A 57671-nucleotide genomic window follows, 5' to 3' on the forward strand; every position below is an offset into this window, starting at 1 on the left:
TGTGACGCCTGCCCGGTGCCGGAAGGTTAAGTGATGGGGTGCAAGCTCTTGATCGAAGCCCCGGTAAACGGCGGCCGTAACTATAACGGTCCTAAGGTAGCGAAATTCCTTGTCGGGTAAGTTCCGACCCGCACGAATGGCGTAACGATGGCCACACTGTCTCCTCCCGAGACTCAGCGAAGTTGAAGTGTTTGTGAAGATGCAATCTCCCCGCTGCTAGACGGAAAGACCCCGTGAACCTTTACTGTAGCTTTGCATTGGACTTTGAACAGACTTGTGTAGGATAGCTGGGAGGCTATGAAGCGAGGACGCTAGTTCTCGTGGAGCCGTCGTTGAAATACCAGCCTGGTGTGTTTGAGGTTCTAACCTAGGCCCGTGATCCGGGTCGGGGACCGTGCATGGTAGGCAGTTTGACTGGGGCGGTCTCCTCCCAAAGTGTAACGGAGGAGTTCGAAGGTATCCTAGGTACGGTCGGAAATCGTACTGATAGTGCAATGGCATAAGGATGCTTAACTGCGAGACCGACAAGTCGAGCAGGTGCGAAAGCAGGACATAGTGATCCGGTGGTTCTGTATGGAAGGGCCATCGCTCAACGGATAAAAGGTACTCCGGGGATAACAGGCTGATTCCGCCCAAGAGTTCACATCGACGGCGGAGTTTGGCACCTCGATGTCGGCTCATCACATCCTGGGGCTGTAGCCGGTCCCAAGGGTATGGCTGTTCGCCATTTAAAGTGGTACGTGAGCTGGGTTTAAAACGTCGTGAGACAGTTTGGTCCCTATCTGCAGTGGGCGTTGGAAGTTTGAAGGGGGCTGCTCCTAGTACGAGAGGACCGGAGTGGACGAACCTCTGGTGTACCGGTTATGACGCCAGTCGTATCGCCGGGTAGCTAAGTTCGGAAGAGATAAGCGCTGAAAGCATCTAAGCGCGAAACTTGCCTTAAGATGAGACTTCCCTGGGAACTCGATTCCCCTGAAGGGTCGTTCAAGACCAGGACGTTGATAGGTCGGGTGTGGAAGCGCAGTAATGCGTTAAGCTAACCGATACTAATTGCCCGTGCGGCTTGATCCTATAACCCAAGACGCTGTGTGCGTCGGGTGCGATCGATCGATCATCCCTACCTATTGGTTACTTCTTCTGTGCGCTGTGACTACACAGCGCATCCATACCGGGTGGCGCCTTGTGGCGACGCCCGTAATCGTTAATGCCTGGCGGCCTTAGCGCGTTGGTACCACGCCTTCCCATCTCGAACAGGACCGTGAAACGACGTTGCGCCGATGATAGTGCGGATCCCCGTGTGAAAGTAGGGCACCGCCAGGCTACCTCCTCAAAACCCCAGCTCCATGAGCTGGGGTTTTTGTTTTTGCACTTTGCTTTCTCTCTTCGCAGCCTTTCCTGGCACTTCCCGGTCAAAACCGAATAAACTTTTGGAATCGTTCCAGCCTTGCCTCCTACTCCTTGCTGGAGTCCCTTCATACAGGCGTGGCGTCACGAACCTGTCCATATCCTTCCGCTATGCTGTTAGCCGGAATTCTGATCGGGAGACTAGCATCATGCTGTATCCGGAACTCTTCGCTGCCCTGGAAAAAGCGCGCTGGAATATGCAGAACGACATTCCCTGGGCCAGCTTCGACGCCACTCGTCTGAGCGACGAGCAGGCTCAGACTGTCAAATTCAACGCCATCACCGAATGGGCTGCTCTGCCCGCTACCGAGATGTTTCTACGTGACAACCACGAAGACAGCGACTTCTCGGCCTTTATGTCGATCTGGTTCTACGAGGAACAGAAGCACTCGCTGGTTCTGATGGAATATCTGCGCCGTTTCCGCCCCGACCTCGTGCCTTCTGAAGACGAGCTCCACGCCGTCCGTTTCGAATTCGACCCGGCGCCTGCGTTGGAAACCCTGATGCTGCACTTCTGCGGCGAAGTCCGGCTGACCCAGTGGTATCGCCGCGCTGCCGAATGGCATACCGAACCGGTAATCAAACATATCTACAAGACGCTGTCGCAGGACGAAGCCCGTCATGGCGGGGCTTATCTGAAATATATGAAAAGGGCGATCGAGCGCTGCGGCGATCGGGCCAAGCTTGCCTTTGCCAAGATCGGTGTGCTGATGGCCTCGAGCCAACGTAGCGGCAAGCCATTGCATCCGACCAATCTGCACGTCAACGTATCGTTGTTCCCCAACGATACCGTGCAAAGCCGACTTCCTGATCCGAACTGGCTGGAACGCTGGCTCGACGTACAGATCCGCTTTGACCGCGACTGGGAAGCCCGGGTGGTCGGCGGCATCTTGCGTAATCTATCGGGTCTGTTCGATCGGACTTTCGAGACCGCCGGCCAACTCAATCAATACCGTAAGGAACTGCAGCGTCAATTGAGCGGCTCGCTGCCCGCCGAAACTATGGACTATTCTCCTCCCGATTTCGAAGCCAAACTCTGTCCACCTGAGCGTCTGGCCGAGCGCCTGGGCACGCTGCCGCGGCCGCTGGTGTTTACCAACGGTTGTTTCGATATCCTCCATCGAGGCCATGTCACTTATCTGGCCCAGGCACGCACCTTGGGGGCTGGCTTGGTGGTGGCGCTCAATACCGATGCCTCGGTCAAGCGCCAAGGCAAAGGCGATGATCGGCCGATCAATCCGCTATCCCACCGTGCAGCGGTCATTGCCGCCTTGCAAGCGGTCGATCTGGTCACCTGGTTTGACAGCGATACTCCGCTCGAACTGATCTTGCAGGTCGAGCCCGATGTACTGGTCAAAGGGGGCGACTGGACACCCGACCGCATTGTCGGCAGCCGCGAAGTGCTGGCGCGTGGCGGCTCGGTCCACTCGATTCCCTTCCTGTTCGATACGTCCACTACTGCCACGCTGCGGCGCATCCGCAGCGCCGAGTCTTGATGAAGCCGCTGCCTTCCACTCCGCTCTACGAATTTCTCAACGATTTCCAAACCCTGACCGAACCCGCCTTTCTGCTCCAGTTGGGCTGGCTTGGTCTTGCCATTGCCTTGGGCTGGGGCCTCAGCCGTCTACTGCGGCCCCGGCTGAACCAGAGTCAGGGCCTGGGCCGCTGGCGGCTCGGTTCGCAAGGAATGGTACGGGTATTGTCGCCATTGCTGTGCTGGCTGACGGTCGAACTGGTGATCATCGGTTGGCGCCAACAGCACAGTGTCAGCCTGCTGACCCTGGCCGCCAGTCTGCTTTCTGCAATGGTTCTGGTGCAGGTGGCGGTCTATCTGTTCAACGAGACCTTTATCCAGGGCAACTGGTCGCGTCAGCGCCAACGCACCGTAGCCATGCTGATCTGGGCAGGTTTTGCGCTATATATCACGGGTGTCTGGCCAGAAATCCGCGTTGTGCTGGAAAGCATTGCCTTCCCGCTCGGTCGCCAGCGTATCTCGCTGCTGCTGATCTTGCAGGGACTGTTGTCGGTGGCGACCACCCTGTTGCTGGCCATGTGGCTGGGACGGCAACTGGAAAAGCGGGTCATGGCCGCTCAGAGCCTCGACCTCAGTCTGCGGGTGGTGTTTACCAAGATCGTGCGCACCGCCTTGATGGTCCTTGCGGTGCTGGTAGCGCTACCGCTGGTCGGAATAGACCTGACCGTGCTGTCGGTCTTCGGCGGCGCGCTAGGGGTAGGACTGGGCTTTGGCTTACAGAAGATCGCCAGCAACTACGTTTCCGGCTTCATCATTCTGCTCGATCGCTCGGTGCGAATCGGCGACCTGGTCAATGTCAGTGATCGCCAGGGCATTATCTCGGCGATCACTGCCCGCTATGTGGTACTGAAGGCGACTGACGGAACCGAGGCGATTATCCCCAATGAGACCTTGATCACCTCGACCGTGCTCAATCTATCATTCAGTGATAAGACGCTGCGCCTGGCATTGCCTGTGCAGATCGCCTATGGCAGCGATATCGAGCAGGCAATGGCTTTGCTGTTGGCGGTGACCGAAGGGGAAGACCGGATTCTGGCTGAGCCCGCCCCGCAGGTCTTCCTGCGTGGCTTTGCGGAAAGCGGGATCGACCTTGAGCTTGGACTATGGGTCAAAGATGCCGATCAAGGCACGCTGGGCTTGCGCTCGGCGCTCAATCTGAAGATCTGGCGCAGTTTTGCCGCCCATGGCATCGAGATGCCATGCCCGCGCCGCGATGTGCGGGTACTGAGCGGAACGGCTGAGATGGGTGCAGATCGAAACTAAGCATTGCGACCCTCGTTCTAATCAAGGGTAGAATATTTGCTCTTCTTGTTTTGCCTCACTTTTTAAGGAAACGCGCATCATGTCCTGGTTGAACGGTCTCATCGATCTACCCTGGTGGGGTTATATCGTCGCTACCTTGCTGCTGACCCATATCACCATCGCGTCGGTCACGATCTTTCTCCACCGTCATCAAGCCCACCGCGCCCTCGATCTGCATCCGCTGCCCAGCCATTTCTTCCGTCTCTGGCTGTGGCTGACCACCGGGATGGTCACCAAGGAATGGGCGGCCATCCACCGCAAACACCACGCCCACTGCGAAACCGAGCAAGACCCGCACAGCCCTCAGGTCCTTGGGCTGAAGAAGGTTCTGCTGGAAGGCTCCGAGCTGTACCGCAAAGAAGCCAAGAATCAGGAAACCCTGGAAAAATACGGTCACGGCACGCCCGATGACTGGATCGAGCGCAACCTCTACACCCGGCACAGCGCGCTTGGTGTCACGCTATTGGCCATTACCTATCTGCTGTTGTTCGGTGCCAACGGTATCTGGATGTGGGCGGTGCAGATGATCTGGATTCCGGTGACCGCCGCCGGCGTGATCAACGGCATTGGCCACTACTTCGGCTATCGCAATTTCGAATGCGAAGACGCTTCGACCAATATCGTACCCTGGGGCATCCTGATCGGTGGCGAGGAGCTGCATAACAACCACCATACCTTCGGCACCTCGGCCAAGCTGTCCAACAAATGGTGGGAATTCGATATCGGCTGGTTCTATATCCGCTGCCTCGAAGTGCTGCGACTGGCCAAGGTGCGTCGCGTGGCACCGACGGTGAAACGGGTCGAGCCCAAGCCGCAGGTCGATTTCGACACCTTGCAGGCCATTATCGCCAACCGCTATCAGATCGCTGCCAACTACGCCAAAACGGTCAAGGCGACGGTCGGGCTGGAGCTGGAAAAGCTCAAGCAGCATGCACCGCATCTGCCGCAATTCGAAACCAATGTGCAGCGCGCCATGCGGCGCTGGCTCAAGCAGGATCGCAAGCATATCCCGCTGCGTGAGCAGGCCAAGCTCGATGCGCTGCTGGCCGAGTCCAAGGTATTGGAGACGGTGTATCGGATGCGGCAGGAATTGACGGCTTTGTGGGAGCGTTCGTCGGCTTCGAAGGAGCAACTGGTCAAGCAATTGCAGGACTGGTGCAACCGGGCCGAAGCCAGCGGTATCGACGCCCTGCGTGAGTTCTCGCTGCGTCTGCGTGGCGTTGCCATGGCCTGATCTCGGCTATACTCGCCGTTTGCGCCACGACGCGCGGTCCACGGGCCGCGCGTCGGCGCGTCAGGCCCCGCCGTTTCGTTCCAGAAAGGACTTTCATGTCGATTCAACGCTATCACGTCGGCCCGCGCTTATCGGAAATCGTGGTCCACAACCAAACGATCTATCTGGCAGGCCAGGTCGCCGACGCCACGCTACAGCAGGATGCCAAAGCCCAGGCCGAGGAAATCTTCGGCATGATCGATCGTCTGCTGGCCGAGGTCGGCAGCGACAAGACCAAGATTCTGAGCGCCCAGATCTGGCTGGCCGATATGAACGACTACGACGCCATGAACGAGGCGTGGTCGGTGTGGGTACCACAGGGCCATACGCCGGCGCGTGCCACGGTCGAATCGCGGCTGGCCAGCCCCGAGTACAAGGTCGAGGTCAAGATCATCGCAGCCCAGTAAGCCTGGCGAAACATCTGCATCAAAGCAAAGCGGTCGGAATCATCCGTCCGCTTTTTTTCTATTTCGGTTACTAATCGCCAAGAAACTTGCACAGATTTTCAGAATTGTTGATTCTATCCAAGCTGGCGTCGAATCCAGCTGACGTTGGACAGATAGAGGGCGCCATGACGGCTATTTACCCTGTTCCCGCAGCTGCTGCCGCACCTGCATCAGCGCAAAGCCCAGCAGATTATCGCCCTGCCAGCGGGCTGGATTGGCAGCGTCGGGATGGTCTGCAGCCAGACCAATGCCCCAGATCCGGTCAACCGGACTTGCCTCAACGAGAATCTGGTGGCCGGTACCCAGCAGGAAGTCATGTAGATCGCGATGTTGGCCGAATTTGGCCAGATTCCCGGCTAGCACGATCTCGAAGCGATGCTGACGCCAGCTTTGCTCATCGTAGTGCTGCACCTCGCGGCCAAGCCGCTTGGCTGCACTCGGATCGTCAGTGGCCAGGATGCGTTCCAGCGTGGCGCCATCGCCGAACAGCCGGGCTTTGCCGGCCATCATATAGTGCTCGGCGCTGGCGTAATCGACCCCATCGACCGTGAAAGGACGGCGATACCACTGACTTAGGCTAGCCCGCAGCGCGGTGCCGCTGTGGCCCCAGAACGGCAGATAGTCGAACTGCCGGCCGGCAGCGATGGCTGCCAGCAGTGTCGGACGCGAAAGCGGCTCCGTGCCGTTCAAGGAAGTGACTCCCAGCACAGCGCCAGTGCCTCTTCCCAGTGCGGTGGGGTCAGACCGAAGGTTTCTTGCAGCTTATTGAGTGCCAACCGCGAGTTTTTCGGACGTTTGGCCGGGGTCGGATAGGCTTCGCTGGCGATCGGCGCTACGTTCGGCACCTTGTCGCCGGCTGCTGCGGCGAGGCGGAAGATCGCTTCGGCAAAACCGAACCAACTGGTATTGCCGCCATTGACCAGGTGATAGACACCGCTGACGCCGTGCCAGTCGGGGCGGACGGCCACGATATGGGTGGTCAGGTCGGCGATGGTTCGAGCCCAGGTCGGGGCACCCACCTGATCGGCCACGATATTGAGCGACTCGCGCTCGCGGCCAAGCCGGCGCATGGTCAGCAGGAAATTCTTGCCACGCGCGGCGTAGACCCAGGAAGTACGCAGGATCAGATGATCGCAGCCAATGGCGCGGATGGCTTCTTCGCCCGCCAGCTTGGAGGCACCGTAGACATTTTGCGGCGCGACCGGATCGTGCTCATGCCAAGGAGTGTCGCCCTCGCCCGAGTAGACGTAATCGGTCGAATAGTGGATCAGCGGAATACCGAGCCGCTTGGCCTGTTCGGCCAGTACGCCCGGGGCGATGCCGTTGATGGCGTAGGCGCGCTCGACTTCCTGTTCGGCCAGATCGACGGCGGTATAGGCGGCCGGATTGATGATCAGGCTGGGACGGACTTCGGCAATGGTGGCACGCAGCGCGTCCGGATCAGCCAGATCGAGGCTGCGGCTGTCAGGTGCGACAACGCGACCGAGTCCTTGCAGACTGCGCTGTAGTTCCCAGCCGACCTGGCCATTGCGGCCGGTAAGCAGAATGGTATGCATGGTTCCTCCTGGTGAGTCGGACCGCCCGGCTGGGCGGCCCGGGTCGCCTGGCCTATTTGGCCGCTTTGGGGGCGGACTTGGCCGTGTCGAGGCTCATGTCCATCTGAAGATAATAGGGGGACTTGGGCGGTTTCGGCAGCTGCACTTTGAGCAGCTGCTGGCTCAGACAGTCGGCCGTCACCGGATCGCTGTCGCTCCAGACCTTCGCCACGCTGCCGTCGGGGCCGAGGGCGGCGGCAAAGCGCAGGCGACGGTGACGGTCTTTCTTGGCCTTGCTGGTGCAGGTTTCCACTGCCCGGGTGACGGCGGCATTGAGCGGGGTTTGCAAGGTCTCGCTGCGGTAGGCGTGGTTGGCGCTGTCTTGGTCCTGCATCACGGCGCGGACCAGGGCTTCGTCGAACGACTGGGCCAGCGCTTCCTCGGCGTGGGCTTGGCCGCCCAGTGCGACGAGGCCGGCGGCGAGGGTCACGGTATAGATCGTTTTCATGGCGTGCTAAAGCGGTTCCAGAAGTTACAGGAAGTGATGCGCCCCGGTCAGGCCAGGGTCGCGGCCAGATGAGCGGCGTAGCGCTCCAGTTCGTCGAGCAGCGCAGTCTGCGCGGAATCGGCCGGTTCGCGCAAGGCAGCCAGACGTTCGCGCAAGGCGGCCAGGCTCAAGGCGCCGGCTGCGCCATCGACCAGCCGATCGGCGCGATGGGCCTGCCAGCGCAGTCGCTCGTCGGCATCGAGCTGATCGGGCCAGTTGCGGGCGCGGTAGCGGAACAGCAGTTCCTCCAGACGTGGGTCGTCGAAGCTGACCCGTTCGTCGGCCAACTGGGCCGGGGCGAGCCGGCGCAGTCGGTCCAGGCTGCGCCGGTCACGGTCGCCGATAAAGCCGTCGTAGAGCGCTTCGTCGACATCGCGCGGCACGATAGGTTCCTGTCGGCTGTAGGCAGCGGCCAGCGCTGCCTCAGGCTTCGGGCCATGCTTGAGCCGTTCGGCATGGATCAGGGCGCGTTCGAGGTCGATGCCCAGTTCTGCGGCCCGCTCGGGAAACAGCGCACGCAGACTGCCCACCACCACCGGACTGCGGTTGAGGTGGATGGTCTTGATCGGCAGCCGGCTCTCGCCATTGGTGGCATCGGACCTGGCAAACAGCCGACGGCGCAGTTGCTCGGCGTCGAGGTCGAACAGTTCGGTTGGGTCGTGCGCCAGATCCCAGACCGCCAATTCATTGCGATTGCTCGGGTGCCAGCCCAGCGGCGCCACCACGGCCATGCAGCCGCGCGAGGCCGGATACATCCCCGATACATGCAGAAACGGCCGGCCATCGAGCGGCGCCAGCTCGTCGAGCACCGCCTGGCGCTGACGCAGCCTCAGGCAGAAATCAAATAGCCGCGGTTGACGGGTCTTGATCAGTCGGGCCAGCGCAATCGTCGCTTCGACATCGGACAGGGCATCGTGGGCCCGGCCATGGCTGATGCCGTTCGCCGCAGTCAGATGTTCGAGCTTGAAGCTGACTTGACCATCGTCACGGCGCGGCCAGGTGATCCCTTCAGGGCGAAAGGCATAGGTGGCGCGTACCAGATCGAGAATATCCCAGCGCGAACAGCCATTACGGAATTCACGGCCATAGGGCTCATACAGATTGCGCCACAGCAGGTGGCGGGTCATTTCATCGTCGAAACGCAGGGTGTTGTAGCCCAGACCGCAGGTTTGCGGTTTGGCCAGTTCGGCATGGATACGCGCGACGAATTCGGGTTCGGGCAGACCGCGCGTCTGTACCGTGGTCGGGCCGATGCCGGTGATCAGGCAGGCGTCGGGATCGGGCAGATAGTCGTCGCTCAGTCGGCAATAGAGCGATACCGGTTCGCCAATCGGATTGAGGTCGAGATCGGTTCGCTGCCCGGCAAACTGGGCCGGCCGGTCGAGACGCGGATTGAGGCCGAACGACTCATAGTCGTGCCAGAAAAAGCTTGCGCCTTGATCGCTGTTCATCGGAAAGGGGACGGGGGCGCCCAGCGGCGCGCCATCACAAGGTTGGCGAAGAAACGGCGGCCATTATAACGTGGTGCGGGCCGGTTTCTTGGTGTGGTGGCAGGCGGAGATGCTTTCCGGCGGGCGCGCAGGATCAGGCCCAGGTGCGGTGACAACGGAAAGGGTTTTCAGGCGCGATGGGCCTCTTGATGCCTTCCAGCCTCTACCGCTTTGTCCCGCCGCCAGCTCCAGCTCCGCCTCAGGCCCGATCCGACTGAGCAATCCTATTTAGCCTGATCGAATTTCCCAGCCAGCAGTTCGCTTTCCAGCCGGGCGTAGTCGCCGCTGCGGCGCAACTGCCCCAATCCTTCATTGAAGCGCTCAAGCAGCGCCCGGTTACCCGGGACCTGGCGCGACAGCATCAGACGGTAATCGATCTGCTCGGCCACCTTGGTGGCATGGACGATCCGCTCGCGCTCAGCCGGTGTGAAATGGGCCCGCAGCGTCTGGTAGCCGACGGTGCGGGCCAGCGGGAAGAAGTCGATCCGGCCGGCCAGCAGCATCTTCATGCCGGTCTCGACATTGAGGGCGGAGAGATTGATCACCAAGCCCTCGCGGATCGGCACTTCCCAGACGCCGAGCTTGGAGCCCAAGGGCGTGGCCATGGTCAGGCCGCGCAGATCGCTGAACTGCTGCCACTGCAACGGTTTTTCCTTGAGGTGGAACAGCACCTCTTCGTCGGTAATCACCGGATCGCTGAAAAAGGCAAAGCGCAGCCGCTCAGGCGTGCGCGACCAGACCACCGAGCCGGCAATCGTGCCCTGCTCGACCATACTTTGCGCCCGTGCCCAGGGGTAGAACTCGTAGCGCACCGTGACGCCGACCCGCTCAAAGGCAGCCGTGACGATCCGCGAAGCAAAACCGTAATGGGGCAGGGTTTCGGATAGATAAGGCTGCCATTCCCCATTGGCCAGCCGGATTTCCTCGGCCTGCACCCATGCCAGGCAGCCCAGCAGCAGACACAGCAGATGGCGTGACAGCAGACTGATCATGGCAGTGCTCCGGCAGACCGGCCGGAACGGCAGTTCCGGCATTTGCTTGGTGATAGGTCAGCTGCCGAGCCAGCACAAGCGTAAAGCGTTTACATGCTGATACCGTTCGTCCAGCAGGGGCCGCCAGGCAGTAGGATGGACGTCATCCAATGCGGGATGTGAAGATGGCGCGAAGCTTTAGGAAAATTTTCTGAAAATAGTCTGCAAGGACAGAGGCTGTTTATTTGAAAAAATAAATATATAGGGTCAGGCTGTCCTGAGAGTCGGAGTCGGAGTCGGAGTCGGAGTCGGAGTCGGAGTCGGAGTCGGAGTCGGAGTCGGAGTCGGAGTCGGAGTCGGAGTCGGAGTCGGAGTCGGAGTCGGAGTCGGAGTCGGAGTCGGAGTCGGAGTCGGAGTCGGAGTCGGAGTCGGAGTCGGAGTCGGAGTGAATCAAAGCAGGCGCTGCGCCACCAGTTCGATCCAGTGGCGTACCGGCGTGGCGGTCGCGGCCTGTAGATAGGATTGGCAACCGATATTGGCGGTAGCGATCACGGGCGGCTGACCGGCTTCGAGCTGCTGCAATTTATCGGCGCGGAGCTTCTGGGCCAGTTCGGGCTGGAAGACCGAATAGCTGCCGGCCGAGCCGCAGCACAGATGGGCATCGTTGACGGGCAGCAGGATATAGCCGAGTCGGGTCAGCAGGGCTTCGACCGTGCCGCGCAGCCGCAGCCCATGTTGCAGACTACAGGGCGGATGGAAGACCAGACGCGGATCGGCCAGTGGGCGCAGCAACGGAACCAGACGCTCGATATGGCGGGCCAGCAATTGAGACAGGTCGAGCGCGGCGGCGGCCACGCGACTGGCCGGGGCGGCGTAGTCGGGGTCGTCGCCGAGTAGATGGCCGTATTCGACCACGCTGGCGCCGCAGCCTGAGGCAGTAGACAGTATGCCGGCAGCACCGGCGTCGAGACCGGCCTGACACTGCTCGACCAGCCGGCGCATATCGGCGCGGCCGGTGGCTGGGTCGTTGAGATGCCAGGCCAGTGCGCCGCAACAGCCGGCCACCGGCTCGACCGAGATGCCCAGCGCGTCGAGCACCCGGGCCGTGGCACCGTTGATGCCGGGCGCCAGGCCCGGTTGAACGCAGCCGTCGAGCAGCAGCCAGCGTTCGCCATGGCGTGGTGCCGGGCGGCGCGGGTCGCCACGGCGGGGAATGGCGCCGGTCGTGCCTGGCGCAAATGGGCGCGCTAACCGGCCGATCCGGGTCAGGGTCGAGAACAGACCACGCCGACGCAGCAGTCGCAATAGCATGGCGCGCCGAAAACGCTCGCCACGAGGGCGTTGGGTATGGCTTTCCAGCCAATGGCGGCCGAGGTCAGCCAGCCGGTGATAGCTCACCCCGGATGGGCAGGTGGTCTCACAGGCACGGCAGCCCAAGCAGCGGTCGAGATGGTGCTGGGTCAACTGGCCGCTGGGCTGGCCTTCGAAGAGCTGCTTGATCAGATAGATCCGGCCGCGCGGGCTATCCAGCTCGTTCCCGGTGGCCAGATAGGTGGGACAGGTGGCCAGGCAGAAGCCGCAATGGACGCACTGGCGCAGGATGGCCTCGGCTTCACGGCCTTCCTGGCTGTCGCGGAATTCGTCGGCAAGACGGGTTTGCATGGCGAGTCACAGTCCTGGCAAAGGCGCGCCGGGGTTAAGGATGCCGGCTGGGTCAAAAGCCTGCTTCAGCCGTTTTTGCAGTGCCGCCAGCGCCGGCGGCAAGGGATGCTGGCGCGGCAGCCGCGCGCCACCGCTGCCCTGGCGCAGGCAGGTGGCATGCCCGCCCTGGTGCTCGACGGCGGCGCGGATCACCTTGCTTTGCTCGAGCGGTGCCACCAGCCAGCGCAGCGCACCGCCCCAGTCGAGCAGTTGCGGATAGCCCGGCAGCAGCGGCGGTGCGGCCGAGGGCAGGGACAAGCGCCATAGCGCCATGCCCTGACCCGGGTCGGCAAATAGCGGATGGCGCAGATCGGCCAGCCGGGCAAACCAGATCAGGCCCTCGGGGTCGGGATCACCGCCCAGTTGCTCGGCCGCCGCCGCCACGGCGCTGGCATGGCCGGACAGGCGCAAACGCAGGATTTTGCGCTCCCAGGCCGCACCGCTGAGCGGGAACGGGGAGCCGGCAGTATGGTTCATCATCCGGATCGCATCGGCCTGATCGAGTTCAAAGCGCAGCACCAGCTCGGTCTCCGGGCGAGGCGCCAGACGCAGGCTTGCCTCGACGATCACGCCGAGCGTGCCAAAGCTGCCCACCATCAGCCGGCTCAGGTCGAAACCGGCCACGTTCTTCATCACCTGGCCGCCAAAGCGCAGCAATTGGCCCTGGCCATTGATGATGGTGCAGCCGAGCACCTGATCGCGCAGCGCCCCGGCCCAGGGCCGGCGTGGACCGGACCAGCCGCAGGCCAGCGCGCCGCCCAGGCTGGCCTGTCCGCCAAGCGTGGGCGGCTCAGCCGCCAACATCTGGCCATGGCGCGCCAGTTCGGCCTGCAAGTCGGTCAGGCGCGTACCGGCGCGGGCCGTGACCACCCGTTCGGTCGGCTGGTAATCGACGATGCCGCGATAGTCGGCCAGCACCAGTTGCTGTCCCGTCGCCTGCGCGGCGTGCCAGGACTTGCTGCCGCAGCCAAGCACCACCAGCGGCCGGCGGGTCGCCTGGGCTGACTGGATCTGGCCTATCAGGGTATCGAGCATGGTCAGAATCTCGGCAGATCGGGAAAGCGGGTCTGTCCGCCATGGATATGGACGCCACCTAGCTCGGCGCAGCGGTGCAGCGTCGGAATGGCCTTGCCCGGATTCAGCAAGCCCTGCGGGTCGAAGGCCCGCTTGACGGCCAGAAACTGCGCCAGCTCGTCAGGACCGAACTGGCTGCACATGGCATCGAGCTTTTCCACCCCGACGCCATGTTCGCCGCTGATGGCGCCGCCCGCCGCCACGCATAGTCGGGCGATGGCAAGGCCCATGGCCTCGGTGCGGGCAAACTGGCCCGGTACATTGGCGTCGTACAGGATCAGCGGATGCAGATTGCCGTCACCGGCATGAAACACATTGATACAGGGACGGCCGAATTCGCGCGACAGCTCGGCGATGCCTTCGAGCACCTCGGCCAGTTTGCGCCGTGGGATGGTGCCGTCCATGCAGTAGTAATCGGGCGCCAGTCGTGAGGCCGCCGGGAAAGCCGCCTTGCGCCCGGCCCAGAAAGCCTGTCGTTCGGTCTCGTCACGCGAGACACGCAAGGAATTGGCACCGCAGCGCAGCAGCAGTTCGCGCATCTGGGCGATATCGGCCTCGACTTCGGCGGCGCTGCCGTCGGCTTCGGCCAGCAGCAGCGCAGCGGCCTCGGTCGGGTAGCCGGCGTGCAGATAGTCTTCCACGGCGCGGACCGTGGGCTGATCCATCAATTCGAGCCCGGCCGGGGTGATGCCCTCGGCCATCAGTGCCGCCACCGCCTCGGCGGCGGCACTGACGGTGGGGAAACCGGCCAGGATGACCTGAGCGGTCTGTGGACGTGGCAGCAGGCGCAGCGTGACTTCGGTGACGATGCCAAGCAGCCCTTCGCTGCCGATGGTCAGCGCCAGCAGATCGTAGCCGGGGCTGTCGAGGCAGGCGCCGCCCAGGGTCAGCACATCGCCTTCTGTCGTGACCAGCCGTAGTCCCAGCACGTTATGGACGGTCAGGCCATATTTGAGGCAGTGCACGCCACCGGCGTTCTCGGCCACATTGCCGCCGATCGAGCAGGCGATCTGTGAGGAAGGATCGGGAGCGTAGTAGAGGCCATAGGGGGCGGCGGCTTCCGAGACGGCCAGATTGCGCACTCCGGGCTGGACACGGGCGGTACGGCTGACCGGGTCGAGAGCCAGCAGACTGCGCATGCGCGACAGACCCAGCAGCAGTGCCCCTTCGACCGGCAGCGCTCCGCCCGACAGGCCGGTGCCGGCACCACGTGGCACCAGCGGGATGCGATGGGTGCGGCAGAGTTTGACCACCGCCACCACCTCGGCTTCGCTGGCAGGCAGGGCCACTGCCAGCGGCAGGGCGCGATAGCCCGACAGGGCATCGCACTCGAAGGCGCGCAGGCGTTCATGGTCGAGCACCAGCGCCTCGGGCGGCAGCAGGTTTTGCAGGGCGTTCAGGAAGGCGAAGGGCATGGAGATCCTGCGGTCGCGGGAAGGACGACCGTGCCCGCTATTATCGACAAGCCGCGAATCCAATACCATTGCGGCCGTCGGCAAGGTGGGACGGTCCGCGCCTGTCAGTGACGCTTTGTCGTCATGGTTGACGCTCCGTCGCATCAGGGTGGCTGCTGTCGCCGGCAAAGGTTTTCAATCGCCGGGTTTTTGCCCCGGGTCGCGGCAGGTGGCCGCTATTACACGATAAGCAAGAGAGCGATATGAGGAAGACTTTCCAGCCGGGCCGTCTGGCCCTTCTGTTGTTGCTGGCCCTGCCGGCGTTTGCCGCCGGCCGTGCCGGTATCGAGCCTGAGCATTTCGACCGCAGCGTGCGGATTCAGGACAATCTTTACCAGGCCGTCAACGGCAACTGGCTCAAACATACCGACATCCCGGCCGACCAGAGCGAATGGGGTGGCTTTACCGAGCTGCACGAGCTGTCGCAGAAGCGGGTGCGCGAGCTGATCGAGGCGGCGGTGGCGGCCCCCGATGCGCCGGAGTCGCAGCAGATCGGCGCGCTCTACCGCAGCTATCTCGACGAGGACATGGCCAATCGGCTGGGACTTGCCCCGCTCAAGCCGCTGCTGGCCGAGATCGAGGCCGTGGCTGACCGGCGCGCGCTGACCCGTCTGCTTGGCAATCTGCCCTCGCGCAGTGTGGTGACGCCACTGCAACCCCATGTCGGGATCGACGACAAGAACGCCACCCGTTATCTGGCGGCGCTCAATCAGGGCGGTTTGGGCATGCCGGACCGCGACTACTATCTGAAGTCCGATGCCCGCTTCAAGGTGGTGCGTAAGGCCTATCTGAGCTATCTGACCACCCTGCTGCGCGAGGCCGGCTTTGCCGATGCCGACCGCCGTGCCCAAGCCGTGCTGGCCTTCGAGACCCGGCTGGCCCGGATACAGTGGGACCAGGTGACGCTGCGTGACCCGCACAAGACCTACAACAAGCTCGATCGCAAGGGACTGGCCCGGGTGGCGCCCCAGCTCGATTGGAACACCTTCCTGGACGGCGCCGAGATGGGCCAGGTGCAGGAATTCGACCTGGGCGAGCCGAGCTATGCGCGGGCGTTGGCCCGGATGGTCGAGCAGGAGCCGCTCGAAGTCTGGCGCGACTATCTGCGCACTCGCACGCTCGACGAATTCGCCGGCTTGCTCCATCAGCCCCTGGTGCAGGCCCATTTCGATTTCCACGGTAAGACCCTGAGCGGCATGACCGAAATGCGGCCGCGCTGGAAGCGTGCTGTCCGCTTCGTCGAAGCGCTGGTGGGCGAGAGCATCGGCAAGCATTACGTGGCCAAGTATTTCCCGGCCGAGTCCAAGGCCAAGATGGAGGCGCTGGTCGGCAATCTGCTCAAGGCTTTCGATCAGAGCATCGACGGCCTGAGCTGGATGAGCCCGGTCACCAAACGGCAGGCCAAGGAGAAATTGCAGAAGTACCGGGTCAAGATCGGCTATCCGAGCAAGTGGCGCGACTATAGCGGGCTCGAAGCGCGACCCGACGATCTGGTCGGCAACGCCATCCGCGGCCAGCAGTTCCATTACCGCTACGACCTGGCCCGGCTCGGCCAGCCGGTCGACCGCGAGGAATGGGGCATGACGCCGCAGACGGTCAACGCCTATTACCACCCGGGCCTTAACGAGATCGTCTTCCCGGCTGCGGTGCTGCAACCGCCGTTCTTCTACCCCGAGGCCGACGATGCGGTGAACTACGGCGCGATCGGCGCGATTATCGGCCACGAGATCAGCCATGGTTTCGACGATCAGGGCAGCCAGTACGACGGTGACGGCAATCTGCGCAACTGGTGGCAGCCTGCCGACCGCAAGGGGTTCGAGCGGCTGACCAGCAAATTGGTCCAGCAGTACAACCGCTACGAGGCGCTGCCGAAGCATTTCGTCAACGGCCGCCTGACCCTGGGCGAGAATATCGCCGATCTGTCGGGGCTACAGATCGCCTTCAAAGCCTACCAGCTGAGTCTCAACGGCAAGCCTTCCGAGGTGCTCGACGGCTTCAGCGGCGAGCAGCGCTTCTTTATCGGTTTCGGTCAGGCCTGGCGCAGCAAGGCACGTGAACCGGCCATGTTGCAACAACTGGTGGCCGACCCGCATTCGCCCGAGGCGTTCCGCGCCATTGGCTCGGCGATGAATAGCGATGCGTTCCACCAGACCTTCGGCACCAAGCCGGGCGACGGCATGTATAAGCCTGAGTCGCAACGTATCCGTATCTGGTAAGGATGTTCCTAAAAAAACCGGGTCCGCCTGAAGGCGGCACCCGGTTTTTCTATGGGAATCGCGATAGTGAGCAGGATCAGATATTTCTGTTCTTATTAAACAAATCTGTCTTTTGTCTGCAAGATACTGTGCTGGATATTTTTTAAATATAAAAAAATAGGTAAATAAATTGATTGATGCAATTCGATTCGGTAGGGCTGTCTCAAGCTGCCACATCACGTTGCTTGCGCCGCAGCCGCGACACTTCAATCACCTGGGTTGCCCGCGCGCGTAATTGGCCGCAGCCGCCGTCGATATCCTGGCCGGCCGAGTTGCGGACCTTGGTCAGCACGCCATTGCCGTGCAGATAACGGACCATATGGCGGATATGTTCGAAATCAGGCCGCTGATATTGATCCGATTCAAGGCTGTTATAGGGAATCAGATTGAGCACGGCGAATTTGCCACGGAACAGACGCAGGATGGCGTCCATTTCCTCCTGGCTGTCGTTGATGCCCTTGAGCAGGGTCCACTGGTACTGGATCGGATAGCCGACCTGACGGGCATATTCTTCGCCCAGTTCGAGCAAGGTTTCCGGGTCGATCCGAGGGGCGCGCGGCAATAGATGCTCGCGCAGGTCGGCGCGGGTGCTGTGCAGCGACAGGGCCAGCGCCGGTTTGATGCGCTGGCGCGGCAGACGCTCGAATACGCGCAGATCACCCACGGTCGAGAACACCAGATTCTTGTGGCCGATGGCGCCATCGCTGCCCAGCAGGTCGATGGCTTCGAGCACATTGTCGAGATTGTGGGCTGGCTCGCCCATGCCCATGAACACCACTTTCTTGACCGGGCGCAGACGGCGCGCCAGCGCCACCTGGGCCACGATCTCGGCGCTGCCGAGCTGGCGCAGCAGGCCGCTTTTGCCGGTCATGCAGAACAGGCAGCCTACGGCGCAGCCGACCTGGGTGGAGACGCAGAGTCCGTCGCGCGGCAGCAGGACGCTTTCCACCATCTGGCCGTCACCAAGTTCGACCAGCAGTCGTGCCGAGCCGTCGGCGGCCGGATGGTGGGTGTGCAGCCGGGCCAGGCGGTCCAGGGTCTGTTCGAGTTCGGGCAGGCCCTGACGCACGCTGAGCGGCAGGTAGTTTTCCGCGGATTGGTAGCGGGTGCCGGTATCGAGTGGCCGGCCTTGCAGCCAGGCACGGCTGACCCGGCCGATATGGCAGGGTTTGGCGCCGAGTTCGGCCAGGGCGTGGTGGAAATCTTGGATGCGCATGGGGCGCGCATCGTACCATCGGCCGGGGTCGCGTGGTGGGTGGCTGGACGGTCGGTTGCGCTTGCACTTGGGGTCGGGGCGGGCGATGCTTCGGCCTTCTTCGCTTCTGCCTGCCTCAATCCATGCGTGTCGGCCTCTATGTCACCTGTCTTGTCGATCTGGTTCGCCCCAGCGTGGGCTGGTCGGCTTTGCAACTGCTTGAATCGGCCGGCTGCGAGGTGGTGGTGCCGGAACAGACCTGCTGTGGGCAGCCCGCCTACAACAGTGGCGAGCGCGAACTGGCCCGGGCGCTGGCCCGGCAGGCCATCGAAGCCTTTGCCGACTGCGACTATGTGGTGCTGCCATCGGGCTCGTGCGCCTCGATGATGAAACGCCACTATCCTGCCCTGTTCTCCGGCTCCGGCTCCAGTTTTGGTTCGGACACGCTGAAGGGCGCGGACGATTCGGACGCGCCGGCTGGGCTCGAGGATTTCTGCCGCCGCGTCTACGAGCTGACCGATTTTCTCGTCAATGTTCTCCATTACACGCCCAAGGCAGCCTGCCCGGGTGCGTTTGCCTATCACGACTCTTGTTCCGGCCTGCGCGATCTCGCCATCAAGGAACAGCCGCGCCAACTGCTGCGTGCCGTGGCTGGCGCCAAGCTCACCGAGATGGTCGAAGCCGAGCAGTGCTGCGGCTTCGGTGGCACCTTCTCCGCCAAATTCCCCGACCTTTCCTGCGCCATTGCCGACCGCAAATGCGCCGCGTTGGCGGCAAGCGGCGCCGATGCGCTGGTCGGGGGCGATCTTGGCTGCCTGCTTCATCTGGAAGGTCGATTACGCCAGCAGGGCCGCGATACACCGGTGTTCCATATTGCCGAGGTGCTGGCAGGGAGGACGCGGCGATGAGCGGCGCTCAGCACGATTTCCGCCAAGGGGTGGCAGCGAGTCTGGCCAATCCGGACTTACAGCGTTCCCTGGCACGGATTCCGATCAAGTTCGTGCAAGGCCGCGCCCGGGCGGCGGCCGAGTTTGGCGACTTTGAAGCGTTGCGGCTGGCCGGGGAAGCGATCCGCGAGCGGGTGCTGGCCGATCTGGCCGGCTGGCTCGAACGGTTTGAAGCGGCGGCGCAGGCGCGTGGTGTGCAAGTGCATTGGGCAGCCGATGCGGCGGAGGCCAATCGGATCGTCAGCCAAATTGCCCGTGAAGCCGGGGTGCGGACGGCGGTGAAATCGAAATCGATGGTCAGCGAGGAAATCGAACTCAACGCCGCGCTGGCGGCGGCCGGGGTCGAGACGATAGAGACCGACCTTGGCGAATATGTGCTGCAACTGGCCCAGGAGCGGCCCTCGCATATCGTCGCGCCGATCATCCACAAGAATCGGGAAGAGGTGGCTGAGCTGTTCGAGCACCACCATGACCGCCCACAGCGTGAACCAGGCTGGCGTGACGATATTGCCGGGCTATGCCGCGAGGCGCGCGAGACCTTGCGGCCGCGTTTTCTTGAAGCCGATCTGGGCATTTCCGGTGCCAATTTCCTGATTGCCGAGACTGGCTCGATCATGCTGGTGACCAATGAGGGAAATGGCCGGCTGTGCACCACCTTGCCGCGGGTCCATATCGCCATCACCGGCATTGAAAAAGTGGTGCCGACACTCGACGACGCAGCCACCCTGGTGCGATTGCTGACCCGCTCGGCCACCGGACAGCCGATCAGCAATTATGTCTCGCTGCTGACCGGCCCACGCGACCCTGGTACCGATGAGGGGCCGGAAGCCATGCATGTGGTGCTGCTCGACAACGGCCGCTCCGGGCTGTGGGCCGACCCGGCGTTGCGGCCGATGCTGCGCTGTATCCGTTGCGGCGCCTGTATGAATCATTGCCCGGTGTATCAGGCGATTGGCGGCCATCCCTATGGCTGGGTTTATCCCGGACCGATGGGCTCGGTGCTGACACCGGGTCTGCGCGGCCTGGACGCTGCGCCCGATCTGCCCCATGCCGCAACCCTGTGTGGGCAGTGCGAAGTGGCTTGCCCGGTGCGCATTCCGCTGCCCGACATGCTGCGCACTTTGCGCGAAAAACAAGCTGCCAGTGGCCGCCAGCCATGGCTGCAAAAGCTGGGATTCGCCGGCTGGGGCTGGTTGGCGCGGCGGCCGCGACTGTATCGTCTGGCGACCCGGCAGGCGGCGGCGCTGTTACGGCTGCTGGGCGATCAGGGGCAGATCGACTGGTTGCCGGGCGGCTGGACCCGGGGCCGCACTTTTCCCGCGCCCGAGGGCAATACATTCCAGGCGCAATACCGTGCCAAGAGAGCCGCCGATGAGTAGCCGCGACACTATTCTGAACCGCTTACGCCAGGGCCGGACTGCTGCGGCGGTCGCCACAGTGGCTTCGCCACTGCCAGCGGGTCTGCTCGACGCCGACCCCGTCGAGCGTTTTATCGAACGGGCCAGAGCGCTCGATTCGAGTGTCGAGCGGCTGGCGTCGCTGGCGGGCTTGCCGGCAGCAGTGGCCGCTTACCTCGACAGTCACCAATTGCCGCGTCGGCTGGTCTGCTGGCCGCAATGGGCCGGGCTGGACTGGGCGGCGGCCGGCGTCGAAGTGGAAGCGCGCCCGGCGCGTGGCGACGATCTGGTCGGTCTGACCGGCTGTTTCGCTGCCTTGGCAGAGACCGGCACCTTGATGCTGCTGTCGGGGCCCGCTACGGCTGCGGTCACCAGTCTGTTGCCGGAAACCCATCTGGCCGTGGTACCGGCCAGCCGGATCGTGACCACGCTGGAGCAGGCATTTGCCCTGCTACGCAGCGAACGTGGTGAGCCGCCGCGAGCGGTCAATCTGGTGTCCGGGCCGTCGCGTACCGGCGATATCGAACAGACCATTACCCTGGGTGCCCATGGGCCGTATCGGGTAAGGATCTGGGTGGTGGAAGACGAGAGCGAGGACACGGCGTCCGAACACTCGGCGTCCGAACACTCGGCGTCCGAATACACGGCGTCCGAATACACCACACGGTAGAAGCCCTCAGCCGTCGAACGAAGCCCTGCCGGTCGCGTCCCGCCCAGGCCGGCGAGCCGTGTTTGGGGACGCTGCCGAGGCTGTGCAGCCGGCTGGCGGTCATTATTACGGTTCCCGTCGTCCCGGACCGACGGGACAATAGTCGGCTTCTTCTGTGTCGCAGACTTCGATTGCGCACGCTCTATTGATCTCGTGGAGACCTCCTGCCCATGGCTTTCTCCCTCTCCCCGCGTCGCGGTGCGGCGCTGGCTGGCGCGGTGGCGGCGGCCCTGCTGCTGCTGGCTTGTGATGGCGGCGGCAACGACACCTCGGTTGAAATCGACCCCGGCAGTGGCCGTCCGCCCAGCAGTCCTGGCAGTGTCGATAGCGGTTTTGGCGTCAATGGCGTGGTGTATGACCAGACGGTCAGTGCCATCGACCGGACGCTGGCTATCCGGGTGCTGCCCGATGGCCGCCTGCTCAGCGTGGTGCAGAGTGGCGAGCGGCTGTTGCTGCTGCGCCAGATGGTCGATGGGCGGGTCGATACGAGCTGGGGGGAACAGGGGCGTCTGGATGTCACGCAGCCAGCGCAGCCGCTGCGCCAACTGGGCAGCGCTGCGGTTTTGCCCGATGGCCGCATCGTGCTGGCAGGCGCAAACGGCAATGGTCAGCCGCAGGTGCTGCGTCTGACGGCCGAGGGCCGGCTCGATAGCGGTTTTGGCGAAGGTGGGGGGGTGAGTTGGCGTGTCCAGGGACAATGGACGGCCATCGCCCAAGCTTCCGATGGGACGACTGCCCTGGTCGGACGCGGCCGTGATGCCGCGGCGCCCGGCCGGCTGATCGGTCTGGTGGCCCGGCTCGACGTCAACGGTGTCGCCGACTCCCGGCTCGGCTTGCAGCGGGTGGATTTCGGTCAGGAAGTGATGGATCCGCTTGCCGCCTTCGATAGCGCCGGTCGGCTGCTGGTCGGGGTGAACGAGGCCAATGGTCCGGCCCGTCTGCTGCGCTTCGAGCTCGATGGCTCGCCCGATGCCGGATTTGGCCACGCAGGCGTGTTGGCGCTGGCGGGAGAATCGCCGGAAAGCGGCGCCAGGATTTCCGCCATCGTGGCGCAAGACGAAGGTCGTCTGCTGCTGGGCGGCGGCCCGGCTGGTGAGCGGACGGGGCGGGCCTGGCTGGTCCGGGTCGATGGGCAAGGCCGCCTCGATACGGCGTCGGGCTGGCAGCTGTTCACCCTCAACGACACCCACCGCGCTTATACCCATCTGGTCGATGCGCTGCTGCCCCAGGCCGATGGCCGGGTGGTGGCGCTAGTCCGCCGACGCGGTGGCGGCCAGGGCGACCGGGTAGGCGTGGTCCGGCTCGGCCCGCAGGGCGAGCGCGACGGCAGCTATGCCATGCGCCAGCCGCTGCTGGGCTGGGAGCGAGATGGTCTGCTGGAGAACGAGCCCGTCCGACTCGCTATCGATGGTCAGGGCCGCCTGCTGCTGGCGGGAAGTGACCGTTTCCGCTTCAGCAATCTGCGGCTGCTGGCCGATGGTCATATCGACCCGGCCTGGGGCGGTGACAGTGGAGTTCGCCTTGGTCTGAGCACTTCCCGCAACGGAGCCTGGAAGGCCTTGGCGCTTGGCCCCGACGGCACGGTCGTGGCCGGTGGCGAAACCCGGATCGGCAGCGGTCAGGGCTTTTCCCGCGCGGCCCTGGCGCGCTACGACCAGCAGGGAAGGCCAGTGCTGGCGGCTACGCCAATCTATGTCCCGGGTACGCTGACCCAACCGGACAGCCATACCTCGATCGAAGCGCTATGGCACTTCGAGGGTGAGTTGCACGGCGTGGGCACGCTCAATAACCGCAACCGGCCGCGCTATATCGCCCCGCAGGGCTGGTCCGCCGCCTGGGATGACCGCCATCTGACCAGTCGTTCGGCCTACTGGCCCGGCACGCCAGCCGCTGCACTGCCGCTTGGTCGGCAACTGGTGCTGGCCGGCTCTGGCGGTGACTACAACGGCTATTTCCAACTATGGCGCCTGAATGAAGGCGGCACGCTCGATAACGGCTTTGGCCAGAATGGCCGCACCGCGCCTTTTGCAGCAGAGAGCGCACGGGTCGGGTACGACCCGAGTTCCGCCACGGCCATGCTGCGTCAGCCCGATGGCCGGCTGGTCGCGGTGGGCTGGATCGGTGAAAAGCTGGCCATCGCCCGCTTCGAGGCCGACGGCCGGCCCGATCCCGCTTTCGGTCAGCAGGGCATTGCCCTGTTCTCCCGCAATGCCATGCGCGGCAAGGGCCGGGCGGTCGCTTTGCAAGGCGACGGCAAGATCGTGGTCGCAGGCGAGTGGAGCGATGCCTTGCAATCGGACCTGCTGCTGCTGCGACTGCTGCCCGATGGCCGGCCCGATGCGGGCTTTGGCGACAACGGCTGGGTCCGGGCCGAACTGGGGGACGAAGGTGAAGGGCTGAGCGGGGTGCTGATTCAGCCGGATGGCAAAATCCTGGTCGGCGGCTATGCCATCTCGACTTCCAGCGGCCGCGATATGTTGGCGGCACGCTTTGCAGCCGACGGCCGGCTCGACGTTGATTTCGGGTCGCGCGGAAGTCGGGTATTGGCCCTGTCTCCGGGCAGCGACGAAGCCCGTGTGTTGGTGAGCGACGGCAGCGGGCGCTTCTATCTGGCCGGCAGCACCAGCGATGAACGTGGGCCGCTGGCTGTGGTGCGGCTGTGGCAGTAAGGCCGATCGGCCTTGGAACGGGAGTTCGTGCGGATTCCTGTTGAGCCTGGACACTGCGCGTCCGCAACTGCTCGCCCCATCTCGTTAGGGCGAGTGGTCGGCGCAAGTGGAGGGGGCAGATTGGCCGGACTCAGCGTCTCAAGCCATGTCATCGCCTGTAAACCTGACCCGGGCGACCAGCCCATGCGGCTGATTGCGTTCAAGCTCGACCGTGGCCTGATGGCGGCGGGCGATTTCGCGCGCGATCGGTAGACCCAGGCCGCAGCCACGGGCATTGGCTTGTGCCGCGCCCCGGTAGAAGCGCTCGAACACCCGCTCCAGCTCTTCTGCGGGGATGCCGGGGCCGGTGTCGCGCACTTCGACCGTCGGATGGGGGCCACCTTCGAGTCTTACCACCACTTCACCGCCGCCCGGGGTATAGGCGATGGCATTGTCGATCAGATTGGCAAACAGCTCGCGCAACAGTCCTTCGTGTCCCACCACCATTACCGGCGTTTCGGCGCCATCGACGGCCAGATCGAGCTGACGGGCCAGCGCCCTCGGCACCGCTTCGCGCCCCAGATCGCGCAGCAGCCGCGCCAGATCGAGCGGTGCCCGCGCCAGCGGCGCGTCAGGCTCGGCCCGGGCCAGTGCCAGCAATTGGTTGACCAGCCGGATACCGCGATCGGCGCTGGCTTCCAGCCGGGCCAGCCGCTGCCGCAGCGCTGCCGGATCGGCCACTGCCTCGTCGATTTCGCGCAGTGCCAGTTCGGTCTGGGATTTCAGGCCAGCCAGCGGCGTGCGTAGCTGATGGGCCGCGTCGGCGATAAACCGCTTATGGCTGGCGACCTGCTGTTTGACTTCACCGAGCAGCGTATTGAGCGCTGCCGCCAGCGAGCGGACTTCGGTCGGCGCGTTTTCGACTTCGATCGGGGTCAGATCGCGTGGCGAACGGTTCTCCACCTGATTGCGCAGCCCTTGCAATGGCGCCAGACCACGGCCGATGCCGGCGCGGACGATCAGGCTGGTGGCCAGCAGCAGCAGGGCCAGCGGGGTCAGCATCACGGTCAGGATCTCGCGGGCGAGCTGGGTGCGGGCCACGGTGCTCTTGGCGACCTGGACCAGCATGGTCTGGCGCCTTTCGGGCGTGCCGATCCGCAGTTGCAGTGCTGCCACCCGCACCGCCTGGCCGGCCAGATAACCATCGTAGAAATGCGGCGTGCCGTCGTCGCGGCGCAGCGGCTCGGGCGGCGGTGGCATGCGGTTGTCGCCCAGGATGAACTGCCCGGGCGGCGTGCTCACCATGTAGTAGAGGCGGTCGTTCGGGTCTTCTTCGAGGATTTCGCGCGCCGCCCGCGGAAAGTCGATGAACAGGCCATCGCCAAACGGCTTGACCTGGCGCGCCAGCGCCCGGCTCGACTGGGCCAGGCTCTGGTCGATGGCCACATTGGTGTAGCGCAGCGCGATGTAATAGCTGGCGGCGGCTGCCGCCAGCAACAGCACCAGTTGCGGCAGCAGCAGCCAGATCAGCAACTGGCGCTTGAGGGACAGCCCGCGCCGCGTACGGGAACGATCGGGTTTCAGTGTTCGGTCGCCTGCTTTTCGATCAGATAGCCCAGGCCACGCAGGGTGCGGATATTGACGCCGGACGGCTCGATCTTCTTGCGGATACGGTGGACATAGACCTCGATGGCATTGGCCCCCAGGTCTTCGCCGCCGATCTCGGCGGCGATCTGTTCCTTGGTGACGACGCGGTCGCGCTGACTGAGCAGGATATCGAGCACCGCCAGCTCGCGCGCCGACAATTCGAGCGGCGTATCGCCCGCCCAGGCCCGCTGGCCGCCACGATCGAGCCGCAGACGGCCAAGGCTGGGCTGGTCGGGCGGCAGGGCGCGGCTGCGGCGCAACAGCGCCTTGAGCCGCGCTTCGAGTTCGACGAACTCGAACGGCTTGGCCAGATAGTCGTCAGCACCGGCATCGAGCCCGGCTACCCGGTCGTCGATGCCATCGAGCGCAGTCAGGATCAGGATAGGCAGACCCGGTTTGGCGGCACGGACCCGCCGCAGCACCGTCAGGCCATCCTGGCCCGGCAGGCCCAGATCGAGAATCACCGCATCGTAGTCGTTGCGCGTCAGCATCGCTTCGGCCTCGAAGCCGTCGGCGCGATGGTCCACGGTATAGCCCGAACGCATCAGGCTGGCGATCAGGGCGTCGCTCAGTACGGCGTCGTCCTCGGCTAGAAACAGCTTCATCGTTATCTCCCCTTTGTTGTGTGTCCGACTTCGGCTCGGCAACGCGGGCCGGCCGTTTGGGTGGGCGACATCTTATTGCGGAACATGGTCGGACGTACAACGGCGTTATCGCTACGGCAGCGGTTTTTTTATCAGCCGGGCCGCGCAGAGGCCATGACGCGGCAAACCACCAGATGTGCTCGACAATCTAGTGAATGCCGGCCGGCTTTCCAAGCCGGTCGGCTTTCTCTGCTGCCTCCGGTCAGACAGTTGGTCCGGACTGCTCGATGTTGCCGTAAAGATAAATTTTTATGCAAGTAATCTGCAAGGCAGATAGCTGGATTTGGGAAATTATAAATATAAAAAGAAATCCTATTGCGATGCCCCCATCTGCTTGGCCCGATTGGCCCGCTCCCGGCTGAGCTTGGCATCGGCGTCGGCGTTCCAGTTCGGATCGAGCCAGCCACCCAGATGCGGCACGATCACCGAGGCCAGGGCGGAGATGGCATCGGGTTCGGCATTGAGTGCCGGGATATAGCGATAGTCGCCACCGCCATGGCGCAGAAAATCGGCCTTGCCCTCGATGGCGATTTCTTCGAGGGTTTCCAGGCAGTCCGAGATAAAGCCCGGGCACACCACATCGAGCTTGCCGACCTTCTGCTTGCCCAGTTCGGCCAGCACGGCGCTGGTATAGGGCTTGAGCCATTCGGCCCGGCCAAAGCGCGATTGGAAGGCCACGCTATAGCGAGTGGTCGGCAGGCCCAGCCGTTCGGCCAGCAGACGGGCGGTCTTGTGGCATTCGCAGTGGTAGGGATCACCTTTGCTAAGGGTGAAGCGCGGCACGCCATGAAAGCTCATCAGCAGATGGTCGCCCTGGCGGTTGCGCTGCCAGTGGGTTTCGATCCGCCGCGCCAGCGCTTCGATATAGGCCGGATGGTCGTGGAAATGCTTGATCAGACGCAGCTCGGGCGGATTGCGCAGCGTCTGCATCGCGGCATAGACGGCGTCCATTGCGCTGCCCGTGCTCGATCCGGCGTATTGCGGATAGAGCGGCAGCACCAGCAGCCGCTCGCAGCCTTCGGACTTGAGCGCCATGATGCGGGCGGCGATATTGGGTTCGCCGTAGCGCATGGCGTAGTCCACCCGGATCGGCTGTTTGAAACGGTCGCCCAGATAGCCTTGCAGCAGCTTGGCTTGATTGCGGGTATAGACCGCCAGCGGCGAGCCGTCGCGGCCCCAGATGGTGGCGTATTTGGCGGCCGATTTGGCCGGTCGGGTCGTCAGAATGGCGCCGTACAGAATCGGCAGCCATAGCGGACGGGGAATCTCGATCACGCGCGGGTCGGACAGGAACTGGCGCAGATAAGGCCGCACCGCCGCAGCGGTCGGGGCGGCTGGTGTGCCCAGGTTGATCAGCAAAATGGCAGTGCGGGCAGTCTGATCGTGACGAAATGGCGGTTCGGTCTGGTAAGCCATGGCTTGACCTCGGTCGGAATGGTCGAGGAAGGGCGGCGGCACCGGCCCTATTCGGGCAGGGTCGGGCCGGGCGCCCGTGCGAGCAGCAGAACGGCGGCAATGATAACAGCGCCACCGAGCCATTGCGTCGGACTCATCCGCTCGCCCAGCAGCGCAGCAGCGAGCGCCACCGTCACCACCGGCTCGAAGGTGGACAGCATGGCCGCTTCACCGGCACCGACCCGGCTCAGCCCGGCAAAGAAGGTCAGGGCGGCAACCACGCTGCAAAGCAGGCCGATTGCCGCTACCGCCAGCCAGCCGCTCAGCCCGCTCGGCCAGATCGGCGGCGAAAACGGTGCCGCCAGAGCAAACATCAAAGCGCCTCCCGCCATCACCACGGCCGCACTGGCCACAGCCCCGGCTTGCGGCGTGAGCCGGCTACCCACGGCGATATAGATCGAATAGATCAGCGCCGCCGTCAGGCCAAAAGCCACCCCTTGCCAGGAACCGGACAGCGCATCACCCACGGTCAGTCCCAGCCCTAAGGTGGCCAGCAGCAAGGACACGATCTTGCGCCGCGTCAGCCGCTCGTTGAGCCAGAAGGCGGCAATCAAGGTCACCAGCACGGGATAGGTATAGAGCAACAAGGCTGTCAGCGAGGCTGAGGCATAGCGCAACGCGGTGAAATAGCAGAACGCCTGTCCGGCATAACCAAGCATCCCCATCGCCAGCAAGCCCAGCAACAACCGGCCACGCGGCCACGTCGTCCGCCGCCAGCCCATCAGCGCTGCCAGTCCCGTGGCGGCAATCAGAAAACGACCCAGCAAGATGGCCTGGGTATTGGCGCCAGCATCGTAGGCCAGTCGACCGAACAGCGGCATCACGCCAAAACAGGCCGAGGACAGCAGGATCAACAGGGCACCGTGCAGACGTTGCGAAGTCATGGGACGAGCGATCAGGGAAAGGGCACCCAGCATGGTGCAATCCTCGACGCCGGGCAAGCAGCCGGGAAGTGGACAGCAACGGTTGCCAGTCGGCGTGGAGAGCGAGGCGGTGGGCGGAAATGGGGCTATAGGCGGTTCTGCCTGGTGTCTGACTGATAATTAAATAATTGTGCAAATAATGTGCTAGAGAAGGTGCTTGATTTATTAAAAAATAAAAATAGTAGTCTGTTGCGGGCTGTGGTTCAGACAGAGTATCCATCCCAATGGCCCGAACAGCGCGCCCACAACAGAAGCCAACGGACCTCCGAGGCAGCACGCGGACGCATGGGGCGTCAGCGTGCTGCCGAAACGAGGGCGGATGGGTTGAACCGCACGACTGCCGGCTGGTCCCCGGCCTTGGGGCGCATCGTCATCGTGGGACGCTCAGGGAGAGGCGGACGGTTTGGTCTCTCCCGCGCTATCACACCTGGAATCGTGCCACCGAGCGCTGCAACTGCTCGGCCAGGGCGCGCACACGGTCGGCGGCATCGGCGGTACTGGAGATCGCATGGGCGTTGTTGTCGGCCATGCGGGAAATCTGCTCCATATTGCCGGCCACGGCATTGCTGGCCTGATCCTGCTCGCTGGTGGCGATGGCGATTTCGCCGATGTGCTGGCGGGCTTCCTGGGCCGATCGGCCAATCGTCGCCAGCGCCGTCGCCGCCCGTTCGGCCAGCTCGACGCTGCCGCGTACCGCGTTGCGGCTGTCTTGCATGCTGGCCACCGCATTGCTGATTTCGCGCTGGATCACCCCGATGGTCTGGCTGATCTCTTCGGTGGCCTGGCTGGTGCGTTCAGCGAGCTTGCGCACCTCGTCGGCCACCACGGCAAAGCCACGTCCGGCTTCGCCGGCGCGGGCGGCTTCGATGGCGGCGTTGAGGGCGAGCAGATTGGTCTGTTCGGCAATGGCACGGATCGACTGGGCAACGCCGCTGATCTGGGTCGAGCGCTGATCGAGGCTCTGGATCAGGCCGGCCATGGTTTCCACCGTCCCGCTGGCCCGGTTGAGCGATTCGGCGGTCTGATGGGCCACTTCACTGCCTTCGCGCGACAGTGCCACGGTGGTGTCCGACAAGCCGGCCGCCGCGCCGGCGCGGCCCGCGACATGGGCGATGCTTGCTGACATCTGCTCCAGGGCCGCCGCGGTCGAGGCGGCCCGTTCGCTTTGCTGCTGGGTCGCGTCGCTGACCTGTTCGGAGGCATCGGCAAGCCGTTTGGCCTCGTCAAACAGATCGCTCGCGTCGCGCCGGATCTCGGCGATGATGTGCTGGCAGTGCCCGATCAGCGAATTGAACGCCGTGACGATACGGCCGACTTCGTCATTGCGTTCGGCCGTCACCCGGACGGTAAAGTCGCCGTCGCGCTCCACCTGCACCACCCGGTCGCCCAAGAGGCGCACCGACCGTGCCATCCGGCGGCTGACCACCACTGCCACCGCACCGATCAGGCAAAAGCCCGCCACGATCGACAGGGCCAGGCTCAGAATGCCCCGGTCGATATGGCTGGTGACTTCCTCGACCGGCACCGTCACTTCGATCACGCCGCGCACATCGCCCACCTTCCAATCGCGCTTGGGCGATTCGGGATGGCTGTTGTGGCAGGCGACACAGCCTTCCTTCATCCGGTCGGCCACGGCATAGCGGGCGTAGGGTTTGCCGTTGATCGTTTCGAGCAGTGATTGCGGCTGGTCGGGGTTTTTCTCCAGCTCGCCGATGACGCGCAGCTCGAAGCTGTCGTATTTCTCGGTGGCGGCCCGCACCGGGAAGGGATGGCGGCTATAGAGCCGGATCGACATGCCGGGTTGATCGCGCCCGACTGCCTCGCCCAGGGTTTTGACCAGCGTGGCGGGCAAGGGCAGGGTATTGTCGGCGGTGGCGAAATCGTAGTTGAGCTTCATCCCGGCCTTCTTGGCGCGGGCGGCAATTTCTGCGGTGTAGAAATTGCGCAGTGTGGCAATCTGGTGGGCGGTGGACTTGGCGGTGTTGAGGCCGGCCGCGGCAACGGTCTGTTCGCGCAGATGAATCAGGATGGCCATCACCGTCAGCAGCACGGCCAGACCTACCAACAGAACCGGCAGCAGTAGCTGCCGGCTCAGCGAAATAAAACGTGGTTGGGACATCGCTAACTCCCTGCATAGGCCGCAAGCAACGGATTTCTCCTGGGCTAATAGCGTTATAGGGAGATGGCACGGCAATTGTGTAGACCATCCGTCATATAAATGATGAGAAGTGGATTTGATCTGGGTCAAACCAGGCCCAATTTTCCGGCAGGGCAGGCCGATGACTGCGGGATATTCCGGCTGGTTGGTCAGGCAGATTGAAGATAACTTTCTTTTATCGCTACGATCGGCACAGTTTCTGCCATTCGTTTGTCAACAATTCATTACATCTCTTCTATCCCCTTATGAAGCGACACCTTAGCCACTTTCTTGCCCTGAGCCTGGCGCTCAGCACCACTGCACTGGCCGAGACCATCGAGTTGATGGGCCGGGTTGACCGCGCTGCGGTGGTCATGGAACTGTCGGTTGCCGACGATCAGATGGTTTCCGGCCGTTACTTCTATCGCAAATACCGGCGTGACATCAGCCTGAGCGGCCAGCGCGACCGCCAGGGCACGATCAGCCTGTGTGAAGGTTTCGACTATGCCCAGGGCTGCAAGGGCCTGACCCTGCGCCCCGATGGCAAAGGCCGCTGGCAGGGGCAATGGCACGATGGCAAAGCCAAGCGCCTGTCGGTCGAGCTGGAGCCGCTGCGCATCGAGGCCCGCGCGGAGCAGACCGCCGTATGGCCCAGGGCGGAACAGGGTTCGCGCTATGGCTGGGCCAGACTGGAAGGGCTGACTTTCCAGCAGGGCCGCACCGAAACCCAGCAAGGCCGCCGTCTGCAATGGTGGAGCGAGCCGCTGTCCGGAATCGCCGTGTTCCGTCTCGTCGATGGCTATCCGGCCCCGGCACTGGCCCGACTCAACCGGGCACTGGAAACCCGCCACTGGCAACTGGTGGCCGATGCGCTGGAATGCACCACCTCGCAAGGCGCCGCTGGTCTTGAAGCCAAGGCGACCCCGAAGCTGCTGGGCGAGACGGCCGTGAGCATCGATATCTTCACCACCTATGATTGCGGCGGTGCCCATCCCGACTTCACCTCGCAGCCGCTCAACCTCGAGGTGGCAAGCGGCCGCACGCTCGAACTGGGAGATCTGCTGTGGCTGGGGCAAGGCAAGCCGCTGCCACAGAACCTCAACGGCGAAATGACCGAGCAGTGGATGAAGTACAGTACGGCGGTGCAAGGGCCGTGGATCGCCAAGACCATGGCGCAGCACTATCCGAAGCGGATGAAGGAAGGCGACTGCTATTACAACGATCCGGAGCTGTGGAATTTCCCGAGCTGGTATCTGACCCCCAAGGGTCTGTATCTCGGCCCGAGCTTTCCGCGTGCGCTGCGTAGCTGCGAATATCCCGACTGGTCGGTCCTGCCCTGGTCGGTGGTTGACCGCCATCGTGGGGCGTTCAAGGCCAAACTGCCGTAAGGCAGCGGGTCGGGGCGTGGCCGCCGTGTCCTGCCAGAAAAGGGAGAGAGATGGACGACAAGCCGAGCCTGCGCGAGGGCAAGCCCGCCGATGCACTGTGTCTGGGTGTGCTGGCGATGCAGGTCTTTCTCGATACCTACGCGACCGAAGGCATCCGTCCCGATCTCGCCCGCGAGGCTTTGCAACACTATGGCCCGGCCGCCTTTGCCGCGCGGCTGGCCGATCCCTCGCTGTGCTTCATCCTGGCCGAGCGCCACGGCCATCTGCTGGGCTTTGCCGAAGTCCAGGCGACGGCTGCGGCTGCCACGGCGCAATCGATGGCAGGGGTGGAGCTGATCCGGCTCTATATCCAGCGCCATGCCCAACGCCAAGGACTGGGCCAGGCGCTATTGCGCGCAGCCGAGCAGCTGGCTAGGGTCAGGAAGTCGCCCAATCTGTGGCTGACGGCCTGGGTCGGCAATCGCAACGCCTGCGACTTCTATACGGCGCAGGGCTATCGCGAGGCCGGGATGACTGAGTATGTATTCGAAGGGCAGGCTTATCTGAACCGGATATATATGAAGGAACTCGGCTAGCGCATTGCCAGCCCATTCGGCGTCAGCGGGGCCGGACCTTAAAGCACAGGCGTACAGCGCTCCACCAGACTTGGCGGCAACGCCGATCTAGCGGGAAATGCGCGAATGCCGATTGTGCGCGGACGCTGAATCGAGGCGTCCGTCTTCTTCCATGGTCATCGCGCCCCGCCTAAAACGCTGTCCTCATCCTGCCGCAGCCGTTGTCTTGCCCCCGTGACGATGCGGCGGAACACCGCCTCCACCCCGGGCGCCTGGATCTGCCAGGCATGCCAGTAAAGCGGCATGTCGAGCGGTCGGCCTGGCGCCAGATCGACCAGTTCACCGTTGGCGAGCAGGGTCCGCACCGTGGGCTCCGGCACCAGCACATAGCCAAAGGCCAGCCGCGCCAGATCGACGAAAGCCTGTGACGACGGCACCAGATGGAAGGGATAGGCTTCGGCCCCGATGCCGAATTCCTGTGCCAGATAGGCGTTATGGAGCTTGTCCTTGCGGTCGTAGACCAGGGCGGGGGCCTTGAGTAGCGTGCTGCGGTCGAGCCCGCGCGGGAAATAGCGCCGGGCGAAAGCAGGCGCTGCCACGCACAGATAGCGCAGCGCGCCCAGCGCGATCGCCTCGCAACCGCGCATCGCCCGCGGCCGGGTCGAGACACAGCCCAGCACTTCGCCGTGGGCCAGCAGTTCGTGGGTGTAATCCTCGTTATCGAGTTCGAGTTCACACAGATAAGGCGTGTCGGCGAACGCCTCGCTCAATACGGCCGGAAACCAGGCGTGCAGGCTGTCGGCATTGACGGCGATCCGCAGCCGTGAGGGACCGGCTTCCTCGCCTTGCAGCGCCCGCGAGGCCTCCTCTTCAAGCAGGCGGATACGGTCGAGATAGCGCAGCAGGGTCTGCCCCGCGCCCGTGGGCAGGCAAGGCCGGCTGCGGGTCAGCAGGGTCTGGCCGAAGCGGGTTTCCAGCGCCCGCACCCGTTGCGACACGGCCGACTGGGTCAGATGCAGCACCGTCGCGGCACGCTCGAAACTGCCTTCGCGGGCCACGGTCAGGAAAGCGTCGAGCAAGCGGCCATCGAGCATTTATATAAGCCTTTTTAATGAATCCAGAAAAAGATTAATAAAACTCGTGCTGACTGACCAGGCTGTTTAGGCTTCGTCCTCATCGAGCAAGCCGGAGTGGGCAGTATGAATGCAGCGTATTGGCAGGGTTTGGGAATGGGTGTCGGACTGATCGTCGCCATCGGCGCACAGAACGCCCATGTCTTGCGGATGGGGCTATTGCGGCGCCATGCGCTGCTGACGGCAGCGGTCTGCGCCGTATGCGATGCCTTGCTGATTGCAGCGGGCCTGATCGGGATGGGGACCCTGATGCGTGAAGTCCCCGGCTTGCTGGAATTGGCCCGCTGGGCCGGTGCGGCTTATCTGCTGTGGTATGCGTTGCGGGCCTTTCGGGCGGCGTTGGCGGCCGATGCGCTGGTGGCGGCGCGAGCGGCGGCGGTCGCCGGTTGGAAGGCGGCCTTGCTGACGGCCCTGGGCTTCAGTTTGCTCAACCCGCATGTCTATCTGGACACGGTGATATTGCTGGGCTCGATCGGTGGCCGGCATGCCTGGCCCGATCGGCTGCAATTCGGTTTAGGGGCGATCACCGCTTCCTTGCTGTGGTTCTTCGGCCTGGCCCTGGGCGCGCATCTGCTGGCGCCCTGGTTTGCCCGGCCGGCGGTGTGGCGCGTGCTCGATCTGCTGACCGGGACGGTCATGCTGATACTGGCGGTGAGCCTGGTGTGGTAGCCCTCGTGGCACGGGCGTGCCGGCTATAGTGAGTAGCGGAAAAACCCTTCCTCTACCTCCTGCGATGCCTACCTCCGCCCAAGTGCACTATGTGACCCCCGACAGGTTGTGTATCGGCCTGTATATCCGGCTTGAGCTGGACTGGTCGCAACATCCTTTCGCCTTCAACCAGTTCAAGATCAAGAATCAGGCACAGATCGATACCTTGCGCGCTCTGGGGGTGGAGCGTTTTCGTTATGACCCTGGCCGCAGCGACGTCGCCCCACCGCCTGAGGCGAACCGACAGCCGGCAGTGCCGCCAGCACCGGCTGATGAGGCGATCCAGGCGGCCATTGCCGCCAAACGGGCACGGCTTGAGCGGGTGGGACGCCAGCGCGCCGCCATCCACGATTGCGAGAAGAAGCTGTTGGGAGCGAGCCGGGCAATCAAGGCCATCAACCGCAATCTGTTTGCCCGGCCGCAGGAGTCCTTGCAGGAAGCCAACAACCTGGTCGAGACCATGCTCGACTCGATGCTGACCGAGCGCGATATCGCCATCCATCTGATGAACGACAAGCTGGCCGGTGAAGAGGTCTATCACCATCAGCTCAATGTGGCGGTGCTGGCAATGATGCTGGGCAAGCAGCTCAAACTGGGCCGCGATGAGATCCGGGCCTTGGGGCTGGGGGCGCTGTTTCACGATATCGGCAAGGTCGAGATGCCGGAAAAGCTGCTCTATAAAACCGAGCCGCTGTCGCCCAGCGAAGCCGAATTGATGGAGCGCCATGTCCAGTTCGGTCTTGAGATCGGCAAGAAACTCAATCTGCCGCCCGAAGCGCTGGCCATCGTGTTCCAGCATCATGAGCATGTCGATGGCTCGGGTTATCCGCGTGGCCTCAAAGGGGCGGAGATTCTGCCGCTTGGCAAGATCGTCTGTATCGCCAACGTCTACGACAATCTGTGCAACCGGCCCAATCCACGCGATTCGCTCACCCCCTATGAAGCGCTGGCGCAGATGTTTGCCCAGCACCGCAGCCATTTCGAGCCGGCGCCGCTCAATCTGTTTATCCGCTGCATGGGCGTCTATCCGCCCGGGGCCCTGGTCCAGCTGTCCAATAACGCCCTGGGGCTGGTGATGGCGGTCAATACCAACCATCCGCTCAAGCCCTGTGTGCTGATCTATGAACCGGCGGTGCCCAAGCATGAGGCAGTGATTCTCGATCTGGAGGAGGAACCGGAGTTGCAGATCATCAAGAACATCCGGCCGGCCCAGTTGCCGCAGCAGGTGTTCGATTACCTCAATCCACGCAAGCGCATGACCTACTACTTCGATACGAGTGAGCGCTCAGAGTGAATATATTTATTTGTTAATATAAATGGCTTTATATCTGGAAAATAGCTTGCAGAAAATATTCATTTCTGAGCATTGCGCTTGATTTCCCCGGGCCGCTGACCGACACTGCGCGGCGCGCCATCTGGTAGTACTTCTTCTCCCTCTGACAAGGAAATAGGCATGTCCGCCCGCATTCTGATTCTGCCTGGTCTGTACGACTCGGGTCCGCAACACTGGCAATCGCGCTGGCAGGCGCGTTTTCCGCAGATGAGCCGGGTCGAGCAGGCGGATTGGCAAACCCCGGTCTGCAATGATTGGGTGGAGCGGCTGGAACAGGTGGTCGCACTCGACGCCGAACAGGTGGTGCTGGTCGCGCACAGCCTGGCTTGCGTGCTGGTGGCGCGCTGGGCGGAGCGCTATCCGCGCCGGATTCGCGGTGCCTTGCTGGTGGCACCGAGCGATACGGAAGGGCCGAATTTCCCGACCGGCACCAGTGGCTTTCAGCCGATGCCGGGCAATCACCTGCCTTTTCCATCCATCGTGGTGGTCAGCAGCGAAGACCCCTACGCCGAACTATCGCGCAGCGAGCGCTTTGCCGCCGATTGGGGCGCGGAACTGGTCAATATCGGCCCCAGAGGCCATATCAACGGCGAAAGCGGCCTGGGCGACTGGCCCGAAGGCTTGGCTTTGCTTGCCCGGCTTTGCGGAGAACCGTTGCCTGGCTGAGGATGCTGAAGCATTTCCGATTCGATCGTACCGGTGGCCGCGCTGGTAGGTCGGTGTGAGGCTGCCCCATGGTGTTCGGACGAGCCGATGTCGAGTTCTTCAGGAGAGCGTGGAAGGGCTGCGGGGAGGCCGCTGGACGAATGGCGGGGGTATATGGAGAAGTTCGCTTGTCATGGCTTGTCGGGCTATGTGACGATGCGCGGATATGACGTTGGGAACCGGCGCGATGGTCGCGTCGCCCTGCAAGCGGCGTCCTGTCTTGTATGATTCAAAGACCCCTCTAACCGGAAGAAAAGTATGTTTATGCAGGCCGATCAGTGGCTCGATGTCATGCTGGCGCGTTTCTATCAGTTCGTGCATGGCTACGAACAGGACAATTTCGATCACGAACGCTACGCCGGCGAAGACCCGGGCAATTTCGCCCTGAGCCGGCATGTGCATTATCTGAAATTCTTTATGGCCAACTACGCGCAGCTGTTTCAGACCCGTGCGCTGCTGGCTGACGAGGCGTCAAGGGAATGGCTCGATAAGCTGATCCTGTACCGCTTGCTGGGTCATCACCATATCCGCCTGCTCGACGATGCCCCGGCGCAATGGGCGATCCGCGAACAGGTCAAGGGCTATCTGGTCAGCGAGCGCGAGGAGAAGGGGCTACTGGGGCAACTGGGCAATTACGAGGTGCCGGTCGATGATCGACTGATCCGCTTTGCCGGTTGGTCGTGCAATGTGGCCTGGGCCTTCTTTATCCGCCAGTACTATTTCGAACGCGACGGCGTGGTGATCAAGCCCGAAGCGGGCGACCATATCATCGACGCCGGCGCCTGCTTCGGCGACACCGCCCTGGCCTTTGCCGCCTCAGCCGGGCCGTCGGGCCGGATCTACAGCTTCGATATGCTGCCGGCCCATTGCCGCATCCTGCGCGAGAATATCGCCAACAACCCCGATATCGGCGCCAGCATCACCGTGCTGCCGTATGGGGTGTCCGACGAAGACAAGAATATCGATCTGGTGCTCGATCAGGGCAACGCCATCAATCCGGGTGCCCGGCTCAATACCGATAGCTTCCCGATCCGTCGTATCGATTCGCTGGCCGACGAGAAGGTGATCGAGCGGGTCGACTTTATCAAGATGGATATCGAAGGCTCGGAGCTGGCTGCCTTGCGCGGCGCCGAACAGACCCTGCGCCGCTGGCGGCCCAAGCTGGCGATTTCGATCTACCACGATACCACCGACTATATCTCGATTCCGCAATACCTGGCGTCGCTCGACCTGGGCTACCGCTTCTACCTCGACCACTACACCATCCATCAAGAAGAAACGGTGCTGTACGCTACGGCCCGCTGAAGCCGGGCCAGGACGCCAGGTTGTGCACGCTTGGCGTCCGATACTGCCTGTGGTCCTGGATTTCGCTGGGATTCGTCCGCGACGGACTGCCAGTCAACCTGTGACTCGGCCTGCAAGTTGGACAGTCCGGACACAAGATTGCAGGCTTCGTCATACCACCGGCCCGCCCCAGGCGGGCCGGGCCGGTGCCTTGCTCACCAGACGCCTAGATATCCCAGAATCCCTTCGGCCGCCTGGCGGCCTTCGAACACGGCCCGCACCACCAGGTCGGCGCCGCGCACCTGGTCGCCGCCGGCGAAGACCTTGGGGTGGCCGGTCTGATGCTTGAAGGTCTGACCGGCCGGCGCGAGCGTGCGGCCGCGTTCGTCGCTGCGGATGCCGTGCTGCTCGAACCAGGCGGCCGGGCTTGCCTGGAAACCGAAAGCGATGATCACCTGATCGCAGTCGAGAATCTGTTCCGAACCCGGGATCAGCTCAGGGCTGCGTCGGCCTTTGGCGTCGGGCTCGCCAAGCCGGGTTTCGACCAGTTTGACCCCGAGCGAACTGCCGCGCGAGATGATCTCGACCGGCTGGCGGTTCCACAGGAATTCCACCCCTTCTTCACGCGCATTGGCCACTTCGCGCTTGGAGCCCGGCATATTGGCCTCGTCGCGCCGATAGGCACAGACCACGCTGGCCGCACCCTGGCGGATCGCAGTGCGGTTGCAGTCCATCGCGGTATCGCCGCCGCCCAGCACGACGACGCGGCGGCCAGCCATATCCATCAGGGTTTCGCCTTCGGGCAAGGTGTGCATCCGGTGACGGATATTGTTGACCAGGTAGGGCAGGGCCTCGATCACCCCGGGCAGTTGTTCGCCCGGAAAGCCGCCCTTGAGGTACTGGTAGGCGCCCATGCCCATAAAGACCGCGTCGTAGTCGGCCAGCAGCGCTTCGAATTCGATATCGCGGCCGATTTCGGTATTGAGGCGGAATTCCACCCCCATCTCTTCGAGTATGGCGCGGCGGCGCCGTACCACGTCCTTTTCGAGCTTGAATTCGGGAATCCCGAAGGTCAGCAGACCGCCGATTTCCTCGTAGCGGTCGAACACCACCGGCGTCACGCCGTTGCGTACCAGCACGTCGGCGCAAGCAAGGCCAGCGGGGCCGGCGCCGATCACCGCGACGCGGCGGCCGGTCGGCACCACTTCGCTCATATCGGGCCGCCAGCCGGCCTTATAGGCTTCGTCGGTGATGTATTTCTCGATCGAACCGATGGTGACGGCGCCAAAACCGCCCTGGTTCAGGGTGCAGGCGCCTTCGCACAGCCGGTCCTGCGGACAGACCCGACCGCAGATTTCCGGCAGGGAATTGGTCTTGTGGCTCATCTCGGCCGCTTCGAACAGGCGGCCTTCGCGCACCAGCTTGAGCCAGTTGGGAATGTAGTTGTGGACCGGACATTCCCACTCGCAGTAAGGGTTGCCGCAGTCAAGGCAGCGCGACGATTGATCGGCCGCTTCATGACGGCCGAGCTGGGCGTAGATCTCGATAAATTTGCGCCGCCGCAGCGTGGCGTCGAACTTGGCACCGGGGTCGCGCGGCAGGTTCAGGAACTGGAATACGTCGCCCATGGGGCACCTCTTCTCGATAACGGCGCCGCCGCGACAGGCGCGACGGCGCAAATGGCTGGAAGGGAGCGCAGCTCCCGGCGCTTAGTCCTTCAGCAGGCTGTCTAGCCGTGCGGCCTTGGGTTTGACCAGCCAGAAGTAATCGACGTAGTCGTCGAAGTCTTCCAGGATCTGGGCGCCGATCACCGAATGGGTCAGGGTGGTATGGCGCTCGATCTGCTCGCGCAGGAAGGCGCGGTACTGGCCCATGGCCTCGCCATTGATCAGGTGGATATCGATCAGCTCGTTGTTGTAGCGGTAGGCAAAGCGCTCGTCGCGGTCATAGACCAGGGCAAAGCCGCCCGTCATCCCGGCGCCGAAGTTATGGCCGGTGGCGCCCAGCACGATCACGCAGCCGCCGGTCATGTATTCGCAGCCGTGGTCGCCCATCCCCTCCACCACCGCCAGCGCCCCCGAGTTACGCACGGCAAAGCGCTCGCCCGCCAGGCCCGAGGCGTACAGCTCGCCGCCGGTGGCGCCGTAGAGGCAGGTATTGCCGATGATCGCGGCCTCGTGCGGTTCGTACATCACGTCGCGCGGCGGATAGATCACCAGGCGACCACCGGCCATGCCCTTGCCGACATAGTCGTTGGCGTCGCCTTCGAGCGTCAGATGCAGGCCCGGTGCGTTCCACACACCCAGGCTCTGGCCGGCGCTGCCGCGCAGGCGGATATCGAGACAGCCTTCAGGCAGCCCTTCCGCGCCATGCTGGCGGGCGATCTCGCCCGAGAGGCGGGCGCCGATCGAGCGGTTGACGTTGCGGATCGTGTAGTCGAGCGTGGTCGGCGATTTGGTGCGAATGGCGAACGCGGCGTCCTTGACCATTCTCTCGGCCAGTTCGCCCTTGTCGAACGAAGGGTTGGACGGCTGCACACAATAGCGCGGCTCGCTGTCGGGAATATCGCCCTGACTCAGCAGCACATCGAGCCGCAGGCGGCCCTGACGTTCGCTATGGCCGGGCAGCAGCTCCAGCAGCTCGGTGCGGCCGATCAGTTCTTCCATGCTGCGCACGCCAAGCCTGGCCATCCACTCGCGTGTCTCGCGCGCGATAAAGGTGAAGTAGTTCACCACCATATCGGGCAAGCCGGTGAAGTACTTGGAGCGCAGTTTGATTTCCTGGGTGGCCACCCCGGTCGCGCAATTGTTGAGATGGCAGATCCGCAGATACTTGCAGCCCAGCGCCACCATCGGTCCGGTGCCGAAACCGAAGCTCTCGGCGCCCATGATGGCCGCCTTGACCACATCGAGACCGGTCTTGAGGCCGCCGTCGGTCTGCACCCTGACCCGGCCGCGCAGGCCATTGGCGCGCAGCACCTGCTGGGCCTCGGTCAGGCCGAGTTCCCACGGCGTGCCGGCGTATTTGACCGAAGTGATCGGCGAGGCGCCCGTGCCGCCGTCGTAGCCCGAGATGGTGATCAGATCGGCATAGGCCTTGACCACCCCGGCCGCGACGGTACCGACGCCCGGTTCGGCCACCAGCTTGACCGAGACCAGCGCCTGCGGATTGACCTGCTTCAGGTCGAAGATCAACTGGGCCAGGTCTTCGATTGAATAGATATCGTGGTGCGGCGGCGGCGAGATCAGGCTGATGCCCGGTTTGGCGCAGCGCAGCCGGGCAATCAGCGGCGACACCTTGTCGCCGGGCAACTGACCACCTTCGCCGGGCTTGGCGCCTTGTGCCACCTTGATCTGCAATACCTCGGCATTGACCAGATAGTGCGGCGTGACACCAAAGCGGCCCGAAGCGACCTGCTTGATCTTGGACATCCGCGCCGTGCCGTAGCGGGCCGGGTCTTCGCCGCCTTCGCCCGAATTGGAGCGGCCGCCCAGCCGGTTCATCCCTTCGGCCAGCGCTTCATGGGCCTCGGGGCTCAGCGCGCCCAGCGACATGCCGGCCGAGTCGAACCGCTTGACCAGCGCTTCGACCGGTTCGACTTCCTCGAGCGAGATGGCGCGGGCCGGGTCGAGCCGCAGACTCATCAGATCGCGCAGCATGGCCACCGGCCGCTGGTTGACCAGTTCGGCATAGGCCAGATATTCGCGATAGTCGCCGTTCTGCACCGCCTTTTGCAGTTGCATCACCACATCGGGGTTGTAGGCGTGGTATTCCTCGCCAAACACATACTTGAGCAGGCCGCCCTGGGCGATCGGCCGCATCGGATTGAACGCGGCGCGGGCCAGGGCCTTCTGGTCGGCCTCGAAGTCGGCAAAGTCGGCGCCGCCGATGCGCGATACCGTCTCGGCCATGCATAGCTGCACCACCTCCTCGGCGATCCCCACCGCTTCGAACAACTGGGCGCCACGGTAGCTGGCGATGGTCGAAATCCCCATCTTGGACAGCACCTTGAGCAGGCCCTTGTTGATGCCCTTGCGGTATTTGCTCATCGCTTCGGCCGGCTTCTCATCGACCAGCCCCTGACGCACCAGATCGGCGATGACCTGATAGGCCAGATAGGGGTAGACCGCCGTGGCACCATAGCCGAGCAGGCAGGCGAACTGGTGCGGATCGCGCGCGGTGGCCGTTTCGATCAGGATATTGGTCTTGCAGCGCAGGCCCGCATCGATCAGTCCCTGATGGACCGCCCCGACCGCGAACAGGGCATGGATGGGCAGACGATCGCGGCCGATGGCGCGGTCGGACAGGATGGCGATCACCACCCCGTCGCGCGAGGCAGCCACCACCTGGTCGCGCAGGGCCGTCAGGGCGCCGTGCAGGTCGGTGACGGCCGGGTCATAGCACAGATCGAAAGTCTGGGCACGGAACGCAGCCTCGGGGTGATTGGCCAGAATCTTGAATTTCTCGTGGCTCAGCACCGGGCTGCGCACTTCGATCCGTTTGGCGTGGTCGGCGGTTTCTTCGAAGATGTTTTTCTCCGAGCCGAACACGGTATTGAGCGACATCACGATTGCTTCGCGGATCGGGTCGATCGGCGGGTTGGTCACCTGGGCGAACTGCTGGCGCAGATAGTCGAACGGTGAGCGGACCTTGCCGCTCAGCACCGCCATCGGCGTGTCGTCGCCCATCGAACCGACCGCTTCCTGCCCCTCTTCGGCCAGTACGCGGATCACCTGATCGCGCTCTTCAAACGTGACCTGGAACAGCTTCTGGTATTCATTGAGCTGCTGCTTGTCGAACAGCGGCATCGACGAGTCCTCGTCGAGGCTGAGTTCGAGATGGGTGGCGTACTGCTTGATCCAGCGCCGGTAGGGGTGGTGGCTCTTGAGTTTCTGGTCGATCTCGTGCGGCAGCAGCAACTGGCCCGATTGCAGGTCGACCGCGATGATCTGGCCGGGCCGTACCCGGCCTTTTTTCACCACATCCTCGGTCTTGTAGTTCCAGACCCCGACTTCGGACGAAATGGTCAGATGGCGGTCGCGGGTGAGCACATAGCGGGCCGGACGCAGGCCGTTGCGGTCGAGCATGCAGCCGGCGTAGCGGCCATTGGTCAGCACGATGCCGGCCGGGCCGTCCCACGGCTCCATATGCATCGAGTTGTATTCGTAGAAAGCGCGCAGCTCCTTGTCGGTGCTGTCGACGTTCTGCCAGGCCGGCGGCACCAGCAGACGCAGCGCGCGGAAGAAGTCGATGCCGCCCATCAGCAGCCCTTCGAGCATATTGTCGAGGCTCATCGAGTCGGAGCCGTCGGTCTGCACGATCGGGCGGATATCGTTCATGTCGGGAATTAGCGGCGACGCCATGATGGCCTCGCGGGCGCGTGCCCACAGCCGGTTGCCCGAGATGGTGTTGATCTCGCCGTTATGGGCAAGGTAGCGGAACGGTTGCGCCAGTTTCCACTGCGGCCAGGTATTGGTGGAAAAGCGCTGGTGGAAGACGGCAAGGCTGGCGGTGAAGCGTTCGTCCTGGAGATCGGGGTAGAACACGGCCAGATTGTCGGGTGTCACCAGGCCCTTGTAGGACAGGGTATGCGCCGACAGCGTGGGGACATAGAAGGCCGGATCGGCCGCGGCATTGGCTTTTTCGGCCAGGCGGCGGCCGATATAGAGACGGCGCTCGAAGGTGGCGGCGTCCATGCTGGCCGGGCAGTTGACGAAGATCTGGCCGATGCTGGGCAGGGTCTTCAGGGCGTATTCGCCGCAGGCGCGGGTGTCAACCGGGACGTTGCGTACTCCAGCGACTTCGAGCCCCTGTTCTTCGAGGGCTGCTTTGAGCTGCTGTAGCGACTGCTTGCCAGTTTCGAGGTCGGCGCTGTGGAACACCAGACCGGCGGCGTAATGGTCGGCCAGATCGAAGCCCTTTTCCTTGGCCACGGTGCGCAGAAAGCTGTCGGGCTTGCGGAACAGCAGGCCGCAGCCATCGCCCGATTTGCCGTCGGCGGCCACGGCGCCACGGTGGGTCAGATTGGCCAGCGAGGAAATGGCGGTTGAAACAAGCCAGTGTGAAGGCTTGTCGTCCATGTGCGCGATCAGGCCGAAGCCGCAGCTGTCCTGTTCGAAACGCGGGTGGTAGAGCGTGCCGTTGAGTCGGCGCTGTCTGTCTTCCATTGCAACGTTACCCGTGTAGAACCGTGGCGCTGTCGCCGCAGACGACTGGCCACGTCATTTATTTATGGAGAAGCGGGGCGGCCAGCTGAACCGGACTCGGGTAACGCGGGGTGCGCGTAAGGGGGCCGGACCGGCGCGGGTGGCGCGTGGGTCCGGGGGCGGACGCCGCTCGGGTCTTGCCGCGTCGTTTGCCCTCGACCGGCCGATGCGCCGGTCATCGATTCGGGGTTCATGCCTGCCGAAAACAATGCCTGCTGCACCGCAAAGGTGCGAGCAGGCTTGATCGATTCTAGCCGAGCGCTTTGCGGCCGTGCAATGGTTTTGTGCAATGCAAGAACCGTTTCAAATCAACGATTTACCATTTAACGACTGTTTGAAATTTGCAACAAGGAGACATGCTTTTATTTTGAAGCGACGTCGGCGGCGACTACCACGCGCTTCTTCCGTCAGGCGGAACAGCGTTCCGCAGAAACTGGCTAAGGGGTGGTAAAGCTGTCGAAGTAACTGGCTGCCCGCGGCGATTCACGCAGTTTCTTCAGGCCACGGTTGAACAGGGCCAGCAGGCGGCTCGACTCGGGATGGCGCTTAGGCAGGATCAGATGGTAGGACACCACGTTATAGGCACGCGGATGATGGGTGATCCGCGCCACGTCTTCGGGCGGGAAGCCGCTACGCAGCACGGCATAGCCGACCTTGATATCGGACGGGAAAATATCGAAGCGCCCGGCCAGCAATTTGCGGAAGTTGTCGCTGTCGGTGTCGGCGCGCTGTACCTGGATACCGGGCAGTTTCTCGAATTCATAGGTGTAGCCGACGGTGCCGCCTATCTGGTAGTCGAGCAGGTCTTCAAAGCGCTTCCAGTCGAAGGTCGAGGTGCGCAGATGGAAAAACACCGAGCGGCCTTCAAAGATCGGATCGCTGAAGTGGAAGACCTCGCCCCGATCTTTCTCGAAGGTCCATACCACCGAGCCGTGATATTTGCCGCTCTCGGCCTCTAGATAGGCTCGGCGCCACGGACGAAATACATAACGCACTGTGATGCCCTCCTGGGCAAAGGCTTCGCTGACCACCCGGGAGGCAATGCCATAGTGCGGCGCCTGCTCGGAGAGATAAGGTGGCCATTCACCATTGGTCAGGGTGATCTCCTCGGCTACGGTGGCGGCGCTCCAGCAAAGGAACGGCAAACAGCACATCAGGCGGCAGAAGTTCATCATCGTGCGATCAGCGGTGGTGGTTCTTCTGAACATAGCAGTTGGCTGACGGGAAAGCGTTTATGCTGGCCGGACGGTGCAAGAAGTCGGTCAATTCCCTGTATTTTCAACTGTTTGGAAGGTGTTCTGGCTTGTCGGCTCAGGCGTCGATTCTGTGTCGGCAGCAGGGGAACCGCAGAGAGGGCTGAGACGGAGAAGGTGGGATGCCGCTGGGTGGCCGATGCAGTCTATGGTTCGGTGAGAAGTAAAAAATAAAAATTCAGGAAGGATTTCTGCAAGATATACTGCGGTATATAAACATAAATAAACATTTATTGGCCTGGCTGCTTGGCCTTGCTCCACTTTGTCCATCCTCACCTCCAAGCCAACCTCCACGCTTCCGGGGGAAGGACAGAGTGGGTGCCCGGCGGCAAGCACCGACACTGTGCCGCCACTTGCTGGCGCATTGACGGAAAACTCGGCGTCGTAGTGGACTGGCCAAGGCAAGCCTGTGGATGCGTCATTGCTGCGGGGACCGCTTGGAGACAGGGCGTCAATGCCTTTGCTGCTGTTGCCGCAGCGCCTGCTCAGCCGCAGTGCTGTCGAGCGGGCGGAAGAAGTAATAGCCCTGGGCGTAATCGCAGCGCAGATAGTTGAGCCGGTCGATCTCGGCGGCGGTTTCGGCGCCCTCGGCGATCACGGTCAGACCGAGGGTGCGGGCCAGCATCACAATGATTTCGGTGATCTGTTGCTTTTCCTCGTCGCCGTCGATCTGGCTGACGAAGGAGCGATCGACCTTGAGGGTATCGATGGGCAAGCGGCGCAGATAGCTCAGCGAGGAATAGCCGGTGCCGAAATCGTCGAGGCTGAGCTGGATGCCGATCCGCTTGAATTCGAGAAACAGCCGGCAAGCCAGCTCGGCGTCGTTCATCACCACGCTCTCGGTCAGTTCTAGCTTGAGGCTGTTGGGGGCGATTCCGCTATTGCGCACGATGGCCAGCAGCTCGTCGACCAGACCGTTCTCGCTCAACTGGCCCGCCGACAGATTGACGCTCATGGTCAAGGGCTGCTCTGAGGGGAATTCCTGTTGCCAGCGCTGTGCCTGACGGCAGGCTTCGGCCAAGACCCAGCGGCCGATCGGGCGTATCAGTCCGGTGTCTTCGGCCAGCGGAATGAATTCGGACGGTGGAATCAGCCCCCGGGTCGGATGGCGCCAGCGCAACAGCGCCTCGAAGCCACGGATACGGCCATCGGGCAGTGAGACGATGGGTTGATAGCACAGATGGAATTGCTGCTGGGCAATGGCCTGGTGCAGATCGGCTTCGAGCCGCAGCAGGTTGACCGCCTGCTCATGCATGGCCGAATCGAACACGGCCCAGCATGAGCGTCCCATGGCCTTGGCGCGGTACATGGCGACATCGGCATCGCGCAGCACATCCTCGACGGCCTCGTAGTGGCTCGAACTGAGCACGATGCCGATGCTGGCGCTGGTATAGATCTGCTGCTGGTTGATCAGGAACGGTTCGGCCAGCGCCTGCTGAATCCGTTCAGCCACCCGGATCGGATCGCTTGGGTCGCTGATATCGTCGAGCACGATGGTGAATTCATCGCCACCGAGACGGGCGACCACATCCTCATCCGGATGATCGCCGTATTCGCCGATATGGCGGCCGATCAGGTCGGTATGGCGCAGACAGGTGGTCAAGCGCTGCGCCACGGCCACGATCAGTTGATCGCCGGCCAGATGACCCAGGCTGTCGTTGACCAGCTTGAAGCGATCGAGGTCAAGAAACAGCACGGCAAACTGATAGTCGGCATGGCGCCGGCTGCGCTTGAGCAGCCCTTGCAGCCGATCGAGAAACAGGGCGCGGTTGGCAAGCTGGGTCAGGGCGTCGTGCAGGGCATCGTGCAGCAGCCGGTCCTTGGCCCGTTTACGTTCCACCACCCGGCCAAGCTGGGTGCCGATCTGGCGCATCACCCGCAATACCCCATCGTCGGGCGCGAGCGGTTTCTCGGCGAAGAATTCCAGTACGGCCACCACTTCTGTCCCGATCAGCACCGGAAAGCAGAAGGCTGCCCGCAATCCCACCGCCTGCGCCACCTCGGCGCGCAGGAAGTGGTTGTCGAGCGTGACATCGACCACCCATTCAGGCTGGCCGCTTTGCCAGATGCGTCCAGGCAGGCCGTGGCCCGGCCCGAAGGTCATGGTTTCGGTCGCATGGCAGAACGGCTCATAGCGTCCAGGCAGGTCGAGATGCCAAAGCTGGGTCGAATGGAGCCGGTGATCGTCCTTGCCCGGCGGCGGTACATAGAAGGCATGGCCGACCGGCCATTGGGTGTAGCGGCAGATTTCGCGGATCGCCAGCAAGATGGTGTCGTCCACCCGGACCGTTTCGTTGGCCGCCACCGCGATGGCTTCGAGCAGGGCGATTTCCTGCTGACGCTGGTAGAGATCGCGCAGGCCGCGTTCGGCGATCGCTTCGGCTTCCTGGCGGGCACTGGCTTCGCGCTGTAGACGGCGGGTCAGGCGCAGGTATTGCGGGTCTTCAAGCATGGCAGACAACGACCATTCAGCGCGACGGCGCTGTGAACTCGATCTGGAACAGACATTTGCTGTCACCGCGATGCATGCATTGCGACTGACTCAGCCCCACCTGCTCGCCGTAGAAGTCGGCCGAGCCGATGATAAAGCCTTCGGCCAGCGCGCAGAGACGGCGTTCCGAGCGGTAGCCGATTCGCAGTATCCGGTCGTCGCTGGTATCGAAGTCGAATACCGGCGTGGTCGCGCCCGGGTAGAGCTTGCGGACTTCGGGATGGATGATGTGATTGAGCGTCAGCAGAAAGCTGCGGCTATCGCCATGGCCACTGAAGAACATCGGATAGCGCTCGGCCAGCCGTGGCATCGCCTGGCGGCCGAACCAGCGCAGTATCGCTTCGGGCGGCTGCTTGAGCGCGCTGGCGGCGGCCATCACCAGCTTGAACACCTCCTCGTCGGCATAGCTGCCCAGCGAGGTATAGGCGCCGTGGACGCCCGCTGTGTCGAGCAGGTCATCCCAGGTGTCGTCACCATAGTGGTGTCGGACCACCTCTTCGAGCAGATTAAAGACGATTCCTTTCACGATACGGCTCCTTTGCCAGCCTCTGTCCCGCTACCACGGCGGCAAATGCCGGACGTATCTGCTGATGAGGTGATTATTGTCCAGAGGCACGGTTATGCAATGCAGCGTGAACCGGCAAATCACTTCCAGGCAAGCGGAGAATGGGGGCCAGTATAGGGAGAAACCTGCCGGCCATAACCTCGGCTAAGTCCCAGGCAGGGGACCAGGGTGGCCGGCGGCCGAAGGCAGACTCCCTAGCTCGGTGGGCTAAGGAGGGGGAGTGATGGAAAAGTCCGAGGGTGAGTCAGAATAGTTTTCTTTCTTAATAGGAGTGGTTTCTATTGTTGGATAGGTATTTTCTGATTATTTGCATTGGCCTCCCGGTCCTTGCCGTCTCCCTCAACCCGTCCTCCACGCCAGCGCATCCGCCCTAAACGCTGACGCCCTCGCTGCTGCTGCGCTTGAACGGACTGAATTCCGGCGCTTCCTCGTGCTGGATAAAGCGCAGCAGCGGCCGGATGAACTGATTCAGCATCGGCTGGCGATGGCGTACCCAGACATGGATGGTTTCGGGCTCGCAGCCAAGTCGGGCCTTGGGTTCGAGCGCGGTGCGGCCAAACGAGATGCGGCGGCAGCCGAAATCGAGCGACTGGGCCAGCGAGGCATGCAGCAGGCGCAGATAGAGCGGAATGCCGCTGCGCGCGACCTCGCGGTCGAAGCCGATATGGTAGGCGTAGGCAGTGTCGCCATCCTTGAGCGTGGCGATAAAGCCGTGCAGCGTGTCGCCCTGGAAGGCGCCATGGATCACCAGCCGCTCGCCGGCGGCCGCTTGCAGTGCCGGCCAGTAGTCGTCGTTGAGGGTGAACGGGCGCAGGCTGGCGTTGCCGTGGACCTGGAGATAGAGCGCCTGCAGCCGTTCACGCAGGGCTTCGGGCTGGTCGATCGGGCGGATGGCAAAACCGGCCGCTTCGAACGGCTTCATCACCTGCTGCTTGATGGCGCTGCGGTATTTGGAGGTCAGGCTGGCCAGATAGTCGGCGTAGCTGCCGATATCGGCGCCCAGGCTCAGCACCATATTGGGTTCGGTTTCGACGGCGGCGTAGCTGAGTCCGGCCAGTGCCGCGCTTTGCTGGCGGTGCAGTTCGGGCAGATCCTTGATCAGCACGATATTGGTCTGACCGGCGATCTTCTCGGCACGCCGCACCCGGTAGAGCGCCTCGGCCACGGCCGGCCAGACGGCGGCCGGGTCAACGTCCGGGGCGAAGCAGACCGCATGCATGCCATAACTGAGCAGATTGCCGCAGACCAGGATGCGCTGGGCCAGTTTGTCCTTGAGCTTGCTGTCGGCAGGCTGGCCGAGCTGGTTCAGGCTGACCCGCACGATCTGCATGCAGACGGCCGCCAGTGGCCGCTCGTCGTCGGAGATCAGGGCGTAGCGCGGTTCCAGATTGTCCGGGCCTGCCTGTTCGAGCAAGGTCAGATAGTCAGCGGAGAAGAAGAAGCTGCCCCTGGCCGTCACGGCTTCCCAGTCGGCCGGATTGAGCTGGCGCAGCCGGCTGGCAATGGCGAAATGGTAGCCGTTGGCTTGGCGCAGCCGCTTGCGTTCCTGGAGACGACGGGCCAGCGGGCCGGGGAGCTTGGGCAAGAGTTTCATGGCAAAGGCATACAGATGGCGGAGCGGCCTGTTTAGCACAGCCAGCCGCCCCGCCGCCAGCGCCAGCCAGCGGCTGGCTAAGGAGATTTTCCTTTTCTGTTTATTGCCTTACTGGGTATTGGATATTCTTGGCAATAAATTTTCTTTGGAAGTTGCCGGGCCTCGATCACAGCCGCAGCTCACCGCTGCCGAGTTCCACTACCGTGCCGCTGACAAAGATGCGCCGCTCGCGGTCGACTTCGAGGCCCAGCACATTGAGCCGGCCGCTGCTGCGGCCTTGTTCGATCCGGGCACGCAGGGGCAAGGGCTGACCGGTCGCCAGCCACCAGCCGCCCAGATTGGCGCAGGCCGAGCCGGTACCCGGATCTTCGGCCACGGCGCCGTTCTGTAGCCAGAAAAAGCGGCTCTCGAAACCCTGTTCGGTGCGGGCAAAGACGTAGACGGTGGCCGGAACCGGGTCGTCGGCGAATACCTGCTGCAATCCCGCCACGCTTGGCCGGCAGGCCAGCACCTGTTCGGGACTGCTGAGCGGCACCAGTGCCTGTTCGGTGCCGCAACTGACCCGCAGCGCCGGCGCTTCGATCGCCTCGGGAGGCAGATCGAGCGCAGCGGCAATTGTCGAGCGTTCGGCATCGAGCGGCCGCCAGCGCGGCGCGGCGGCTTCGAGCGTCCAGGTCGAGTCCGTGGCGCAGAGGGCGAGCGGGCCGATATTGAGTTCGAGTTCGAAACGGTCGCCGCAGCCGTGCAGCGCCCGCACCACCTCGGCGCTGCCCAGGGTCGGGTGGCCGGCGAAATCGAGTTCGTAATCGGGCGAGAAGATGCGCAGCCGCGCGGCGGCCTTACTCGATGGCAACAGGAAAACCGTCTCGGACAGATTGAATTGGCGGGCAATGGCCTGCATACGATGGGTGTCGAGGGCGCTGGCGTCCTCCACCACGGCCAGTGCATTGCCGCACAGCGGATACGCCGGCGTACCCGGTTCGGCGAACACATTGAGCAGTCGATAGCGCAATACAGTCATAAACACCTCCTCTGAACTTGGTAAGCCGGAGCCGGCCGCTAATAATCCGGAAGAGTGCGAAGGAGGGTGCCGGAGTCGGCCCTCGCTGGCATATAATCCGGCGCTGTTATAGCGTCGCTGGCCTGGTACTGACGTGCCATGAATCGCCGGCGTTAGCGGTTATAATTGACGGTTCGCAGTTCAATCCAACAAGTCACCTCAAGCCAATGATTCGTAAATTGATCGGCCGCGTGCTGGGCCTGAAGAAGCGCCACGGAGGCGGCCGCGTCGTCATCCCCATCAAACGTCACGGCATCCGCCGCGAGCAATTGCCGAGCTTTGCGCTCAAGGTGACTGATCGCCTGCAAGAGGCCGGTTTCGAGGCTTTCGTGGTCGGCGGTGCGGTCCGCGATCTATTGCTGGGCAAGGTGCCTAAGGACTTTGACGTCGCCACCAACGCCACTCCTGAAGAAGTGAACAAACTGTTCCGTCGCTCCCGGATCATCGGCCGCCGTTTCCGGCTGGTCCATGTACTGTTCGGCGAGGAAGTGGTCGAGGTGTCCACCTTCCGGGGCGGCGGTGAAGCCATGACCGACGACTCGGGTCGCATCATTCGCGACAATGCCTGGGGCAGCCAGGAAGACGACGCCAAGCGGCGCGACTTTACCGTCAACGCCCTGTTCTACGACCCGAGCCGTGAAGAGATCATCGATTACCACGGCGGCGTGGCCGATATCGAAAAGAAACGCCTGGTGATGATCGGCCCGCCGGCCCAGCGCTACCGCGAAGACCCGGTGCGGATGCTGCGGGCGGTGCGCCTGGCCGCCAAGCTCGGCCTGACCATCGATCCGGTGACGCGGCGCCCGATCCGCGAACATGCCGATCTGCTGGCCAATGTACCCGCTTCGCGGCTGTTCGACGAGATGTTGAAGCTGCTGTTCTCGGGTCAGTCGTGGGCCTGTCTGTGCCAGTTGCGCGAAGACAATCTGCACCACGGCTTCTTCCCCCTGCTCGACAAGATGTTCGAGGCGCCAAGCGGCGCGACTTTCCTGCGGATGGCGCTCGAAAACACCGACGCCCGCGTGCGCGCCGACAAGCCGGTGTCGGCCGGTTATGTGTTTGCCGCGCTGCTGTGGCTCGAAGTGCTCGATAACTGGGCACGCCGCAAGACGGCCGGCGAGAAGCCGATGCCGGCGCTGTTCTCGGCCATCGACGAGGTCGAAGCGGTGCAGGAGGAGAAACTGGCCATCCCGCGCCGCTACGGCACGGCGATGAAGGAAATCTGGATGCTGCAACCGCGCTTCGAGCAACGCTCGGGCGCCAAGCCGTTCAAGCTGCTTGAGCATCCGCGCTTTCGCGCCGGTTACGATTTCCTGTGCCTGCGTGCCGGGGCCGGCGAAATCGAACAGGAGCTGGCCGACTGGTGGACCCGCTTCCAGGACGTCAGCGGTGCCGAGCGCGAAGCGATGCTGCTGCGCCCGGCCGCCGGCGAAGGTACGCAGAAACGGCGGCGGCGGCGCAGCAGCGCCGGGCGGCAGACGGCGGCCAGCGAATGAGCCAGGTCGCCTATATCGGACTTGGTGCCAATCTGGGCGACGCGGCAGCCACCGTCACGGCAGCGGCCGAGGCGCTGGTCGCCTTGCCCGCCACCCGTCTGCTCGGCCGCTCTTCGCTCTATCGCAGCGCGCCGGTCGGCTATCTCGATCAGCCTGATTTCATCAATGCCGTGGCCGCGGTCGAGACCGAACTGGACGCCGCAGCCCTGCTCGACGGGCTGTTCGAGATCGAAGCAGCCTTCGGCCGGCAGCGGACTTTCCGCAATGCCCCGCGCACGCTCGACCTCGACCTGTTATTGTTCGGCCGCGAACGCATCGGCCGGCCCGAGCTGACCGTGCCGCATCCGCGACTGGCCGAGCGTGGCTTCGTGCTGCTCCCGCTGGCTGAACTGGCGCCCGATCTGCTGATCGAAGGACTGGGACCGCTGGCCGAGTTGCTGGCCGCTTGCCCGGGCGAGTTGCCGCAGCGTTTGTCCCAATCGGTCCCCTCGTCGGCAGCAATGCCAGACGTGGCGCGCCACTGAGGCGAATAGACCGATGTCCGAAACTGTCCGTGCCCAGGGCGCGGCCGAGGGAGGCAGCATGGCGCTGGAAAGATATCGCTATCTGGTGGTCGAGGGGCCGATCGGGGTGGGCAAGACCACCCTGGCGCGCAAACTCGCCGAAACGATGGATGCCCGTCTGCTGACCGAGCAGCCCGAGGCGGTGCCTTTTCTGCCCAAGTTCTATCAGGACATGTCGCGCTATGCGCTGGCCACCCAGTTGTCGTTTCTGTTCCAGCGGGTCGATATGGTGGCGAGCCTGGCGCAGATCGACCTGTTCCATGGCCAGACCGTGGCCGATTTCCTGTTCGACAAGGATCTGCTGTTCGCCGAGCTGACCCTGACCGACGACGAATTCAAGCTCTATTCCGATATCTACCAGCATGTCAGCGTGGCTGCGCCCACGCCTGATCTGGTGATCTACCTCCAGGCCGACCCGGCCACCTTGATCGAACGGGTGCAGAGCCGCGACCGCGACTCCGAGCGCCTGTTCGGCGAGACCTACCTCCAGCGCGTGGCGGAACGCTACAGCCGCTTCTTCTACGACTACGCCGACGCCCCGCTTCTGATCGTCAATACCGATCACCTCGACCTGGTTGAAAACGCCGACGACTTTCGGCTACTGTTGCGCCGCATCGAAGGGATGCGCGGCGGCCGCGAATACTTCAATAAGGCCTAGCCGTCTTTTAAGTCATACGTTTATGGCGTAGCATCGCATTCAAGCAAGCGCTTGAAAGAAAGGTTGCATCATGAAAGTCACCGTCAGCACCCTGTACAAGCTGAAACAGGACAACCAGAAGATCAGCATGCTCACCTGTTACGACAGCAGCTTTGCCGCGCTGATGGATCAGGCCGGGGTGGAAATCCTGCTGGTGGGCGATTCGGCCGGCATGGTGCTGCAAGGCAATGGCTCGACCCTGCCGGTCACGCTCGAGGAGATGGCCTACCATGTGCGCTGCGTGGCACGCGGGGCCAAGCAGGCGCTGGTGCTGGGCGATCTGCCGTTTGGCGCCTATCAGGCCAGCCCGGCCCAGGCATTCGAGGCAGCCGCCAAGCTGATGCAGGCCGGTGCCGAGATGGTCAAGCTCGAAGGCGGCGAATATATGGCCGAGACGGTCCGCTTCCTGACCCAGCGCGGTATTCCGGTCTGTGCCCATATCGGCCTGACCCCGCAGGCGGTCCATCTGTTCGGCGGCTTCAAGGTGCAAGGCAAGACCGAGGCCCAGGCGCAGCAGCTCAGACGCGACGCCGAGGCGCTCGAAGGGGCCGGCGCCGTGATGGTGCTGATGGAGATGGTGCCGGCGCCGCTGGCGCGCGAGATCACCGCCAACTGCAAGGTGCCGACCATCGGCATCGGCGCCGGCGTCGACTGCGACGGCCAGGTGTTGGTGATGCACGATATGCTGGGGGTCTACCCGGGCAAAAAGGCCCGTTTCGTCAAGGATTTCATGGCCGACGCCCCGACTATCCAGGGCGCGTTCGAAGCCTATGTGCGGGCGGTCAAGGACCAGACCTTCCCGGCCAGCGAACACAGTTTCTAAGCGGCAGCGCCGCTTTTCTTCCGGATCAGAGCGCTATGCAGATCATCCAGACCATTTCCAAATTGCGCGCCTGGCGCAAGACTGCCGGCTATGTCGCCTTTGTGCCGACCATGGGCAATCTGCACGACGGCCATCTGGCCCTGGTGGCCGAGGCCCGTGCCCGTGGCGGTCGCGTGGTGGTGTCGATCTTCGTCAATCCCCTGCAATTCGGTCAGGGGGAAGACTATCTGACCTATCCGCGCACGTTTGAGGAAGACTGCGCCAAGCTCGAGGCCGCCGGGGTCGATGTGGTGTTCCACCCCGATGTGGCACAGCTCTATCCGCGGGTCGAACAGGCTTACAAGGTCGAGCCGCCGGCGATCCAGGACGAGCTGTGCGGCAAGTTCCGCCCGGGCCATTTCCGTGGCGTGGCGACGGTGGTCAGCAAGCTGTTCAATATCGTGCAGCCCGATTGCGCCATGTTCGGCAAGAAGGACTACCAGCAGCTCAAAGTGATCAGCGGCATGGTGGCCGATCTCGATATGCCGATCGAGGTGGTGCCGGTCGATACCGGCCGGGCGGCCGACGGTCTGGCGCTGTCCTCGCGCAATGGTTATCTGACCGAGGGCGAGCGGGCCGAGGCGCCGCGTCTGTATCGCAATCTCAGTGCGATCAAGGCGGCACTCGAAGCGGGCGAGCGCGATTTCGTCAAACTGACCGAAACCGCCCGTGCCGATCTGGAGAACCACGGTTGGCGGGTCGATTACGTCGAGATCCGCAGCGCCGACCGGCTCGAACACGCCCGGCCGGGCGACCGGTCGCTGGTGGTGCTGGCAGCGGCCAGGCTCGGCCGGCCCCGTCTGATCGACAATCTCGAAGTGACGCTGAACTAGTCGTCCGAGCCGCTGCGCCGGCCTGACCCGAACCGGGCCCGGCTGCGGCGGCGGCTCCACCCCCCACAAGGAGTACCCCATGCAACGCCATATGCTCAAATCGAAGCTGCACCGCGTCACCACCACGCATGCCGAACTGAACTACATCGGTTCGTGCGCGATCGACGAGGATCTGCTCGACGCCGCCGATATTCGCGAATACGAAGAAATCCAGATCTGGAACGTGACCAACGGTGAGCGTTTCGCCACCTATGCCATCCGGGCCGAGCGCGGTTCGGGTGTGATTTCGGTCAACGGCTCGGCCGCGCGCCGGGTCCAGGTCGGCGACATCCTGATCCTGGCCAGCTTTGCCATGTTTGACGACCGCGAACTGGCCGAGCACAAGCCGCGTCTGGTGTTCGTTGATGGCGCCAACCGCATCACCGAACTGTCCAGTCTCACCCCGGTCCAGCCGGCCTGAGTCTTCAGGCGGGAGCGGCAGCCGCTCCCGCTTTTATCTCCGCTTCTACCCAGTCCTCTTCTCGGACCCATCACTCCCTCCCGCCATCTCGAACTCGACCCCGGGCCAAGCCTTGCTGGCTGAAGGGGCTGGCGCGTCCCACTGCTTCGTCTTTTGCTCCACGCTGAGGTTCGACCCACCCCTGATGGTCTGTATGCTGACCGAAAGGAGGAGCGTTGCCGGGCAGCTGGTACACGACCCGTTGAATCCGAGCCGTCCCTGGCGACGCTGACTTGGCGAGCTCGTGCCGATGCCGAGCCTGCCGGAAATGTGCGAGTGGCTTAAATCGCACAACGGGGAGAGCGTAATGGCTTGCTCTGGCCGTCTTCTGCCGAGCGGGTGCTTTGGGAGAGTTGTACGGTTGTTGATGAGGGATGGGGAAGAGATGGTAGAGAGGGGATAGGTGGATTGACTTATTGTTTTGTTTTTCCTCTATAAAAGCTTCCCTTTCTTGTATGTAGATTTACAAAAACTTTCTATTTTTCATTTTCCGCTATTTTCCCTGCTGAAATTGCAACAGATGAGAAGGTGGAGCATCCGTACAGTGCGGAAAAAGAGGTTTTGTGAGGGGAAAGTGTGGGCGGTGGAGCGAGCAGGGGTACAGGCGGCAACGCCAGTATGGGCGCGGCTCGCAGCGGTTTTTCCGCTGTCGTTGGCTGGTGCGGAAACCGCGCCTTTAGACCATATAGGGTGTCTTTTCAATAACAGAGCTATTTTTGTGTATCAAATGTCATATCGCTAGATATAGCTAGGTTTCAGACTAGGGAAAACGGCAAGTATTTTTCTCTGTCTGGGAGCTTGTGTGCGGCTTCTTATGGCTTTTGCATACAATAACTGCGTTTCATCATCTCCTTAGGACATAAGGATGATTGCGGTCGTAAAAAACAGGTGTGCAAACGGGTAAAAAATCCTATCGTCATATGCTGGGCCGGGAAGAAGATGTGCGCTCTCAATTACCAATAACTGGAGAGTGACGCCATGAAGTCCCTTCGTTCCATGCCCCGCCTGCTTCCCCTGGTTGCTGCCGTATCGTCGGCCTTTGTCCTGACGGCTGCGAACGCCCACGATGAGATCAATCTGGTGCCGGGCATGGCGCATGGAGAGGAGCATGTGCTGGCCCGCGCCCCGTCGACTCCGCTGCCGCCCAAGGCACAGGCCATCGCCGAGATGCCGACGCCCGAGGCCGTCGCCCGGTTGATGGCGCAACCGCAGCAAGCCAAGGCCATCGCGCAGGCCGGCATCGACACCAGTGTCCCGCTGCCGCCCCAAGTGAATGCCGGCGCCGACCTGCCGGCCGTGGGCGCCACGATCGCTTGCAATATCTCCAGTCTGCCCAGCAGCGGTGATGCCCTGGTCGCCGCCCTGCGTGCCACCGAGGCTTCCTGCCTGAACGGTCTGTTCCAGGCCAACGCCAGCACCATCCGCCTGTTTACCGACGCCAATATCCGCACCGTGTCGGAAGCCGCCACCCGCCGCGCGGCCAACTTCGACGGAGTCGATCCCAAGGGTCTGGCGCAACTGGTGGTGTTCCTCAAGGCCGCTTACTACGTCCAGTACTACAACCCGCAGCACGTCCCGGCTTTCTCGATCGATGCCAAGCGCGCCAGCCTCCGGGTGGCAGCCGCCCTGGTCGGCAACCGCAAGGTGTGGAGCACCCCGCAGCCTGACTACGACGCCATCTGGTCCAACCCCAACCTGACCTGGGAACAGAAATCGGCCCTGCATGCCCAGGGACAACTGGCTATCGCCGCAATGCGCG

The 57671-nt window shown here is 63.2% G+C and carries 44 protein-coding genes and 2 rRNA genes (2 of these 46 only partly in view); 24 read left to right on the forward strand and 22 right to left on the reverse strand.

Features of this window, described 5'->3' with window-relative positions:
* From ACFOW7_RS16680 to ACFOW7_RS16705, 6 genes are all read left to right on the forward strand, one after another.
* Nucleotides 1–1071 (forward strand): 23S ribosomal RNA (locus ACFOW7_RS16680); it begins 1814 nt to the left of the window's first position.
* 136 nt (nucleotides 1072–1207) lie between these two features.
* Nucleotides 1208–1320: ribosomal RNA gene (gene rrf, locus ACFOW7_RS16685) — 5S ribosomal RNA — on the forward strand.
* Between the two features lie 1085 nt (nucleotides 1321–2405).
* Nucleotides 2406–2900: a D-glycero-beta-D-manno-heptose 1-phosphate adenylyltransferase gene (rfaE2, locus tag ACFOW7_RS16690; RefSeq protein ID WP_378168062.1), complete on the forward strand. Its 495-nt coding sequence runs from the start codon at nucleotides 2406–2408 to the stop codon at nucleotides 2898–2900.
* Nucleotides 2900–4201: a mechanosensitive ion channel family protein gene (locus tag ACFOW7_RS16695; RefSeq protein WP_378166386.1), complete on the forward strand. Its 1302-nt coding sequence runs from the start codon at nucleotides 2900–2902 to the stop codon at nucleotides 4199–4201. The genes rfaE2 and ACFOW7_RS16695 overlap by 1 nt, the downstream gene beginning before the upstream one ends.
* Nucleotides 4202–4280: 79 nt before the next feature.
* A complete protein-coding gene (locus ACFOW7_RS16700; protein ID WP_378166388.1) occupies nucleotides 4281–5474 on the forward strand; it encodes a DesA family fatty acid desaturase in 1194 nt (397 codons plus the stop codon).
* 95 nt (nucleotides 5475–5569) lie between these two features.
* The gene (locus tag ACFOW7_RS16705) at nucleotides 5570–5920 is read left to right on the forward strand and encodes a RidA family protein (RefSeq protein WP_378166390.1); all 351 of its coding nucleotides are present in this window, start codon (nucleotides 5570–5572) and stop codon (nucleotides 5918–5920) included.
* A 171-nt stretch (nucleotides 5921–6091) separates the two neighbouring features.
* Here ACFOW7_RS16705 and ACFOW7_RS16710 read toward each other — a convergent pair whose 3' ends face one another.
* The 8 genes from ACFOW7_RS16710 to ACFOW7_RS16745 form a co-directional block, all read right to left on the reverse strand.
* Complete coding sequence (locus ACFOW7_RS16710; protein WP_378166392.1) at nucleotides 6092–6649, reverse strand: NADAR family protein; 558 nt, start codon at nucleotides 6647–6649, stop codon at nucleotides 6092–6094.
* The gene (rfbD, locus tag ACFOW7_RS16715) at nucleotides 6646–7515 is read right to left on the reverse strand and encodes a dTDP-4-dehydrorhamnose reductase (protein WP_378166394.1); all 870 of its coding nucleotides are present in this window, start codon (nucleotides 7513–7515) and stop codon (nucleotides 6646–6648) included. Before rfbD ends, ACFOW7_RS16710 begins: the two co-directional genes overlap by 4 nt.
* Before the next feature lie 52 nt (nucleotides 7516–7567).
* Nucleotides 7568–8002, reverse strand: coding sequence for a hypothetical protein (locus tag ACFOW7_RS16720; RefSeq protein ID WP_378166396.1), 435 nt, complete (start codon nucleotides 8000–8002; stop codon nucleotides 7568–7570).
* Between the two features lie 47 nt (nucleotides 8003–8049).
* Nucleotides 8050–9492, reverse strand: a complete 1443-nt coding sequence (gene sbcB, locus ACFOW7_RS16725; protein ID WP_378166398.1) for an exodeoxyribonuclease I — start codon at nucleotides 9490–9492, stop codon at nucleotides 8050–8052.
* 263 nt (nucleotides 9493–9755) lie between these two features.
* Entirely contained in the window at nucleotides 9756–10523 is a 768-nt protein-coding gene (locus tag ACFOW7_RS16730; protein WP_378166400.1) for a substrate-binding periplasmic protein, read from the reverse strand.
* 429 nt (nucleotides 10524–10952) lie between these two features.
* The gene (gene glcF / locus ACFOW7_RS16735) at nucleotides 10953–12164 is read right to left on the reverse strand and encodes a glycolate oxidase subunit GlcF (protein WP_378166402.1); all 1212 of its coding nucleotides are present in this window, start codon (nucleotides 12162–12164) and stop codon (nucleotides 10953–10955) included.
* Between the two features lie 6 nt (nucleotides 12165–12170).
* A complete protein-coding gene (glcE, locus tag ACFOW7_RS16740; protein WP_378166404.1) occupies nucleotides 12171–13238 on the reverse strand; it encodes a glycolate oxidase subunit GlcE in 1068 nt (355 codons plus the stop codon).
* A gap of 2 nt (nucleotides 13239–13240) precedes the next feature.
* Nucleotides 13241–14692 (reverse strand): FAD-linked oxidase C-terminal domain-containing protein, encoded by a 1452-nt coding sequence (locus ACFOW7_RS16745; RefSeq protein WP_378166407.1) that lies wholly within the window; start codon nucleotides 14690–14692, stop codon nucleotides 13241–13243.
* Between the two features lie 242 nt (nucleotides 14693–14934).
* On the opposite strand from ACFOW7_RS16745, the gene ACFOW7_RS16750 reads away from it, so the two are divergent.
* Nucleotides 14935–16947, forward strand: a complete 2013-nt coding sequence (locus tag ACFOW7_RS16750; RefSeq protein WP_378166410.1) for a M13 family metallopeptidase — start codon at nucleotides 14935–14937, stop codon at nucleotides 16945–16947.
* Between the two features lie 202 nt (nucleotides 16948–17149).
* On the opposite strand, the gene ACFOW7_RS16755 is transcribed toward ACFOW7_RS16750, so the two are convergent.
* Complete coding sequence (locus ACFOW7_RS16755) at nucleotides 17150–18202, reverse strand: RNA methyltransferase (protein WP_378166413.1); 1053 nt, start codon at nucleotides 18200–18202, stop codon at nucleotides 17150–17152.
* Nucleotides 18203–18324: 122 nt separating this feature from the next.
* Between ACFOW7_RS16755 and ACFOW7_RS16760 the strand changes: the two genes are divergently transcribed.
* The 4 genes from ACFOW7_RS16760 to ACFOW7_RS16775 all read left to right on the forward strand — a co-directional run bounded on the left by ACFOW7_RS16760 (nucleotide 18325) and on the right by ACFOW7_RS16775 (nucleotide 23903).
* The gene (locus ACFOW7_RS16760; RefSeq protein WP_378166416.1) at nucleotides 18325–19089 is read left to right on the forward strand and encodes a (Fe-S)-binding protein; all 765 of its coding nucleotides are present in this window, start codon (nucleotides 18325–18327) and stop codon (nucleotides 19087–19089) included.
* Nucleotides 19086–20507 (forward strand): LutB/LldF family L-lactate oxidation iron-sulfur protein, encoded by a 1422-nt coding sequence (locus tag ACFOW7_RS16765; RefSeq protein ID WP_378166419.1) that lies wholly within the window; start codon nucleotides 19086–19088, stop codon nucleotides 20505–20507. Before ACFOW7_RS16760 ends, ACFOW7_RS16765 begins: the two co-directional genes overlap by 4 nt.
* The gene (locus ACFOW7_RS16770; RefSeq protein WP_378166421.1) at nucleotides 20500–21195 is read left to right on the forward strand and encodes a LutC/YkgG family protein; all 696 of its coding nucleotides are present in this window, start codon (nucleotides 20500–20502) and stop codon (nucleotides 21193–21195) included. Before ACFOW7_RS16765 ends, ACFOW7_RS16770 begins: the two co-directional genes overlap by 8 nt.
* Before the next feature lie 209 nt (nucleotides 21196–21404).
* Complete coding sequence (locus tag ACFOW7_RS16775; RefSeq protein WP_378166423.1) at nucleotides 21405–23903, forward strand: hypothetical protein; 2499 nt, start codon at nucleotides 21405–21407, stop codon at nucleotides 23901–23903.
* Between the two features lie 138 nt (nucleotides 23904–24041).
* Here ACFOW7_RS16775 and ACFOW7_RS16780 read toward each other — a convergent pair whose 3' ends face one another.
* The 5 genes from ACFOW7_RS16780 to ACFOW7_RS16800 all read right to left on the reverse strand — a co-directional run bounded on the left by ACFOW7_RS16780 (nucleotide 24042) and on the right by ACFOW7_RS16800 (nucleotide 30670).
* Complete coding sequence (locus tag ACFOW7_RS16780) at nucleotides 24042–25415, reverse strand: sensor histidine kinase (protein WP_378166425.1); 1374 nt, start codon at nucleotides 25413–25415, stop codon at nucleotides 24042–24044.
* A gap of 47 nt (nucleotides 25416–25462) precedes the next feature.
* Nucleotides 25463–26134, reverse strand: a complete 672-nt coding sequence (locus ACFOW7_RS16785; protein ID WP_378166428.1) for a response regulator transcription factor — start codon at nucleotides 26132–26134, stop codon at nucleotides 25463–25465.
* Between the two features lie 351 nt (nucleotides 26135–26485).
* Nucleotides 26486–27589 carry a ferrochelatase gene (hemH, locus tag ACFOW7_RS16790; RefSeq protein ID WP_378166430.1) on the reverse strand — a complete coding sequence of 368 codons (1104 nt, stop codon included), beginning with the start codon at nucleotides 27587–27589 and terminating at the stop codon, nucleotides 26486–26488.
* Nucleotides 27590–27636: 47 nt separating this feature from the next.
* Complete coding sequence (locus tag ACFOW7_RS16795; protein WP_378166432.1) at nucleotides 27637–28545, reverse strand: DMT family transporter; 909 nt, start codon at nucleotides 28543–28545, stop codon at nucleotides 27637–27639.
* A 427-nt stretch (nucleotides 28546–28972) separates the two neighbouring features.
* Nucleotides 28973–30670 carry a methyl-accepting chemotaxis protein gene (locus ACFOW7_RS16800; protein WP_378166434.1) on the reverse strand — a complete coding sequence of 566 codons (1698 nt, stop codon included), beginning with the start codon at nucleotides 30668–30670 and terminating at the stop codon, nucleotides 28973–28975.
* Between the two features lie 284 nt (nucleotides 30671–30954).
* On the opposite strand from ACFOW7_RS16800, the gene ACFOW7_RS16805 reads away from it, so the two are divergent.
* Both ACFOW7_RS16805 and ACFOW7_RS16810 read left to right on the forward strand, forming a co-directional pair.
* A complete protein-coding gene (locus ACFOW7_RS16805; protein ID WP_378166436.1) occupies nucleotides 30955–32076 on the forward strand; it encodes a hypothetical protein in 1122 nt (373 codons plus the stop codon).
* Nucleotides 32077–32126: 50 nt separating this feature from the next.
* Nucleotides 32127–32651: a GNAT family N-acetyltransferase gene (locus tag ACFOW7_RS16810; protein WP_378166438.1), complete on the forward strand. Its 525-nt coding sequence runs from the start codon at nucleotides 32127–32129 to the stop codon at nucleotides 32649–32651.
* Between the two features lie 155 nt (nucleotides 32652–32806).
* Here ACFOW7_RS16810 and ACFOW7_RS16815 read toward each other — a convergent pair whose 3' ends face one another.
* Nucleotides 32807–33724 carry a LysR family transcriptional regulator ArgP gene (locus ACFOW7_RS16815; protein WP_378166441.1) on the reverse strand — a complete coding sequence of 306 codons (918 nt, stop codon included), beginning with the start codon at nucleotides 33722–33724 and terminating at the stop codon, nucleotides 32807–32809.
* A 105-nt stretch (nucleotides 33725–33829) separates the two neighbouring features.
* On the opposite strand from ACFOW7_RS16815, the gene ACFOW7_RS16820 reads away from it, so the two are divergent.
* The 4 genes from ACFOW7_RS16820 (at nucleotide 33830) to ACFOW7_RS16835 (ending at nucleotide 37814) form a co-directional block, all read left to right on the forward strand.
* Complete coding sequence (locus ACFOW7_RS16820; protein ID WP_378166443.1) at nucleotides 33830–34432, forward strand: LysE/ArgO family amino acid transporter; 603 nt, start codon at nucleotides 33830–33832, stop codon at nucleotides 34430–34432.
* A gap of 64 nt (nucleotides 34433–34496) precedes the next feature.
* Nucleotides 34497–35765, forward strand: a complete 1269-nt coding sequence (locus ACFOW7_RS16825) for an HD-GYP domain-containing protein (protein WP_378166445.1) — start codon at nucleotides 34497–34499, stop codon at nucleotides 35763–35765.
* Between the two features lie 159 nt (nucleotides 35766–35924).
* Complete coding sequence (locus tag ACFOW7_RS16830; RefSeq protein ID WP_378166447.1) at nucleotides 35925–36470, forward strand: RBBP9/YdeN family alpha/beta hydrolase; 546 nt, start codon at nucleotides 35925–35927, stop codon at nucleotides 36468–36470.
* Between the two features lie 303 nt (nucleotides 36471–36773).
* Entirely contained in the window at nucleotides 36774–37814 is a 1041-nt protein-coding gene (locus tag ACFOW7_RS16835) for an FkbM family methyltransferase (protein ID WP_378166449.1), read from the forward strand.
* 194 nt (nucleotides 37815–38008) lie between these two features.
* Here the strand turns inward: ACFOW7_RS16835 and ACFOW7_RS16840 are convergent, their stop codons facing one another.
* From ACFOW7_RS16840 to ACFOW7_RS16870, 7 genes are all read right to left on the reverse strand, one after another.
* Entirely contained in the window at nucleotides 38009–39421 is a 1413-nt protein-coding gene (locus ACFOW7_RS16840) for an FAD-dependent oxidoreductase (protein WP_378166451.1), read from the reverse strand.
* 81 nt (nucleotides 39422–39502) lie between these two features.
* Nucleotides 39503–43960, reverse strand: coding sequence for a glutamate synthase large subunit (gene gltB, locus ACFOW7_RS16845; RefSeq protein ID WP_378166453.1), 4458 nt, complete (start codon nucleotides 43958–43960; stop codon nucleotides 39503–39505).
* Between the two features lie 476 nt (nucleotides 43961–44436).
* Nucleotides 44437–45207: a substrate-binding periplasmic protein gene (locus ACFOW7_RS16850; RefSeq protein ID WP_378166455.1), complete on the reverse strand. Its 771-nt coding sequence runs from the start codon at nucleotides 45205–45207 to the stop codon at nucleotides 44437–44439.
* Between the two features lie 496 nt (nucleotides 45208–45703).
* Nucleotides 45704–47704, reverse strand: coding sequence for a putative bifunctional diguanylate cyclase/phosphodiesterase (locus tag ACFOW7_RS16855; protein WP_378168064.1), 2001 nt, complete (start codon nucleotides 47702–47704; stop codon nucleotides 45704–45706).
* A gap of 16 nt (nucleotides 47705–47720) precedes the next feature.
* Nucleotides 47721–48269 (reverse strand): heme NO-binding domain-containing protein, encoded by a 549-nt coding sequence (locus ACFOW7_RS16860; protein WP_378166457.1) that lies wholly within the window; start codon nucleotides 48267–48269, stop codon nucleotides 47721–47723.
* 409 nt (nucleotides 48270–48678) lie between these two features.
* Entirely contained in the window at nucleotides 48679–49902 is a 1224-nt protein-coding gene (locus tag ACFOW7_RS16865) for a GNAT family N-acetyltransferase (protein WP_378166460.1), read from the reverse strand.
* A 166-nt stretch (nucleotides 49903–50068) separates the two neighbouring features.
* Complete coding sequence (locus ACFOW7_RS16870; RefSeq protein WP_378166462.1) at nucleotides 50069–50923, reverse strand: PhzF family phenazine biosynthesis protein; 855 nt, start codon at nucleotides 50921–50923, stop codon at nucleotides 50069–50071.
* Nucleotides 50924–51129: 206 nt separating this feature from the next.
* Here ACFOW7_RS16870 and pcnB point away from each other — a divergent pair, with 206 nt between their 5' ends.
* The 7 genes from pcnB to ACFOW7_RS16905 form a co-directional block, all read left to right on the forward strand.
* Nucleotides 51130–52458: a polynucleotide adenylyltransferase PcnB gene (pcnB, locus tag ACFOW7_RS16875; RefSeq protein ID WP_378166464.1), complete on the forward strand. Its 1329-nt coding sequence runs from the start codon at nucleotides 51130–51132 to the stop codon at nucleotides 52456–52458.
* Nucleotides 52455–52982: a 2-amino-4-hydroxy-6-hydroxymethyldihydropteridine diphosphokinase gene (gene folK / locus ACFOW7_RS16880; protein WP_378166467.1), complete on the forward strand. Its 528-nt coding sequence runs from the start codon at nucleotides 52455–52457 to the stop codon at nucleotides 52980–52982. The genes pcnB and folK overlap by 4 nt, the downstream gene beginning before the upstream one ends.
* Nucleotides 52983–52995: 13 nt before the next feature.
* Nucleotides 52996–53679, forward strand: coding sequence for a deoxynucleoside kinase (locus ACFOW7_RS16885; protein ID WP_378166469.1), 684 nt, complete (start codon nucleotides 52996–52998; stop codon nucleotides 53677–53679).
* Between the two features lie 70 nt (nucleotides 53680–53749).
* Nucleotides 53750–54541 (forward strand): 3-methyl-2-oxobutanoate hydroxymethyltransferase, encoded by a 792-nt coding sequence (gene panB / locus ACFOW7_RS16890; RefSeq protein ID WP_378166471.1) that lies wholly within the window; start codon nucleotides 53750–53752, stop codon nucleotides 54539–54541.
* A 35-nt stretch (nucleotides 54542–54576) separates the two neighbouring features.
* On the forward strand, nucleotides 54577–55413 hold the full coding sequence (panC, locus tag ACFOW7_RS16895) for a pantoate--beta-alanine ligase (RefSeq protein ID WP_378166473.1): 837 nt from the start codon (nucleotides 54577–54579) through the stop codon (nucleotides 55411–55413).
* Nucleotides 55414–55492: 79 nt separating this feature from the next.
* The gene (gene panD, locus ACFOW7_RS16900) at nucleotides 55493–55873 is read left to right on the forward strand and encodes an aspartate 1-decarboxylase (protein ID WP_378166476.1); all 381 of its coding nucleotides are present in this window, start codon (nucleotides 55493–55495) and stop codon (nucleotides 55871–55873) included.
* A 1017-nt stretch (nucleotides 55874–56890) separates the two neighbouring features.
* A protein-coding gene (locus tag ACFOW7_RS16905; protein WP_378166478.1) for a collagenase crosses the window boundary here: on the forward strand, nucleotides 56891–57671 show its 5' end (the start). It continues 1937 nt past the right edge of the window; only the first 781 of its 2718 coding nucleotides appear in the window; its start codon is at nucleotides 56891–56893; its stop codon lies beyond the right edge, outside the window.

This window comes from Chitinimonas lacunae (assembly GCF_042650885.1).
GTDB classification, from domain to species: Bacteria; Pseudomonadota; Gammaproteobacteria; order Burkholderiales; family Chitinimonadaceae; genus Chitinimonas_A; species Chitinimonas_A lacunae.

Coding starts and splice junctions, on each gene's coding strand:
- rfaE2 (WP_378168062.1), top strand. CDS start 2,406: ATGGACTATTCTCCTCCCGATTTCGAAGCCAAACTCTGTCCACCTGAG.
- ACFOW7_RS16695 (WP_378166386.1), top strand. CDS start 2,900: ATGAAGCCGCTGCCTTCCACTCCGCTCTACGAATTTCTCAACGATTTC.
- ACFOW7_RS16700 (WP_378166388.1), top strand. CDS start 4,281: ATGTCCTGGTTGAACGGTCTCATCGATCTACCCTGGTGGGGTTATATC.
- ACFOW7_RS16705 (WP_378166390.1), top strand. CDS start 5,570: ATGTCGATTCAACGCTATCACGTCGGCCCGCGCTTATCGGAAATCGTG.
- rfbD (WP_378166394.1), bottom strand. CDS start 7,515: ATGCATACCATTCTGCTTACCGGCCGCAATGGCCAGGTCGGCTGGGAA.
- ACFOW7_RS16720 (WP_378166396.1), bottom strand. CDS start 8,002: ATGAAAACGATCTATACCGTGACCCTCGCCGCCGGCCTCGTCGCACTG.
- sbcB (WP_378166398.1), bottom strand. CDS start 9,492: ATGAACAGCGATCAAGGCGCAAGCTTTTTCTGGCACGACTATGAGTCG.
- ACFOW7_RS16730 (WP_378166400.1), bottom strand. CDS start 10,523: ATGATCAGTCTGCTGTCACGCCATCTGCTGTGTCTGCTGCTGGGCTGC.
- glcF (WP_378166402.1), bottom strand. CDS start 12,164: ATGCAAACCCGTCTTGCCGACGAATTCCGCGACAGCCAGGAAGGCCGT.
- glcE (WP_378166404.1), bottom strand. CDS start 13,238: ATGCTCGATACCCTGATAGGCCAGATCCAGTCAGCCCAGGCGACCCGC.
- ACFOW7_RS16745 (WP_378166407.1), bottom strand. CDS start 14,692: ATGCCCTTCGCCTTCCTGAACGCCCTGCAAAACCTGCTGCCGCCCGAG.
- ACFOW7_RS16750 (WP_378166410.1), top strand. CDS start 14,935: ATGAGGAAGACTTTCCAGCCGGGCCGTCTGGCCCTTCTGTTGTTGCTG.
- ACFOW7_RS16755 (WP_378166413.1), bottom strand. CDS start 18,202: ATGCGCATCCAAGATTTCCACCACGCCCTGGCCGAACTCGGCGCCAAA.
- ACFOW7_RS16760 (WP_378166416.1), top strand. CDS start 18,325: ATGCGTGTCGGCCTCTATGTCACCTGTCTTGTCGATCTGGTTCGCCCC.
- ACFOW7_RS16765 (WP_378166419.1), top strand. CDS start 19,086: ATGAGCGGCGCTCAGCACGATTTCCGCCAAGGGGTGGCAGCGAGTCTG.
- ACFOW7_RS16770 (WP_378166421.1), top strand. CDS start 20,500: ATGAGTAGCCGCGACACTATTCTGAACCGCTTACGCCAGGGCCGGACT.
- ACFOW7_RS16775 (WP_378166423.1), top strand. CDS start 21,405: ATGGCTTTCTCCCTCTCCCCGCGTCGCGGTGCGGCGCTGGCTGGCGCG.
- ACFOW7_RS16785 (WP_378166428.1), bottom strand. CDS start 26,134: ATGAAGCTGTTTCTAGCCGAGGACGACGCCGTACTGAGCGACGCCCTG.
- hemH (WP_378166430.1), bottom strand. CDS start 27,589: ATGGCTTACCAGACCGAACCGCCATTTCGTCACGATCAGACTGCCCGC.
- ACFOW7_RS16795 (WP_378166432.1), bottom strand. CDS start 28,545: ATGCTGGGTGCCCTTTCCCTGATCGCTCGTCCCATGACTTCGCAACGT.
- ACFOW7_RS16800 (WP_378166434.1), bottom strand. CDS start 30,670: ATGTCCCAACCACGTTTTATTTCGCTGAGCCGGCAGCTACTGCTGCCG.
- ACFOW7_RS16805 (WP_378166436.1), top strand. CDS start 30,955: ATGAAGCGACACCTTAGCCACTTTCTTGCCCTGAGCCTGGCGCTCAGC.
- ACFOW7_RS16810 (WP_378166438.1), top strand. CDS start 32,127: ATGGACGACAAGCCGAGCCTGCGCGAGGGCAAGCCCGCCGATGCACTG.
- ACFOW7_RS16815 (WP_378166441.1), bottom strand. CDS start 33,724: ATGCTCGATGGCCGCTTGCTCGACGCTTTCCTGACCGTGGCCCGCGAA.
- ACFOW7_RS16820 (WP_378166443.1), top strand. CDS start 33,830: ATGAATGCAGCGTATTGGCAGGGTTTGGGAATGGGTGTCGGACTGATC.
- ACFOW7_RS16825 (WP_378166445.1), top strand. CDS start 34,497: ATGCCTACCTCCGCCCAAGTGCACTATGTGACCCCCGACAGGTTGTGT.
- ACFOW7_RS16830 (WP_378166447.1), top strand. CDS start 35,925: ATGTCCGCCCGCATTCTGATTCTGCCTGGTCTGTACGACTCGGGTCCG.
- ACFOW7_RS16835 (WP_378166449.1), top strand. CDS start 36,774: ATGCAGGCCGATCAGTGGCTCGATGTCATGCTGGCGCGTTTCTATCAG.
- ACFOW7_RS16840 (WP_378166451.1), bottom strand. CDS start 39,421: ATGGGCGACGTATTCCAGTTCCTGAACCTGCCGCGCGACCCCGGTGCC.
- gltB (WP_378166453.1), bottom strand. CDS start 43,960: ATGGAAGACAGACAGCGCCGACTCAACGGCACGCTCTACCACCCGCGT.
- ACFOW7_RS16850 (WP_378166455.1), bottom strand. CDS start 45,207: ATGTTCAGAAGAACCACCACCGCTGATCGCACGATGATGAACTTCTGC.
- ACFOW7_RS16855 (WP_378168064.1), bottom strand. CDS start 47,704: ATGCTTGAAGACCCGCAATACCTGCGCCTGACCCGCCGTCTACAGCGC.
- ACFOW7_RS16865 (WP_378166460.1), bottom strand. CDS start 49,902: ATGAAACTCTTGCCCAAGCTCCCCGGCCCGCTGGCCCGTCGTCTCCAG.
- ACFOW7_RS16870 (WP_378166462.1), bottom strand. CDS start 50,923: ATGACTGTATTGCGCTATCGACTGCTCAATGTGTTCGCCGAACCGGGT.
- pcnB (WP_378166464.1), top strand. CDS start 51,130: ATGATTCGTAAATTGATCGGCCGCGTGCTGGGCCTGAAGAAGCGCCAC.
- folK (WP_378166467.1), top strand. CDS start 52,455: ATGAGCCAGGTCGCCTATATCGGACTTGGTGCCAATCTGGGCGACGCG.
- ACFOW7_RS16885 (WP_378166469.1), top strand. CDS start 52,996: ATGTCCGAAACTGTCCGTGCCCAGGGCGCGGCCGAGGGAGGCAGCATG.
- panB (WP_378166471.1), top strand. CDS start 53,750: ATGAAAGTCACCGTCAGCACCCTGTACAAGCTGAAACAGGACAACCAG.
- panC (WP_378166473.1), top strand. CDS start 54,577: ATGCAGATCATCCAGACCATTTCCAAATTGCGCGCCTGGCGCAAGACT.
- panD (WP_378166476.1), top strand. CDS start 55,493: ATGCAACGCCATATGCTCAAATCGAAGCTGCACCGCGTCACCACCACG.